Consider the following 57,372-nt stretch of genomic DNA (forward strand, 5'->3'; position numbering starts at 1 on the left):
AAACCGTTTTCAAAGTGTACGCTAAAGATGGCAACCAACATGGCGAATGCCAGTGCCGCCGCAGCAGGCCGGGTTAAGAATCCGAGGATCAACGCCAGACCGCCAAAGAACTCTGCCGCGCCCGCCAAAAAGGCCATTACCACACCAGGTGTTAAGCCAATACTGTCCATCCAGGCGCCTGTGCCCGCTAAACCGTAACCGCCAAACCAGCCGAACAGTTTTTGTGCGCCGTGAGCCGCAAAAATAATCCCAACCGGAACCCGCAGCGCTAAGGCACCCCAGCCAGCTTGGGTAGTCGTAATTTGTTGAATTAACGCTGTCGCTTTGTTCATATCGGTAACCTCAAGTTAAGTGAATTTTTTACTGTTGTCGAACTAACTGCTGTCGATGAGGTAACTATAGTGCAGATTGTTGATTGTTAAAATTGGATATAATTTATCATTTTGTTCTTATTTTTAGAATTAATGGCTAAGCCAAAGTCTTATAGGTAGTATCCGCAACTTTTGTTAGACTCAATTAATGGTCTTTCGGGATGTCAGGCTGATAGATGAAAATAGAAAGCAAAGGTTCGGTAACGCTGGCAGAGTTGGAGCCAGACTCGGCATTTTGGCAGGCGTTTAATCTCGGGCTTCGGCTAGAAGTCCAGTTATTGGTTAACTCGGCGTTTCGGATCCGGGCTGAGTTAGTCGGTTTCGAAAAGAAGCAATATCTGCTTGTCAGAATCGCTGCGACTGAACCGGCACTGCCAAAAAATATACTGTCACAGAAAACAGGTTTAATTTGCCGTTTTGTAGCAGAGGCCGAGCAGGGAAGGGTTTATGCCTTTAAATCTGAAATTTTAAATGTCATAAGCCACCCATACCGGTTGTTGGTTATTCGCTATCCGGAAGTGGTACAGTACTTATCACTGCGCTCTGATAAGCGCAACCCGGTGCGCATCCCGGTTAAGATCCAGCTGGCAGCCGGCGAGCAAATTGAGGCGGAATTGTTAGATTTGTCGGTAAAAGGCGGCTTATTGGCCTTAAGCCAAGAGGCTCCGTTAATAGGGCGCGGCGAGCAGTTAAGTCTGTTGTTACCTGACACTTTGCCGCCGGTCGCGGCCATGGTGAAACGCAGTACCCGACCCACAGGTACGGTGCGGCTTGGCTTAGAGTTTGCTCAGGCGCTGCCGTTAGCCAGCTTTGAACGTTTGATGCAGCTTAGTCACGACAAGTAGCGTTATGGTTACAGGCGCGCTCTCAGTGTCTGCAGCTCTGTGTTAGCCCGCTAAGGTCGGGCTAACAGGCAATCTCGTGTTACAGCGGTAAATCAAACCATAGCGCTCGCAGCGGCCCCTGCGTTACCACGCCCTGCAGCTTGTCGACAGCTGCGATCTTTAAACCATCGCCTGCTGCCAATGTTACATTCGCCAAGGCCAGCTCACCCTCTATCAGATGCAGATAGTAAGCGCGACCGGCTTGTACCGGAAAATCTAATACTTGCTCTTTGGTTAACAGCAGCTGTGCCAAAGCGGCATCCTGCTTGATGCGCAAGGTACCATCACGACCATCTGGGGTGATCACCCAGGTTAAGCCAGCCTGGTTACCAAAGTCCTTTTGCTGATATCCTGGCTCACCATCGCGCAGATTTGGTTCGATCCAGATTTGCAAAAACTTTAGGATCTCTGTCTGGCTGGCATTATATTCGCTGTGATAAATGCCTTTGCCGGCACTCATTAACTGGAATTCACCGGCCGGCAAAATTTCTTCATTACCGGCAGAATCTTTATGTGCAATTTTCCCGCGCAGCACATAGCTGATAATTTCCATATTGCGGTGACCATGGGTACTAAAACCGGCGCCGGGTGCTACCTCATCATCGTTGATTACCCTTAATGCTGAGAACCCCATTTGCTGTGGGTTGTAGTAATCGCCAAAGGAAAAGGTATGCTGGCTTTTCAGCCAGCCAAAGTGGGCACGGCCACGTTGATTAGCGCGAATAATCTCTAACATCGGTACCTCCGGATGTGATAATACTGCACAACGAGCGGTAAGCTGCATCTACAGCGGTAGTCTACCAGGCTGAATAAAACGAATATATCGAATAAAATTCTATAATAAATTCTTTAAAATAGAACATGGCAGGGGCACACTTTGACATTTTGGCGCATACTGATTCTGACTGCGTTATCCATTCTGGCGTTTGCCGGCAATAGTTTATTAAGCCGGGCCGCCTTTACGCTTACCGAGATCGATGCGAACAGTTTTACCCTGGTGCGTCTGACAGCGGGCGCCCTGACATTACTGTTCCTGGTTTGGTGGGGACAGCGCCAGCTAGGCATCGCCGGGTCCTGGCCCGGTGCCCTCAGTTTGTTTGGTTATGCCATCTTGTTCTCCTATGCGTATCTGCAGTTAGATACGGCAACCGGTGCGTTAATCTTGTTTGCTGCCGTACAACTGACAATGTTGTTATATAGTGTCAGACAGCGTGAGCAGGTTACTCGCTGGCAATGGTTGGGGGCACTAATGGCCCTGTCTGGTATGGTGTATTTACTCTTGCCAGGTGCAGCGGCACCTTCTGCCGGTGCCGGATTACTGATGATTGGTGCCGGGATGGCCTGGGGCCTGTACTCGCTGTTAGGGCGAACCGGCGGGCCGGCATTATTAGTTACTGCGGGTAATTTTGTACGTAGCGTGCCATTAGCTAGCGTTATCACTCTGCTTGGCTGGCAATATTGGCAGTGGGATCTGTCTGGTGTGTTGCTGGCTGTGGCTTCAGGTGCATTAACTTCAGGTATTGGGTATGCGATCTGGTATCGGGTGTTGCCGGCATTATCGGCGATGCAGGCGGCTTCGGTACAATTAGCGGTACCAGTTGTTGCAGCATTACTCGCGGTCATTCTGCTTGCTGAGCCTATGCACAGCAGGTTGCTGGTTGCGGGGGGGCTGGTATTGTCGGGGCTGGGCTTGGTGTTGTTGTGCGCACACCGTAACAGGAGCTAGGATGTGGCAGCGGCAACTGCCACATCCCCGGCGATGTTTAACCGCCCACTGGTGCTGTCATGCTGCTACGCTGCATACGGGCGGCTTCAGCCCGGGCCGCTTCGCGATCACGCTCAATTTGCTCTACGGTACGACAAACCCGTTCACCAATACGCGAACCTGTTGGTTTTTCAGTGTGACAAATGTGAGTGACTTCACCATTCTCATTAACGATGGTCTGGCCGGTTGATTTCCGAGCGGAGCGATTCTCGTCCGTTGAGGCACAACCAGCAACCATCAGCGCCATGATACCGGCTAACGCCAGCGTTGCTAATTTCATGTTGGGTTTCCTTTTTGGGTTAATCCGGGTACAAAGATAGCGGATCTTGCCGCTGGATGCAGCTAAAATAGCCGATTCGTTACATTTTTTTACAAATAAACAGCAAATGCGAGTGGCTGGTTTGCACTGATCTTTTCCAGTATCCTTTTATTTCGGGCGATGCGATGAAAAGCGACGAGCATGGAGTTTTTATGCAATTTTCTGGCTGGCAAGGCTATTGGCGACAAAGTATCGACTTTGGCAAAGCCTATTGGCAGCGTTGTCAACAAGATCAGATCCAGGTAATCGGCGGTTATCTGACCTATATTTCGTTACTATCGCTGGTGCCGCTGGTGACAGTGATGTTTGCGATGCTCAGTGCTTTTCCGATGTTTGCGGAGTTTCGCGCGAATATGGAGCAGTTTATCTATGCCAATGTCATTCCGTCGCGCGGAGATGAAATCCAGGCTTATCTCACGCAGTTTATCGGTAATACCGGTAGCATGACGGCAGTCGGTATTCTGGCGTTGGTGATACTAGCGCTGTTGCTGATCCATAATATTGATAAAACCCTGAATAAAATCTGGCGGGTGACCAGCCGGCCTCGGCTGGTGATTTCGTTTTCAATTTACTGGATGATCCTAACACTAGGGCCGATTTTATTTGGTTTGTCGATTGGCGTAACCTCTTATCTGGTGCGTTTAAGTGCTTTTGCTGACGATTATACGCCCGGCTTTTCGACGCTGGTGCTGGAGCTGGTTCCCTATCTGATGTCGCTGGCAGCGTTTTTTATCCTGTATCTGGTGGTACCAAATCTTAAAGTTCGTGTTAAGCATGCACTATGGGGCGCCTTACTGGCGATGGTATTGTTTGAGTTTTCCAAATACGGTTTTGCGTTGTATGTAACCCATTTCACAGCCTATCAAACCATTTATGGCGCTTTAGCTTTATTACCGATCTTATTTGTCTGGGTACACTTGTCGTGGATGGTGGTATTACTCGGTGCAGAGCTCACAGCCTTATTGCAACAGCGTGAGAGCGGGCAATGTCGGGAAGATGAAGTTTGTCCGGTACCGGAACGTGCGGTCAACGCAGTTGAAACTGAAACAGAGTAGTCAATGAAAGCATTAATTCAGAGAGTCAGTCAGGCCAAAGTTGAGGTCGCCGGCATTAGGGTTGGCGCAATCGAACGGGGTTTATTGGTGTTATTGGCGGTTGAAGCCGGGGATTGCGAAGCCGATCTGCGAAAATTGGCAGAGAAAGTTTGCCGTTACCGGGTATTTAGTGATGACAACGGTAAAATGAACCTGAATGTACAGCAGGCTGGTGGTGCCTTACTGGTGGTGTCACAATTTACCCTGGCAGCGGATACCCAATCCGGGCTGCGTCCCAGCTTTACACCCGCAGCAGCACCGGCATTGGCGCAGCAGTATTATCAGGCATTTTGCACTTACTGCCGTGAGCTGGGGCTTCAAGTTGCAACTGGCCAGTTTGCTGCCGATATGCAGGTTAGTCTGACCAACGACGGCCCCGTTACTTTTATGCTGGAGAGCCGCTCATGGCAAAAACCTTAACCCTGGCTAGTCCGCAAACTCCGGCACAGTGGCAGGCCTATTATCAGCTGCGTTGGCAGGTGCTGCGCGCACCCTGGCAGCAACCACCGGGTTCAGAGCAGGATGAGTTGGAGCAAAGCAGCTTTCATCAGATGCTACTTGATGCGCAGGGGCAGGTCGCAGCTGTCGGGCGTTTACATCAAGTTGATAATGAGACTGCTCAGGTCCGCTATATGGCGGTGGCTGAGTCATGGCAGGGCAAAGGCGCCGGTAGCCGTATTTTACAGGCACTAGAGCAGCAGGCTGTGCAGCTGGGGATGAAATATATCGTACTAAACGCCCGCGACAGCGCGCTGGCATTTTATCAGCGTCAGGGGTATCGGGTCGTCGCAACAGCGCCGACCCAGTTTGGTATTACGCATCAGCGGATGCAAAAGCAGCTCTGTTTGGCCGGTAGTCCTGCAGACTGGCAACACTGGTGCCAAAGCCTGCAACAAACCTGGCACAGCACTATTCCGCTCAGTGCCTATATGCAACTGCAGATTGAACAATGTGATGGTTATCAGCTGCAATGTACGGCGCCGCTGCCACCCAATATTAATCTGCATCAAACCATGTTTGCCGGCAGTATCTACACGCTGGCGACGTTAACCGGCTGGGGTATGCTGTATTTACAGTTACAGAGTCTGGGCCTGCATGGCGCACAGGTGCTGGCCGATGCCAATATCCGCTACCTGAAACCCATTCGCAGCCAACCCAACGCAGTGTGTAAAGTTGCGGCAGTATCTGGTGATCTAACGCCATTGGCTGCAGGCAAGCGGGTAAAGCAGCAAATTAATGTCCAGCTGTTTGCTGAGGGTGAGCTTTGCGCGGAATTTAGCGGCCTGTATGCGGTGTTGCCGGAGTAACGGAATGGCAGAAAAAGTACTGATTATTGGCTGTGGCTGGCTGGGGCAACAACTTGCGCCGGTGCTGGCAGCAGCAGGTTACCAGGTTTTTGGCAGCCGCCGCACCCAAGCGGCAGCAGAGGCGTTGCCGGCGCCGCTCCAAGGTATCGCCCTGGATTTTCAGTCGCCCTGGTCTGCTGCACAGTTGGCGCTTTTTCAGGATGCCTGGCTAATTTGCACTATTCCGCCCGGTGCTCGGCAAGGAGGAGTGTCGGACTATCCGCAGGTATTACAACAACTGGCGCAGTTAGCCCAGGCTGCAGGGATAAAGGGCGGGATCCATATTAGCTCAACCGGTATTTATCAGGGGCTCAGTGGCGTCGTTAACGAGCGGAGCGAGCTGCAACTGACTCAGCCACGGGTAGCCCTGTTGGCAGCCGGTGAGCAGGCGCTGCAACAGCAGGATAACTGGCTAACGTTGCGCTTATCCGGTTTAATGGGGCCGGGCCGGCATCCTGGTCGCTTTGTCCAAGGTCGTGTACTGAGCGGGGCGATGCAGCCGGTCAATATGGTGCATAGTGCCGATGTGGCGGCTGCCGTGTTACAAATTCTCAGCCGCTGGCCCTTGCCCCACGCCTGCTATAACCTGAGTTCACCACAGCGGGTAACTAAAACAGAATTCTATCAGGCGGCAGCTAAAAGTTTAGGCCAGGTCGCAGACAGTATCGACCTGAGCGGGCCCGCAACCGAGCCGGCGCGGCAGGTGAGTAGTAGCGCTTTTTGTCAGGATAGTGGTTTTGCGTTTCGCTTTGCCGATGCCAGAGCCGCGTTAGCCTATTGCCCGGATTAAATTTTAAAACGGGCAGCTGCACTCTGAAGTTGCGTCGCCAGGGTCGCGACTTCAGCACTATTGCTCAGCGTTTGTTCAGCCTGATTGGCGCTTTGCTGCGCCAGGCCAACCATCTGGTGCATACTGTCGTTGATCGCCTGGCCAAGCTGGCGCTGACTGCTGCTGGCCTGATTGACGGCACTACTGATTTCCAGCGTCGCGCTCATTGCTTCAGTAACCTGACCTAAGGCCTCGACTAACGCTGTCATCGTTTGTACACAGTCTTCGGCATCTTTATTACCGCTAAGTACGGCGCTAACTGCTTGGCTACTTTGTTGTTGCAAATGCTCAATCATTTGCCGGATCTCGCGGGTTGCTTGCTGAGTACGGCCTGCCAGCGATCTGACCTCATCGGCTACCACCGCAAAACCACGTCCTTGCTCACCGGCGCGTGCCGCTTCAATAGCCGCATTCAAGGCCAGTAAATTGGTTTGTTCGGCAATGGCGCTAATGGTGGTCAGGATGCCGCCAATATTGGTCGACTCGTCATTGACCTTGTGCATAATGGCGCTGGTACTAACCAGCTGTTGTGCGAGTTTATTGATGCGCTGATTATTATCGGCCGCCAAGCGACTAATTTGCTGGCTTTGTTGCAAGGCTTGCTGCATCGCCTCGCCGGCGTCAGCAGCATGGTTGGCGACTGCTGCAGTACTGGTAGCAAGTTGTTCGGTAATTTGATTAACACTACTGATTTGCTGTTGTTGTAAATGCAGTGACTGATTGATCTCACTGACCGCCTGAGTGGAACGATGAGATGTAGTATTCAGTGCGGCCGCATTTTGCTGGATATTGGTTAGCAGACTGCTTAGTGCTGTGATCAGACTATTGACCTTTTCTGACAGAGCGCCAAATTCATCTTGTTGCTGAATTTTTAGGGTGCGGGTCAGATCGCCTTCAGCAGCATAGCCCAACACATGGTTGATACCAGCCAGTGGTTTGAGCATGGCACTGATCGTAAAGTAAGCGGTGGTTGCAGCCAGAATAATCAGTATCAGCATAATTAACCAGGTACGCTGGCTACCTGAGCTTAGGGCGCCGGTAAGCTGCTGTTGTAAGCTATTAAATTGCTGGTCTGCTGCCGCTACCACTTTACCTAATAGCACCAGTGCCTGCTCGGCTTGTTGTTCGGCGTTTTGTAACTCTGCTCTGGCGCGTTGTTGCTCCGCCATTTGTAGCTGTTTCAGCTTTACCAGATTAGTGTCTTTTGCCAGCTGTGTTGTTAATTGCTGCCATTGTTCAGCGAATTGCTGCCACAAACCATCGGTGTTAATACCATCGGCTAATTGAGCCAGATAGTCGACGTTAACCTGCATATCGCTGAGGGCAAAGCTGATGTTATCTTTGTTGCGCTCAAACTGCGCATATTCACTATAACCCGCGGTTTCCCTAAGTGTGTTAACCAGCCCGACGAGTTGGCCATCGAGGCGGGCTGCGGTACCGGCGATAATCTCGGCAGTTTGGCGGTTACGCGGTAACTCTAGTTCGCTCAGTTCAATCAAGGCTGCACCGGCCTCGTCCAGCAAAACTTCCAACTGAGCGAGCTCCTCGGTTAGCTCGGACTGATGATTGAGGCTTTGCAAGCGGGCATTAAACATCTGTGTGGTGGCGGCTATAGATTGATTCGCATGTTGCGTGGCACTATCCAGACTTTGTTGTAACTCGCCACCTGCGCTCAATTGCGGAAAGTTTGCTACCAGTTGACCAAATTGTGCTTGTTCTTGTAAAAAGTTCTGCTGGTAGCGTTGGATCTCGGACAGCTGTTCGGCAGTAAAGCCTGAGGCTGTTAGTCTGGCAAGGCGTAGTAACTGAATTTGTGCCAGATTGCTTTGTTGTTGTGCGGGTACCGCCAGTTCGTTTACTTGGGTATTAGCGTTGGTAATGCTGCGGAAGCTACTTAGGGCAGAAAGGCTGGCAATTAGCAATAACAGCGTAATAAAACCAAAGCCAATAATAACTTTATGCGCAACTTTTAACTTCATAGCGTAAGCCCCTGTCTGGCCAGATTTCAGTATAGTTATAGTTTGATAATTGCTCTCTGGCTGCTGGATTAACGTTAACAGGTTTTTAGCTACTGGTCTAGCCAGCAATGAGATAGAAAATGCCCGGCAAAGCCGGGCAAAGGTAGGTCTGACTGTTAGAAGCTGCAGAGCAGTTGCGGCGGTATAAACTGGTTCAGTTTTCCGTCGCGTAGTAAGTTGGCGCTTTGTTCGATATCCGGGCCGAAATAGCGGTCCTGATCATAAAACGCTACCTGCTCGCGTAGGATGGCTTTTGCCTGTTCCAACAGCGGCGTGGTTTTTAGCGGCGCACGGAATTCCAGCCCTTGCGCTGCCGCCAGATACTCTACTGCCAGCACACCGGTGGTATTCTCGGCCATATCGGCTAGCCGGCGCGCGGCAAAGGTGGCCATCGACACATGGTCTTCCTGGTTAGCTGATGTCGGCAGGCTATCCACTGAGGCCGGATGCGCCAGCGATTTATTTTCCGATGCCAACGCCGCTGCCGTGACCTGCGCAATCATAAAGCCGCTGTTGACGCCGCCATTCGGCACTAAAAATGCCGGTAGCTTACTTAAGCTGGCATCGATGAGCAGCGCCATCCGCCGCTCTGACAGGGCACCAATTTCGGCAATCGCCAGTGCCAGATTATCGGCTGCCATCGCCACCGGCTCGGCATGGAAGTTACCGCCGGATAAGATATCGCCATCGTCAGCAAACACCAGCGGGTTGTCGGTAACACCATTGGCTTCTACCGCTAACACTGCGGCTGCCTGACGGATCTGTGTTAAGCAGGCGCCCATTACCTGTGGCTGGCAGCGCAGCGAGTAGGGGTCTTGCACCTTTTCGCAATCTTTGTGTGATTGACCGACCTCTGAGCTATCGCCCAGTAAATGCCGATAAATGGCAGCGGCGTCAATTTGCCCTTGCTGGCCGCGAGCCAGATGAATACGCGGGTCAAAGGGCGCGCGGCTACCCAAGGCCGCTTCCACGCTCAGTGCGCCCACTACACTACCGGCGGCAAACAGATCTTCGGCTCGGAATAAACCTTCCAATGCCAAAGCCGTAGAGGCCTGGGTGCCATTTAATAGCGCCAGACCTTCTTTGGCGGCCAGTGTCAGTGGCTGTAAGCCGACCAGGGCTAAGGCTTCTTTTGCATCATAGATTTGACCTTGATAACAGATTTCACCTTCGCCAATCAGCGGCAGCACCATATGCGCCAGCGGCGCCAAATCACCGGACGCGCCGACTGAGCCTTTTTCCGGAATGCACGGATAAAGCCCGGCGTTGACCATGTCAATTAACAGCTGGATCACGCTTAAGCGGATGCCAGAGAAGCCACGGGCCAGGGAGTTAATTTTCAGTACCATCATTAGCCGTACCGTGCTGTCGGCCATAAACTGACCAAAACCGGCGGCGTGTGATAACACGATGGAGCGCTGTAACAGTTCCAGCTCTTCATGCTTGATGCGGGTATTGGCCAGCAGCCCAAAGCCGGTATTAATACCGTACACAACTTTGTTTTGCTTAATAATATCGGCGACACAAGCAGCCGATTTTTCGATAGCCGGGATCGCAGCCGGATCCAGTGTCACCGTGACCGGGCCTTGCTGCACGGCACGCAGCTGCGCCAGTGTCAGTTGGCCGGGAGTAAGTTGTAGGGCGTAGTGCATAAATTAGTCTCTGTTTAACATAGGGAGGTCAAGACCCTGCTCGTGAGCACAGTCCACCGCAATCTGATAGCCGGCATCGGCATGGCGCATTACACCGGTGCCCGGATCATTCCACAGCACCCGGCTTAAGCGGGCGGCAGCCTGCTCGGTACCATCAGCCAGGATCACCACACCACTGTGTTGGCTGTAACCCATACCCACACCACCCCCATGATGCAGCGATACCCAGGTGGCGCCACCGGCGGTATTAAGCAGGGCGTTCAGTAATGGCCAATCCGATACTGCATCTGAGCCATCCAGCATGGCTTCGGTTTCGCGGTTCGGGCTGGCAACGGAGCCGGAGTCCAGATGATCGCGGCCAATAATAATGGGGGCGGAGAGTTCGCCGTTTTTCACCATCTCATTAAAGGCCAGCGCAATGCGGGCGCGATCTTTTAAGCCGATCCAGCAAATCCGTGCTGGCAAGCCCTGAAACTGAATGCGTTCACGCGCCATATCCAGCCAGTTATGCAGGTGCGGATCGTCCGGGATCAGCTCTTTTACCTTGGCGTCAGTTTTATAGATATCTTGCGGATCGCCAGACAGTGCTACCCAGCGGAAAGGGCCAATGCCCTGACAAAACAGTGGCCGGATATAGGCGGGTACAAAGCCAGGGAAATCAAAGGCATTGGCTACACCGACATCCTTTGCCATCTGGCGGATATTATTACCATAGTCCGTTGCTACTGCACCGCGCTGCTGCATGGCCAAAATGGCTTTTACCTGTACGGCCATTGAGGCTTTAGCGGCCGCGACCACGGTATCTTCATCCTCCGTACGTTTGGCTTTCGCCTGCTCCAGCGTCCAGCCCTGTGGCAGATAGCCATTCAGTGGATCGTGCGCCGAGGTTTGATCGGTGACCACATCCGGCGTGATACCGCGGGCCACCAGCTCGCTAAACACATCGGCCGCATTGGCCAGCAAGCCGATTGAGGTCGGTTTACCGCTGGCTTTGGCTTGTTCTAACATAGCCAAAGCTTCATCCAGCGAGTAGGCTTTTTGATCCAGATAGCGGGTCTTGAGCCGGAAATCGATGCGGCTTTCATCCACTTCACAGGCCAGCATATGAAAGCCCGCCATCGTCGCGGCCAGTGGCTGGGCGCCGCCCATGCCACCGAGGCCGCCGGTCAGGATCCACTTGCCTGCTGCCTTGCCGGCAAAGTGTTGCTTGGCAATAGCGACAAAGGTCTCATAAGTACCCTGCACAATGCCCTGAGTACCGATATAGATCCAGGAGCCGGCCGTCATCTGGCCGTACATCATCAGGCCTTTGCGGTCCAGCTCGTTAAAGTGCTGCCAGTTGGCCCAGGCCGGTACCAGATTCGAGTTGGCGATCAGTACCCGTGGCGCATCCGGATGCGTCGGAAACACGCCAACCGGTTTCCCGCTTTGTACCAGCAGGGTTTGGTTATCTTCCAGCCGGTCCAGGACTTCGACGATTTTATCAAAGCAGGCCCAGTTACGGGCGGCACGGCCAATACCGCCGTACACCACCAGCGCCTGGGGATGTTCGGCCACTTCCGGATCCAGATTATTCATCAGCATGCGTTTGGCGGCTTCGGTTTGCCAGCTCTTAGCGGTGATTTGGCTGCCACGGGGGGCGCGGATCACCCGGCTTTTATCAATGCGGTTATCGTTCATAGCAACCTCGGTTAGCGGGGTAGTGCAAAGTTAAGGTGGCCTCCCAGCCGGTAACGACTGCCGGGAGAGGTTAAATAGGCCAGGCTGACCGCGCCGTCACGGCTAAAGGTGCGGCGGGTCAGACGCAGGCAGGGTTCGGGTTTTTTCAGCAGCAACTGCTGACAGGTAAAATCATCCGGCCAGATAGCTTCAACAATATGCTCGGCTTCGGTCAGCGGTGCGATCTGGCTTAAATACAGATGCGGGGTGATTTCCTGAAAGTCCTGTTGGGTATACAGCGGCACCTGTTTCGGGTTGACATAACGCGCTTCCAGTTGCAGTGGCAGAGCATCGGAGTAATGCACGATCAGCGAGAAGAATACCGGCTCATTGCGTTTTAACCCCAAAGCCGTCGCCACGATAGTCGGGCAAGGCAGCTCGGTGAGTTGTAACAACTTAGCGCGGTAGGCATGGCCACTGCTTTGCACCTCATCGGCAATATTGCGGATTTCCAGCAACGAGGATTGCGATTTTAACGCGGCGACAAAGCTACCGACGCCCTGGGTGCGGTACAGGATACCCTGTTCGGTCAGTTCCTGTAACGCGCGCCGGGCCGTCATCCGGCTGACGGAGAACTGCTCTGCCAACTCATTTTCGGACGGCACCCGGCTGTGCTCCGGCCAGGCGCCGCTTTCGATCTGGCGCAGCATAAATTCTTTAATTTCGGCAAATTTTGCCATAGCGAGGCTGACCTGTTAGCAAGGGTTACACAGTGATGTGCTAAAAATAGCGGATCTTAGTTGTATATACAAGTTTTTCAGTTAGACTATTTGCAAAGTGGTTAAACAGCATAACACCCCGGCTATGGAACACAGCCGCGGTAAACAGGAGCACAGAATGGCAGACTTTGATGCGGTATGGCTAAATGCGAAGCTGGCGACGATGACAGATAACGGCAGCCCCTATGGTGCTATTGAGCAGGGGGCATTGGCGGTTAAGGATGGGCTGATTGCCTATGCCGGGCCTCAGGCCGAGCTGCCGCCTTTTGATAGCCTGACGACGCCACTTTATGATGCGCAGGGGCAGTGGCTGCTGCCTGGCCTGATCGATTGCCATACCCATTTGCTGTATGCCGGTAACCGTGCCAATGAGTTTGAACTACGTCTGCAAGGTGCCAGTTATCAGCAAATTGCCGCGGCCGGCGGCGGCATTGCCAGTACCGTTCGAGCAACCCGCGACGCCAGTGAAGAAGAATTGTTTAAGCTGGGTAAAGATCGTTTAAATGCGCTGCTGCGTGAAGGGGTGACTACGGTTGAAATCAAATCCGGCTATGGTCTGGATTTAGCCAGTGAACAAAAGCTGTTAGAAGTGGCGGCTTTGCTAGAGCAGCATCATCCGGCCAGTATTATCAAAACCTTTTTGGGCGCGCATGCCTTACCGCCGGAATTTAAAGATAATGCCGATGGCTATATCGAGGCGGTGTGTCAGATGTTGCCGACGTTGCAGCAGCTCGGCTTAGTAGATGCCGTAGATATCTTCTGTGAGGGCATTGGTTTTAGTGTCGCGCAAAGCCGTAAGGTGTTCGCGGCGGCAACGGCGTTAGGTCTGCCGGTAAAAGCCCATGCCGAGCAGTTATCGAATTTGGGTGGCAGTGCGCTGGTGGCTGAGTTTGGCGGTTTATCGGCCGATCATGTTGAATATCTGGATGAAGCCGGTGTGGCGGCGATGGCGAAAGCCGGTACTGTCGCGGTATTGTTGCCGGGGGCCTATTATTTTCTGCGTGAAACCCAGCTGCCGCCGCTGGCGCTGCTGCGGCAATATCAGGTACCGATGGCGGTTGCCAGCGATCTGAATCCCGGCACCTCACCGTTTTGTTCTTTGCAGTTGATGCTGAATATGGCCTGCACGCTGTTTCGTTTAACCCCGGAAGAAGCCCTGCTCGGCGTCACCCGTCATGCTGCAACTGCGCTGGGGCTGAAAGATCGGGGGCAACTGCAAGCGGGTATGCGGGCAGACTTTGGCTGTTATGCGATAACTCAGCCGGCTGAGCTGTGCTATCAGTTTGGGGTATCGCCGTTAAAACAACTGGTTATAGGTGGGACGATCCAGCGCTTTTAGCTTAGTATTAACTCAACGCCCGCATTACAGCCTGTGGCTCTTTAGCTACCACATTAAGTAGTGCTAATGCGGGGCCTTGTGGTTTGCGATCACCTCTTTCCCAGTGTCTCAGTGTTGAAACGCTGATACAAAACTTCGCCGCAAACTCCATTTGGGTTAACCCGAGATCACGTCTGATTTGTGCAACATCGACTTGAGCGGCTTGATGTGTTCTGGCTGCAATTTTTTTTCCACTGCTAAGATCGATAGCCTCTTGCAACCCTCTCGCAATACTTTCAAAGGCTGTTGTCATCACTCACGCTCCAAAGCTTGTTTCACTAATATTTCTACCAATTTAGCCAACACATTTCTTTCTGCTTTCGATATATTGGCTTTTTCATTTTTACCAAACACAGTAAGTAAATAGAGCGGGATACGTTGATCATGAAAATAGTAGATTATTCTTACACCACCACTTTTTCCCTTATTACCGCGGCTCCAACGCAGCTTGCGCAGACCACCTGTGCCTTCGATGAGATCCCCAGCCTTTGGATGCTCAGCAAGATAATCGATAACTGCTTTGCGTTCAGCTTCCTTAAGTAGTATCTCTGCGCGGCGAATAAATTCCGGTAATTCGGTTATGGTCGTTAACATAACACCAAGTGTAATCCAATGGATTAGTTAAGGCAAATTGCTACTGGCTTTATTCCACCACAGCAGCCTGACGTTGTTTACCGAGAATAAAGGCCTGCACCAGTTGGCTTAGTACCTGACCACAATGGTTAAGTCCGGCGCTAACACCTGAGGGATGCTGCGCCGGCGCGGCTTCGGCCAGGTGCAGGTAGGCGGTCGCAGGGAAGCGGGCAAGCTGATACACCGCCTGCTCTGCCTGCGCCACGCTGATACCACTGTAATTGAGCGCACTGGCCGGCATCGCAGTAATCGCATCGGTATCCAGCTCCAGTGCCAGTGGTGTATGGGCACTAAGTACCTTATCGCAGGCCAGATCCAGCGCTTGCTGCCAGCTTAGCTGTTGGCGCACAAAAATCTGCTGGTAGCTGATAAACTCGGCACCGGCGGCCGACAATGCTGCCAGGCTGGCGGCATTATTTTTTTGCTGGTGCAGGCCCAGTACCAGATAATGCTGCAGTAGCTGCTTCTCCATCGCATAGCTAAAACCATTACCGCTATGGCGACCTTCCAGCGCACGAAAATCGGCATGGGGATCAATATTGATACAGTTGACAGCCTGACCGGTATGGCGGTGTAGCGCCTGTAACAGCGGCAGTGCATTATTATGACCGCCACCGATCACTATGGGGGTAAGACCGGCAGCAAAAATGGGCGCGACCGCCGCATCAACCCGCTCATCCAGCTCAGCACAGAGTTGCCGGAGCTGCATCAGCTCCGCGGCATGAGCGGCGTTCAGGTTGCTGCTCTGCTGCTGTAAATCGGCACAGTTGACTTCACCCAGCACTAACAGCTGCTGCGCATCCAGTAAGCTGTTTGCCTGCAGATTGAGAAATTTGCTTAAAAATGCCTGCCAGCCCAAGGTGGCACCGGGCAAGCCACAGTTGGCCCGCGGGCCGATATCCTCAGGAATCCCCAGCAACACAAACTGGCCGCCCGTTGCGGCATGGCGGGCTAAATTCGCACCTAAGTCCAATGCCGGATCCGGCAGTTGGCATTGTTCGGCCAGACGGCTTTCACCCGGACGGGGTTGAAAAAAGGCGCTTAACTGCGCCTTTGTAAGATACTGAATCGCAGGCATCACTTACTCAATATCCAGCGCTTCCGGCGATAAAATAATGCCGGTACTGTCGGCATACAGATGATCGCCAGGTAAAAACGTCACGCCGGCAAAATTGACAGGCACCTCAGTTTCACCAAAGCCATTATCGTCAGCGCCAATTGGAATGGCGTTCACTGCCTGAATACCGATATCAAAGTCTTCCAGGGCATCCAGATCGCGTACACTGCCGTAGCACACAATACCTTCCCAACCGTTGGTGGCCGCCAGCGAGGCCAGTTCGGCATCAATCAGTGCCCGGCGTGAGGAGCCACCGCCATCAATCAGCAATACTTTGCCAATGCCACTGTCTGCCAGTACCTGACGCACCAAACCATTGTCTTCAAAACACTTTACGGTATGGATTTGTCCACCAAAAGAACGCCGGCCGCCGTAATTGGCAAAAATCGGTTCCACGACATCAACCTGATCGGCATACAGATCGCAAAGCTCAGAAGTATTATATTCCACGGTTAACTCCATACCATGTTAAGGGTTGCCATCAGTATAACCCGCTGTCATTTAACCTCAAGCTTAAGTTCGGTCTGTAAGCTGAGATTACAGCGATTTAATGTTAATCAAAGGCTCTCGGCTGGCATTAGCCGCTTTAAGCTTTGCCAGATAAGCTTGCCATAACGGTTCTTGCTGACTGGCGAGTTGTTGCAGATAGGCAAAACTATACAAACCGGTATAGTGGCCGTCATCAAAGCTGAGTTTGACCGCATAGTGACCTACCGGGGTAATGGCGGTAATGGCAACATCCCGTTTATTGGCAACTAATTTGGGGTTACCATGGCCACGCACTTCGGCGGATGGTGAATGCACCCGCAGAAATTCTGCGCTGAGGCTGCGACAGTCACCATTGGCAGCCACCAGATCCAGGATCCGGCGCTGCCGGTGGTAGTGCAATTTTACCAAAGCTGTGGTCATTACAGGATAAACCGGCTCAGATCTTCATCCTGCACCAAGCTGCCCAGATGCTGCTCAACATAGGCGGCATCAATCGCAATCTGTTGTCCGGCATGATCGGCGGCATCATAGGAAATCTCTTCCAGTAAGCGTTCCATCACCGTATACAGCCGCCGGGCACCGATATTTTCGGTGGTTTCATTAACCTGAAACGCCGCGGCAGCGATACGTTTAATGCCATCTTCGGTAAACTGAATTTGCACACCTTCAGTCGCCAGCATGGCACGCGCCTGCTCGGTTAATGACGCCTTAGGCTCCGTCAGAATTCGCTCAAAATCGGCGGCGGTTAGGGCTTCCAGCTCAACGCGGATCGGTAACCGACCTTGCAGTTCAGGCACCAGATCCGACGGCTTGCTCATCTGGAAGGCACCTGAGGCAATAAACAGGATATGGTCGGTTTTAACCATACCATGCTTGGTATTTACTGTGCAGCCTTCGATTAATGGCAGCAGGTCACGCTGTACACCTTCGCGCGATACGTCAGGGCCGCTGGTTTCGCCGCGCTTACAGATTTTGTCTATTTCATCCAGGAACACGATGCCGTTCTGTTCTACGGCTTCCAGCGCTTCGGCTTTCAGCTCTTCCGGATTGACCAGTTTGGCGGCTTCTTCTTCAATCAGCTGCTTGAAAGCATCTTTAATTTTCAGCTTACGTTTTTTCTTTTTCTCACTGCCCAGACTCTGGAACATGCTCTGCAATTGCGAGGTCATCTCTTCCATCCCCGGCGGCGCCATAATTTCTACGCCAATGGGCCCTTGCGACAGTTCCAGTTCGATTTCTTTGTCATCTAACTGGCCTTCACGCAGTTTTTTACGGAAGATCTGCCGGGTATTGGAGTCGGTGCTGGCTTTTTCCGGCTCGCCCCAGGCGTCTTTGGGTTTGGGTAACAGCGCATCGAGGATCCGCTCTTCCGCGGCTTCTTCGGCACGAAAGCGGTTTTTGGCAATAGCTTGTTCGCGAAACATCTTCACCGCGCTGTCTGTCAGATCACGGATAATGCTCTCCACTTCCTTTCCGACATAGCCGACTTCGGTAAACTTGGTGGCTTCAACTTTAATAAAAGGCGCGTTCGCCAGCTTGGCCAGGCGGCGGGCAATTTCGGTTTTACCGACACCGGTTGGGCCTATCATCAGAATATTTTTTGGCGTCACTTCCTGGCGCAGCGCCGGATCTAATTGCATGCGGCGCCAACGATTACGCAGCGCGATGGCGACAGCCCGTTTGGCCTTGTTCTGGCCAATAATATGGCGATCCAGTTCGTGGACTATTTCTCTTGGGGTCATATCAGACATGGGCTACCTGCTTACAATTCTTCAATAGTCTGGTGGTGATTGGTGTAGACACAGATATCACCGGCAATTTTCAGGCTTTTTTCCACGATATCGCGGGCGCTGAGCTCAGTATTTTGTAACAAAGCGGTGGCGGCTGCCTGGGCAAAGGGACCACCACTGCCAATGGCAATTAAATCATGTTCTGGCTGCACCACATCACCATTACCGGTGATAATCAGTGAGGTATTGGCATCGGCCACCGCTAACAGGGCTTCCAGCTTACGCAGCATACGATCGGTACGCCAGTCTTTCGCCAGTTCAACGGCGGCGCGCATTAAGTGGCCCTGATGCATTTCCAGCTTGGCTTCGAAGCGTTCGAACAGCGTAAAGGCATCAGCGGTGCCGCCGGCAAAACCGGCCAGTACCTTATTGTGATAGAGGCGGCGAACCTTGCGGGCATTGCCCTTCATTACGGTATTACCCAGCGAGACCTGGCCATCACCACCGATGGCAACATGGCCATTGCGGCGAACAGAGACGATAGTAGTCATAAAAAAGCCCTATGGCAGAAACATAGGGCTTAAGTAAGGGGGCAACTCACATTTTTCAAGTGACGTTTCGTACCTGACAAGTATTTATCCCCATTTGGCGTAAACGGTTCATATCGGCGGTGGCGGCACGTCGCGACTCATAGGGCCCGGCAACAACTCTAAACCAAACGCCATTGCTGCCCTCGGTGCGGCGCACATCAGTTGCAATGCCAGCAAAGGCGATCTGCGCTTTCATTTGTTCGGCCTGGTTTTGCTGCCGGAACGAGCCACATTGCAATACCGCTGGTACGCTACGTTGCTGCTGCGGTACCTCGACGGTAATCTCTTTATTTTCGAGCTCTTTAATATATTGATAAGGCTCAGCTTGTGGCTTGGGTGGTAATTCGTCCTTTGGGGCAACCTTCACCGGCGTCGCGACCGGCTCAGGTGTGACGACCGGTTGTTGCCGTAAAAACCATAAGCCGTAAATAAAGACGCTCAGCGTCAGTAAAGTCAGGGCAATCAGCAGCCAGGGTTTAGACGCAGCTGCTGGCGCTTTACCACGACCGCCCCTGGCTGCACCGGCTTTTTTGGCTGGCGCTTTCGGACGGCTGGCGCGTACATAATCTCTTTGTGGCATACGACGAATTAATTACCTGTTTTTAGATCAACCCGTATTCTACCCGGATCGACAGAAAAGGAAACCACACAGCGCCGATCTGCCGCGACTTAGCTCAGATCTAGCGCATCGACATCCAGTTGCCACTTTATTTTCCGACTCAGCGGCCATTTCGGGATTTCAATTAATAACGCGCTCAGTAACTGGTGCAGTTGCGGCCGATGTTTAGCGTATAAATGGAGCTGCCAGCGATATTTACCCGCTTTGCGCTCTAACGGTGATAACAAGGGGCCAAGCAATTGTACACTGGGGTATTGCTGACAAAACGTGGCCAGTTGCTGTAATAGTTGCTGACACGGCTCACTCTGATGCGCCTCGGCCCGAAATAACGCCAGATGCTGGCAAGGCGGTAAAAAAGTTTGCTGGCGCTCTAGCAAGGCACTGCGGGCAAAGGCAGCATAACCGTTTAAAATAATATCCTGCAGTAATGCATGTTCTGGGTGCTGGGTTTGCAGGAGCACCTTACCTTTATCATGGCCACGACCAGCACGGCCGGCGACTTGGGTTAGCAGTTGGCCGAGTTGCTCGGGTGCACGAAAATCGGCACTGTACAAAGCGCCGTCTACATCGACGATGACCACTAGCGTAACAAAAGGAAAATGATGGCCTTTTGCCAACATCTGGGTACCCAGAATCAATCTGGGGCCAGCTTGTTCAATTTCGGATAACAAGCTGGCAAAAGCACCTTTGCGGCGGGTGCTGTCGCGATCCAGTCTGGTGACCGGAATATCCGGAAATAGGGTGGTCAGATGTTCTTCCAGTTGTTCGGTTCCCTGACCAACGGGTGCCAGCCGTGGGCTGCCACAGCCGCCACATTGGCGCGGCACGGCACGGGTCGCACCACAGTGGTGACACACCAGCTGTCGGCTATGCTTGTGATACGTAGTAAAGGCACTACAACGCTGACATTCAGTTAACCAGCCACATTCCTGACAGCTAAGAGCGGGCGCAAAACCGCGGCGATTTAAAAACAACATCACCTGTTTGCCGGCCTGCAACTGTTGTTGCATTTGCTGCAGGGTTTGCTGTGCCAGGCCGTACTGTAGTACCTGTTGTTTTAAATCAATCAGTTCTACCTTGGGTAACGCCTGGCCACTGGCACGCGCAGTGAGTTGCAGATGAATAAAACGGCCTTGCTGACAATTGTACAGTGACTCCAGGCTGGGTGTTGCGGAACCAAGCAGGATCGGGCATATCTCTAATGCGGCACGCTTGATGGCCAGATCACGGGCATGGTAACGAAAGCCATCCTGTTGTTTCAGTGACAGATCATGTTCCTCATCGATAATAATCAGCCCCAACTGACGAAACGGCAGAAACAGCGCCGAGCGGGTGCCGATGATCACTGCCGCTGCGCCACTGGCTGCCTGCAGCCAGCATTGTAATCGCTCACCATCACTGAGATTGGAATGCCACACCAGAATCGGCGCCTGAAAACGCTGGGCAAAGCGGGACAGTGTTTGCGGGGTTAAACCAATTTCTGGTAACAACACTAACACTTGTTTGCCGGCTTGCAGTAACGGGGCAATACACTGCAGGTAGACCTCGGTTTTACCCGAGCCGGTTACCCCCTCGAGTAAGAAAGATTTGAAACTGCCCTGTGCCTGATTGAGTGCCGTCACAGCCAGCGCCTGATCTGCGGTCAGTTGCAAAGCGGGTTCTGCCAACCCTTGAAACTGGTAAGGTTCTGGTGTGGTTTGGAAGCGGGTTATCAAGCCCTTATCGATTAATTGCTTTAGCGTGTTACTGCTAAATTGCGTTTTTAGCGTGGTTTCTGACAAGGCTTGCTCAGATAATGCCTGCCACAGTGCTGCTTGTTTTGGAGAGCGACTAAAATCACTGAGTTTAGCCGCAGCGCCTTCGGCCGTTAAGCGATAGCTGGTCGGCTGATAGGCGCTAAGCTCGCGACCTTCACGCAGCAATGCTGGCAAGGCCGCGGTTAAGACTTCGCCCAGCGGATGATGATAATAATCGGCAGCAAAACTGAGTAATTGTCGCAGCAGCTTAGGTAGCACGGCTGTTTGGTCGATGACGGCCAATACCGGTTTTAATTGCTCCGCCGCGACCTCTGGAGTAACGTCCAGTTGCCAGACAATACCTATCAGTTCACGTTTACCAAAAGGCACCCGGACACGACAGCCGATCTGTACCTGCATGTTAGCAGGTAACAGATAATCAAAATGCTGACGTAAAGGGACGGGCAGGGCAACGCGAATTGCGGTCACAACAGCTTCCATAGCAAGAGAAACAAGACTCAAGTTTAAGGAAGCGATAGCGGCTTGCCAAGTAAAACAAAAATGTCGGCTTTTTCAGTTTTACGGTTGCAACTTTAATGGCTATCTATTAAGCTACGCGCCCTTAATTAACTGTAATTACGTATGGTGTCTGGCGATAAAAATGCGACCAGATAGCGATGCGGCCTAACGAGGTAACCCATGAAACCAGGTATCCACCCGGAATACAAAGAAATTACTGCAACCTGTACTTGCGGTAATTCATTCAAAACCAGTTCAGCACTGTGCAAAGACATCCACCTGGACGTGTGCTCAGCTTGCCACCCATTCTACACTGGTAAGCAAAAAGTGTTAGACGTAGGTGGTCGTGTTGACCGCTTCAAGAAGCGTTTCTCGGTACTGGGCAGCCGTTAATCTGCTGTCTGTACTAAAAAAACCGGAGCTTGCTCCGGTTTTTTTATGCGCTTTAGTCTGGGTCTGACATTTGCTGTTGTGTCGGCGACTACTGATTACCGGTAAGCACTTCATTCAATGAGCTGGCACCGCGCTCCGGTCGGGTACTGGAACAGTTACTGCCGGTTTGCTCACAGCTTAGGCCCCGGATTCGGGTGCCCACTGAACGACTATCGTACTGCCCGGATTGTGACAAGCGACGCACCAAGCCCTCCAGCATATTACTCGCTTGCAGCTGCTGACCTGAAACCCGAATCACTTCGATATTGTCGACTTCACGCAGGTCCGCTACCAGCGTTTGATGTTGTTGGTCCCCAGCTAACTGCTCAGTGATCTGTTGTAAATAAGGTCGGGCTGACGTTTGTCCGGATAACACTAGTCTCTTATATAGCTCTGCTGCGCCAGGTAAATCCGGCTCCATACCTACGCCATGTTGTTTCAGTTGCCCCAGTAATAGCATGGCGCTGGCTAAGCGTTGCGCTGAAGCTTGTTCTAACAAATCAATGGCAAGAGACAAACTCTCAGGTTGCTCTTGCTGCAGCAATTGCAGTGCCCGGGCATATTGCGCCGGACCATAGTTTAATTTTACCGCGAGCTGCAGTAAGCGATCTGCTTCAGCGACATCTTGCTCTGCAACAAAGCCATTACGTAACCAGTCAGACATCAGATAAACCGCCATCGCGTTACGTTGACGTACACCCATTCTCAGGTAGCGTAATGCTTGCTGGTGATTTTGTTCCAAACCATCTCCTGTGGCGTAAGCCATCGCGACGAAAGCGGCAGCATCGCCGCTACCGCCTCGGGCGAGCCTGATCAGGCGCCGTAACTCTTTAGTACAATCGTTATCACTACAAATATGTTCAGCAGCCTGTAGCTCACTATTACTATTGGCCTCAGCGGTAACAGGATAGGTCAGCAGACTGCCGATAATAAGTGCTACAGAAATAATTTTCATATCGCCTCTGGTTAAAAAATAGTTAACTGTGCCGATTTTAGCCAATGACTGCTTTTGGTCAAGTGATCAGCTCGTTTATTCTGTAAAAAAAGTGTTTCATTGTTGTAAATGGTTAACTGAGTTATAACTAACTATAACTGGGTGCGATCAATGCGCCGTGCAAAAATTCCACATTTTTAGCCAAAACAGATGTCCAGAACTCTTGGCGTCTGTTTGGAACTTTGTTATAACAGATACGAATCCTACTAAAGTCGTAAAGACGGATTAGCACTGCTCTGGTACGTCCAGCATGATTTCAGTGTTTTTCCAGAACAGAGCTCATTAAAATGAGCCAACACCGGGCCAAACGTATAACTACAAAGCCTAAACCCGAGCCTTACTCTGTACCTACTCAAATTATCAGGAAACTTTATTAATGTCCGATTTCAGAGAACAAGCCCTGCGTTATCACGCAGAACCTCGCCCTGGAAAAATCAGTATCGAAATCAGCAAGCCAGCAGAAACCGTTACCGACCTGGCTCTGGCCTATAGTCCGGGTGTCGCTGAACCCGTGCGTGAAATAGCAGCGGATGCGACAAACATTTACAAATATACCGCTAAGGGCAACTTAGTGGCGGTTATTTCTAATGGCACCGCCATTTTGGGCCTGGGTAATCTCGGTCATTTGGCATCAAAACCGGTAATGGAAGGCAAGGCGTTGTTGTTCAAGCGTTTTGCTAATCTGGACTCGATTGATATCGAAGTCAGCCATCGTACTACCGAAGAGTTCATTAATACCGTTGCCAATATTGCTGATACTTTTGGCGGCATTAATCTGGAGGATATCAAAGCACCTGAGTGTTTTGAGATTGAACAGGAACTGATTAAACGCTGCAATATCCCGGTATTTCATGATGATCAGCATGGCACTGCCATCGTCACAGCGGCTGGTTTGCTGAATGCGTTGGAGATCCAGGGCAAAGATATCAGTAAAGCCATTATTGTCTGTATGGGCGCTGGCGCGGCCGCTATTGCCTGTATGGAATTACTGATTAAATGTGGCGCCATGCGTGAACATATTTATATGTTAGATACCAAAGGCGTTATTCATACCCGGCGTGAAGATTTAAATCAGTATAAGCAACTGTTCGCTAACAATACCGATAAACGCACCTTGGAAGATGCCTTGGCCGGCGCTGATGTGTTTGTTGGTGTTTCCGGCCCAGACGTGCTGCCACCGGAAGCACTAAAACTGATGGCGGATAAGCCGGTAATTTTTGCTTGTTCGAATCCGGATCCAGAAATTAAACCGGAATTAGCACATGCTGAGCGTAGTGATTTAATTATGGCCACCGGCCGTTCCGACTATCCAAATCAAGTGAATAATGTGCTGTGTTTTCCGTTTATTTTCCGCGGTGCTTTAGATGTGCGGGCCAGTGTGATTAATGATGAAATGAAACTGGCGGCGGTACAGGCGATTCGGGCGATTGCAAAAGAGCCAGTTCCCCAGGAAGTGCTGCAAGCCGCAAAGGTTCCGAGCCTGGAGTTTGGTAAAGCCTATATTATTCCAAAACCGATGGATCCCAGATTGTTATCACGGGTTGCCCGCGCGGTTGCGGAAGCAGCCGTGGCATCCGGCGTTGCCCGGATCCCGATGCCAGAGGCTTACTTCCAGCCTTGATCATAAAAAAACCGCCGAAAGGCGGTTTTTTTATTCTTCGTCGCTATCAGCTTCGATAATTACCGGGATTTCTTTACCCATGCTGGTCAGGATTTGTCTGACCTCAGCCGGGATCTGGTGTGGATTGTCTTTGCGTAAGTCTTCATCGGCAGGCAAAGGCTGACCGGTAAAGGCATGCAGGAAAGCTTCACACAGTAATTCACTGTTGGTTGCGTGCCGTAAATTGTTTACCTGGCGGCGGGTACGTTCATCAGTTAAAACTTTTAATACATTCAGCGGTATTGAAACGGTAATTTTTTTTACTTGTTCTGACTTTTTACCGTGTTCTGCGTAGGGGTGAATATATTCACCATTCCACTTAGCCATAAGGGATCCCTTGTCGTTAATTATAATTTTGCTATTTAGCGCAAACCCCGAATTCTACTGCTTTCTGTCGGGCAGTCAAATAGTGTGCAATAAATAAAGATTATAGACGGCTAAATGGTTTGACTTCCAGTTTTTAATGATTATACTTTTAGACGTCTAAACATCTAAAAGAAATTTATTTATGACCAAGCGCCATTCTGCCACCATCGCCGTTCGTGCCGGTATTGCTGAAGATCCTGCCTTTGCGGCTGTCACTCCACCGATTTATCTTAGCTCAACTTACCAGCTGCCGGCCTTTCGTCAAGCCGGCGCTTATGATTATTCGCGCTCGAATAATCCAACCCGGGATATTCTGGGCGAAGCCTTGGCCGAGTTGGAAGGTGGCGCTAAAGCGATCATCACTAATACCGGTATGTCAGCCTGTTTACTGGCGTTGCAGCTGCTGACGCCAGCAGATACGTTGGTTATTCCGCACGATTGTTATGGTGGCAGTTATCGGCTATTTACCAATTTAGCCTATAAAAAGCAGGCGTTTAAGTTGATTATCGTTAACTTTCAGCAAGCAGACTGGGTTAGTCAGTTGCAAGGCGCTACCCCAAGGATGATTTGGCTGGAAACGCCCAGTAATCCGCTACTGCAAATTACTGACATCGCTAGTGTATGCCAGCGGGCACAGCAGTTTGGTGCGCTGGTTGTAGTGGATAACACCTTTCTATCGCCAGTGTTACAGCAGCCGCTGGCGCTTGGCGCGGATATCGTGGTGCACTCCACCACCAAATTTATCAACGGTCATAGTGATATTATTGGTGGCGCGGTGATTGCGAAACAGCAAAGCGTGGCCGATGAGCTGAAATGGTGGGGGAATTGTCTTGGTTTAACCGCCGGTGCCCTGGATTCCTATTTAACGCTGCGCGGGTTAAGAACTTTGCCCTTACGGCTTAAGGCGCAGCAAGCCAATACCGCAGCAGTGGTGGACTTTTTGGTTAAGCATCCGCTTGTGGCCCGGGTCTACTATCCGGGTTTAGCCGATCATCCCGGTCATCAGGTTGCAAAAGCCCAGCAAGCCGGTTTTGGCGCAATGTGTAGTTTTGAATTAAAAGCCCCGGCAGCCTTACTGGCCGATTTTTTTGCCGCGCTACGATACTTTACCTTGGCACAGTCGTTAGGTGGCACCGAAAGCTTGATTTGTCACCCGGCGAGTATGACGCATGCCTCGATGGATGCCGCAGCGCAAAAGACAGCCGGAATTACCGACACCTTGATTCGGTTATCCGTAGGTATCGAAGAGGTTTCTGATCTGCTGGCTGACTTAGCGCAGGCGCTGGCGGTTGTCGCAGCGGCCCTGGCTGCTCAGGGAGATGAATAATGACCGCAAAGGCGTATTCTCTGCTGGCAGAGAGCAAAGCTATACCTGAGCTGCAAGTAATCGTCGCCGGAACTGGCAATGTGGGATCTGAATTTTTAACCCGTTTTAGTAAACAGCAACAACGCTTTAGCGGGAAAATTGCATTACAACTGGCGGGGATTGTTAACTCGCGGCATGCGCTTTTGGCGTCGAATTTAGCGGCGGATAGTTGGCAGCGCGACTTTCAACAGTTTGGCAAAGGTTATGCTGCGGCTGACTTGGTCGCGTATCTGCAAGACCTCGCAGGACCTAAAGTTGTCATCGATATTACGCCCAGTCAGAGTTTTGCCCGGCAGTATCCGGCCTTGATTCAGGCTGGTTGCCATATCATCAGTGCTAATAAGCAAGGGGTAACCTTACCGGACGCAGAATATCAGGCACTACGTCAGCAGTTGCGTCAGCACAAGTTGTGCTGGTTAAGTAATACTACCGTCGGTGCCGGTTTGCCGGTACAACGGATTATCCAGGAATTACTACAAAGTGGTGATCAGATCCAACGGATCAGTGGTGTGTTCTCCGGTACCTTATCCTGGCTACTATGCCAATATGATGGCAGTAAGCCGTTCTCTGAGTTTGTGCTTGAAGCGCAGCAGCTGGGTTACACCGAGCCGGATCCTCGTGATGATTTATCCGGCAAAGACGTACAACGCAAGTTACTAGTGTTGGCACGCGAGCTGGGACTGAAATTGGATTTAGCCGATATCCGTTTAAACCCGTTACTACCCACCGAATTAGCAACTGGAGAATGGCAGGATTTCTGGCAACAGCGTGAGCGGTTAGACAGACAAATGCTGGCGCTCTATCAACAAGCTAAAGCTAACCAGCAAGTACTGCGCTATGCGGCTAGTCTGTCGCTACAAGCAGGGCAAATTAAAGCTGAGGTCAGTTTACAAGCGGTGGCATTGGATGCACCTTTAGCTGCACTGGCGCCGTGCGATAATATCTTTGTGATTGAATCGAACTGGTATCGTGATAACCCGTTGGTGCTAAAAGGTCCGGGAGCCGGCAGCATTGTTACCGCCGGCGGCTTACATGCCGATTTGGCACAGCTGGTAGCACAGCTGGCTGGGTAGGTTGAGCTTTTACTAAGCGGGATATTGGCAAAAGCCGGCTAACTCGGTTAATCTGCATCTAATATGCTGCCTGGTGGCTGCTGAAGTTAACGGATTATCTGAATGTCATTGTTGCCGTGGTTTCGCTTAATACTGTGCTGTTGTTTTTTTAGTCCGCTTGCGCTGTTGGCTCAAGATAGCCACCTGGCAGAGGCCGCTGCGCCGATCCCAGCTTTAGATAACTACTTCAAAGAAAGCCTGAACACCCGTGATGGTCTGCCGCACAACACCATTAATGCCATTGCCCAAACTCCAGACGGCTACCTATGGTTTGGCACCTGGGAAGGCGTTGCCCGTTACAATGGTCGCGAGTTTAAAATTTATGATCGCAGCCCGCTTACTGGTCTGCCAGATGTTGGTGTCAGAACATTTCATCTGGACCGGCACCAGGCGCTATGGGTTGCCGGCTCTCGTGGTGGTTTAGTAAAAATCAAAGACGGTATCTGGCAAGCACAACCCCCGTTAGGGGTGCTGATTAACCGGGTGTTACTCGATAGTCAGGATCGGTTGTGGCTAGCCACCGAAGGTAAGGGGCTGTATCGGCAAAACCCTGATGGCAGCCGCATCGTCCTGCAGCAAACAGATGGCCTGCCCTCAGATCAGGTGCATAGCCTACTTGAAGATCAGGCAGGACGGATTTGGATTGGTACGTCCGATGGCTTGGTATTTCTCGATCAGCAATTACAGCTGCAGCAACCCAGCGCAGTGGAGTTGCACCGAACCCCGGTATTTGCATTAACTGAGCGGGAAAATGAGTTGTTGGTTGGCACAGAGCGCGGTCTGTACAGCATAGCAACGCCGACGAGTGCAGCAGAGACCTTACTTGCTAATGTTCCGGTTTCAGCCTTGCTGCAGGAAAGCCGTGATCTGCTGTGGATTGGTACTGTCGACCGGGGTTTATTGCGTCAGCGTCACGGCATCACAGAGCAATTAGATATCCGGCAAGGGTTGCCGAATAATCGAATTCTGGCATTGTTGCAGGATAACGAAAAAAGCTTATGGGTTGGCACTAATGGCGGGGTTTTTCGGCTGCGAGATGCCCCTTTCACTACCTTTACCACTGAGCAGGGGCTGGCGGGCAATTTTATCCGCACCGTGTTATCGCATTCTGATGGCTGTATGTATATCGGCAGTAGTCGGGGTTTAAACCAATACTGCAAAGGCCAGCTTAAACAATTGGACTTAAGTGCCGTCAGTATTGGGCAATCAATATTAAGCCTGGCCGAGGGGCCAGATGGGAGCCTTTGGGCTGGCACCTATGCAGATGGCTTGATTCAATTGCAGCAGGGGCAGATTGTGCAGCACTACCATGCCGGTAATTTGTTACCGGCAAATGAAGTCCGTGCCATTTTGCCACTGGCTGACGGCAAAATTTGGGTCGGCACCGCCCTTGGCGCAGCTTATATCGACAACGGAACCGCGCAATATTTCAGCCGGGAGCATGGTCTGCCCAGCCCCTTTATTATGGCGTTATACCAAAGCGCCGATCAGCGGATCTTTATTGGCAGTGGCGCCGGTGTGGCAGTGCTGAAGCCTGATGGAAGCTTACAACGTCTGAACTTACAACCATTCGACGATGCAGACTATGCCTTTGGCTTTGCAGAGGATACTCAAGCCGGTATCTTATGGATGACGACTGACCGAGGCTTGTTAGCCTATGATCTGGCGAATGATCAAATCCGGATGATTGGCCGCGCACAGGGTATGCCGTTTGACAAGCTATTTCAGTTGGTACTCGATCAACAAGGTTACTTTTGGATTAGCAGTAACCGAGGCGTGTTACGGCTAGAGCGGCAAGTGGCCTTGGATGTGATTGCTGGCCGTCGTGGTTGGGTAGATATTGAGCTGTATGGCGAAAGCGATGGGATGGCCAGCGCCCAGGCGAATGGCGGATCTATGGGTGCCGCGGCGCTTTATCATGACGGCTCAGTCTGGGTTGCGACATCGATGGGGGTAAGCCGGGTCCAGCCCGAACGGTTGCAACGTTTTGCGCGCATTACGCCACCTGTGGTGATAGAAGAGCTGGCTGCAGATGGTACCGATTATGCCGTAAAAGATGGACATCAGTTGGCCGCAGGCACCAACCGGATAGAAATTCACTATGCCGGGCTCGGTTACGTGATGTCGCAGCGCATCCAATATCGAACCTTGCTGGAGGGTTTCGATTTACAATGGGTAAATCGTGGCTCGTCCATTTTAGCTGAATATACCAACTTACCGCCGGGTGATTATCGCTTCCGGGTCGCCGCTGCCTATCCGGGCGGCGATTGGAGTAAAAATGAAGCTGTGCTGACCTTTACTGTGCTACCGCATTTATGGCAACGCGGCTGGTTTCAGTTACTGTTACTGGCAATATTGGCTGGCTCGTTAATTCTCGGTATTCGTTGGCGGTTAGGCAGTTTACAGCGCAGTGAATTGCGGCTGCGCAAGCTGGTCGCCGAACAAACCGCAGAATTGCAACTGTTAGCCCGGCAAGATGCGTTGACCGGTCTGGCTAACCGGCGGGCATTTGATGAGGCCCTGCAGCATGAATATCAGCGGGCACAGCGCTATCATACGACACTGTGTCTGGCTTTACTTGATGTCGATCATTTTAAACGGGTCAATGATCAGTTATCGCATGCCGTCGGTGATGAGGTATTGAAGCGGGTAGCGGCGGTACTAAAACAACAAAGCCGCAGTATCGATTTGTTAGCCCGCTGGGGTGGAGAGGAGTTTGCAATTCTGTTACCCGATACCTCACTTGAGGATGCTACCGAAGTTTGTGAACGACTAAGACACAAAGTAGAGCGGCTCGATCTGAACGATATTGCTCCGGATCTACATATCACGATCAGTATTGGCCTAACGACTAACTATAAACTCGATTTATCACAATTGCTGTTGCATGCCGACCAGGCGTTGTATCAGGCCAAGCGAGATGGTCGTAACCTGCTGGTCATTGCGGGTCAGCCAAACAAAAATGGATAATAATTCAAAAAAACAGCATAATAATTCTTGATTGTGCATGTCCTTCCCACTACACTAGGCGCCAGTTTGTGCTATAACTGGTAGCTTGTGTTTTTTGTTAGTAAGAGTATTTCATGTCTGATATTTCAAAATCCTCAAAAATTCGTAGCGCGGTATTAGGCGCTGCCGGTTACAGCGGCGCAGAGCTTTGTGCCTTGTTAAGCGCAAACCCTTATTTTGAACTCAGTTATGCTTTTGCCTCTGGCGGCCGTGATCCTGAGCCGCTGGCTAGCTTATATCCGCGTTTTGCCCGGCAAGTCGATATTCTGGTGGAGCCCTGGCAGGACAGCCTGATCCCTGAGCTGGATATCGAGGTGGCATTTCTGGCGCTGCCGCATGAGGCCAGTGAAGAGGTGGCGCCTAAACTGTTGGCCAAAGGGATTAAGGTGTTTGACCTGTCCGGCGCCTTTCGCTTAAAGCAGCCAGAGCTGTATCCGCAGTACTATGGCTATGCCCATCAACATCCGGAATTACTCGAGCAAGCCGTCTATTCGTTAATGGAATGGCAAACTGAGCCGCTGGGCGATCTGGTCTCGGTACCCGGCTGTTATCCTACCGCCTGTTCACTGGCATTATTACCGGTGTTAAAGGCCGGTCTGGTTGCGGCGGATTGTATCCCGGTGATCAGTGCGACCAGCGGTGTATCGGGCGCAGGCCGTAAAGCCAGCCTGACCACCTCTTTCTGCGAAGTGGGTCTGAATGCCTATGGTTTCTTCAAGCATCGGCACCGGCCGGAGATTGAGCAGAACCTTGGCCGTAAAGTGGTATTCACGCCTCACCTGGGTAATTTTAAACGTGGCATTCTGGCCACCTGTGTGGTGAACCTGAAGCCTGGTGTCAGCGCGGAGCAGGTCAAGTCGGCTTTTAGCCAGGCCTATACCGGTAAGCCGCTGATCCGTTTTACTGATAAATCCCCTAATGTCGCTGACGTTGCCGGCACCCCGTTCTGTGACCTTTACTGGCAACAGGATGGCGAGCAATTGGTGATTATGTCGGCGATCGACAACCTGTTAAAAGGCGCGGCAGCGCAGGCTATGCAAGCTGCGAACGTACGTTTTGGCAAACCGGAAACGGCTGGTTTATTTGCAGGAGCCGTCGCATGAAACCAGTGGTATTAAAAATGGGCGGCCGCCTGTTGCAAGACAGAGCGGCGCTGGATGCCTTGTTAGCAGTGTGTGCCAACATTAAACAGCGGCGACCAGTGGTACTGGTGCATGGCGGCGGTGACCAGGTTGACCAGTGGCTGGCAAAATTTGGTTTTAATACCGAAAAAATTGATGGTCAGCGGGTGTCACCGGCTGAGCAAATGCCAGTGATAACCGGTGCGCTGGACGGCGCGGTCAATGCCGAAATGGTCAGCCGGGCGATATTAGCGGGTTTAAACCCCGTTGGTCTGAATCTGTCAGCAGGTAATAGCTGTCAGTTTAGCGTGAACAATAAACTGGGCGCGGTAGGTATCGCAAAGCCGGCTGAGCCGACCTTACTTAACCTGTTATTAGAACAAGGTTTTACCCCGGTATTTAGCTCTATTGGTATAGGTGCAGAGGGGCAGTTGTTAAATGTGAATGCGGATCTGGCTGCAGCGGCGATTTGTCAGCTGGTCAAGGGCCAACTGGTATTACTGACTGATGTGCCGGGCATTTTAGATGCCCAGATGCAACTGATCCCAACCTTAAGCACTGCGCAAGCGGCTGAGCTGGTGACACAGGGGGTGATCAAGGGCGGCATGAAAGTCAAACTGGATGCCGCGCTGGAAACGGCTGCCGCACTGCAAAGTAATATCGTCGTTGCCGGCTGGCAGAATCCGGAAGATTTGCAAAACCTGATGCAGGATAAGCCTGTTGGCACCTGCATTATGTATTAACCTCAGGGCGCAGCTTAGCGCCAAAATATAAGGAAACCGCTTAGCGGATACGTGTGTTTTATGAGTAAATTAACCCAGCTGCTGTGTTTAGCTGAACTGGATCAGACACAACTTAAGGCGCTGCTCGAGTTAGCGCTGAATATCAAACAAAACCCGCAGGATTACCAGCAGGCATTAAAGGGCCGCAGCATTGCGCTGTTGTTTGAAAAGCCCTCGCTGCGCACCCGCGTCAGTTTCGATGTTGGTATTTACAAACTCGGTGGCCACAGTGTCTATCTGGATTTGCAAAACGGCGCTATGGGCGTGCGTGAGTCGGTAGAGGATTTTGGCAGCAATTTGGCGTGCTGGACCGATGCGATAGTGGCACGGGTTTACTCGCAAAAAACGCTGGTACAGCTGGCGCTAAGCAGTAAAAAACCGGTGATTAACGCACTAAGTGACCTTTACCATCCATGCCAGGCACTGGCCGATTTACTGACTTTAAAAGAGCAATATGGTGACCTGAATAAAGTGCATCTGGCCTTTGTTGGCGATGGCAATAATGTCTGTCATTCGTTGATGTTGGGCGCCGCCATTATGGGCATGGATCTGACAGTCGTGACGCCACAGGGCTTTGGTCCTGATGCTCATGTGCTATTAAAAGCACAGGAGTTGGCGCAGCACAGTGGCGCCAAGCTGACACTCAGTCAGCATTTGTCGTCAGCCGCAGGTGCGGATGCGATCTATACCGATACCTGGGTGTCGATGGGGAATAAAGCCGATCCGGCGCAGGTACAACGTATTTTTGCACCTTATCAAATTAATACCGCTGCCATGCAACGGTTGGCAGTAAAACATTTTATGCACTGTTTGCCGGCACATCGTGGTCAGGAAGTGACCAGTGAAGTGCTGGACAGTGAATTTTCTCTGGCATTGCAGCAGGCGGAAAACCGGATGCATGCGCAAAATGCTGTGTTAGTCAGTTTATTTAGTTGAGGTTGGTAATGAGCGTAAAGAACGTAAAAAAAGTGGTACTGGCTTATTCTGGCGGTTTAGATACCTCGGCCATTGTACCTTGGTTAAAAGATAACTATGACTGTGAAGTCATCGCTTTCGTCGCTAATGTTGGCCAAGGCGACGAAGAGCTGGCTGGCGTAGAGCAAAAAGCCATTAACTCTGGCGCTAGCAGCTGCTATGTTGTTGACTTGCGTGAAGAGCTGGTAAACGAAGTGATTTTCCCGACCTTAAAAACCGGCGCTGTCTATGAAGGCCAGTATTTGCTTGGCACCTCAATGGCGCGGCCAGTGATTGCCCGCGCTCAGGTCAAACTGGCACTGGAGCTGGGCGCTGATGCGCTCTGTCATGGCTGTACCGGTAAAGGTAATGATCAGGTGCGGTTTGAAGGCGCTTTTGCTGCCCTGGCACCGCAGTTAAAAGTTATCGCGCCCTGGCGGGAATGGGAGTTTAACTCCCGGCAATCGCTGTTAAATTATCTGGCCGAGAAGAAGATCCCAACCACGGCTTCTGCCACCAAAATCTACAGCCGCGATGCTAACCTGTGGCATATTTCGCATGAAGGCGGCGAAATTGAAAATCCATGGAATGAACCATCTGACCAGATCTGGATGTGGACCAAATCTCCGGAGCAAGCGCCGGACAAAGCCGAATATGTTGAGCTGAGCTTCGAAGCCGGTGAGCTGAAAAAGGTCAATGGTCAGGCCATGAATGGTGTGGCAGCCATTGAACTGCTAAATGCCGTTGGCTCTGAGCATGGTGTTGGCCGGATTGATATCGTCGAAAACCGGTTAGTTGGCATGAAGTCCCGTGGCTGTTATGAAACGCCGGGCGGTACCATTATTCTGGCGGCACTAAAAGGCCTGGAAGCGCTGGTTTATGACCGCACCTCACTGAAATATCGGGAAGAAGTAGGTTTAGAGTTTGCCCAGCTGGTCTATGATGGCCGTTGGTTTACACCGTTGAAAGACGCCTTGCTGGCAGCCGCCACCTCATTAGCCGCGCAGCTGACCGGTGATGTAGTGGTCAAGCTGTATAAAGGTAATGTCACTGTGGCCAAGCGTCGCTCGCCGAATAGTTTGTACTCTGAAGCCTTTGCCACCTTTGAAGGTGATGAAGTCTATAACCAGAAAGACGCTGAAGGCTTTATCCGGTTGTACAGTCTGGCCAGCCGGATCCGGGCGCTGCACGCGAAGAAGGATTAAGTTATGGCGATGTGGGGTGGTCGCTTTACCGAAGCGACACTGGCTGAGTTCCGCGATTTTAACGATTCGCTGAGTTTTGATTATCAACTGGCGCTGCAGGATATCGCAGCGTCGCGCGCCTGGGCCGCCGGTTTGTTGCAAGCCGGTATTATCAATCAGCAGGAAGCACAGCAGCTGGATGCCGGTTTGGCTGACTTAGCGGTGGCGATTGAGGCGGATCCGACATTACCGTTGCAAACCCAGGAAGAGGATATTCACAGCTGGGTGGAAGCCCAGCTTACCGCTAAACTGGGCGCGGTGGCGAAGAAGTTACATACCGGACGCAGCCGTAATGATTTGGTCGCCACCGATCTACGGTTATGGACCCGGCTAAATGCTGGCTATGTGCGACAGGCGCTACTATCGGTACTAAGAGCCTTGCTGGTATTTGCCGAGCGAGCCGGTACTGACGTGATGCCGGGTTTTACCCATCTACAGCGCGCCCAGCCGGTTTTAGTCGCGCATTGGGCACTGGCTTATGTCGAGATGTTTAAACGTGACCTGAGTCGCTTAGATGACGCTGTTGCACGCTTAGATGTGTGTCCGCTGGGCTGTGGTGCACTGGCCGGTACTGGTGTGGCGATGGATCGGCATACACTGGCACAGCGTCTGGGATTTGCCCAGGCAGCAGCCAATAGTCTGGATGCGGTATCAGATCGTGACTATGTGGTGGAGCTTTCTGCTGCCGCCAGCTTGTGTATGACGCACTTATCACGGTTGTCGGAAGATGTGATCTTCTTCTGTTCGGGTGAGGCGGCGTTCTTTAAATTGGGTGACGCCATCAGTAGCGGTTCTTCGCTGATGCCGCAAAAGAAAAACCCGGATGTGTTTGAGCTACTGCGCGGTAAAACCGGCCGTGTACTCGGACATTTGGTCGCCATTTTGCATGTGTTGAAAGGCTTACCTTTGGCCTATAACAAAGATATGCAGGAAGATAAACAGGGCTTTTTTGACCTGATGGCAACCTGGCAGCAATCTCTGCTGGTGTTAGCAACGGTATTACCCCATTTAGCGGTGAATACAGAGCAATGCCGGCGGGCCGCCGAGCTGGGTTATAGCAACGCGACGGATCTGGCTGATTATCTGGTAGCCAAGGGCGTGCCGTTCCGTGACGCGCATGAGCTGTCGGGAGCGCTGGTGTTAAAAGCTTCAGCGGCCAAGGTCGCGCTCGAAGCATTACCACTGACTGAGATGCAGCAGGTCAGCCCGCTGATTACCGATGATGTCTACGCTGCGCTGACCATTGAAGCCGGTTTGGCCAAACGTGCCGCTCTGGGGGGCACGGCACCACAGCAGGTGCTCTGGCAGTTAAAGCAGGCACAACAATGGTTTGATGCGCTGAGCGACTAAATAAAGCGCAACTAAATAAAAAAACCGGCAAAGCCGGTTTTTTTATTGGATGTGCTATTGGGCTGATAAGGAGCAACAGCAGTTAGAATAACTCCTCCAGCTCGTCTTTCTTGTCGGTGGTTTCCCCAAACTGAATTTGTGGCACACTGCCTGACACATATTGTGTTGGCTCGGTACCCAACTTAAAGAATTCAAAGGTACTGGTATGATCAGTGCTACGGCTCAATAAACCCGTTGTTGTATCAATTCGGACCGAGGAAATACCCACCGGCGGCGTCACACTTTGCTCAGGATAGGCTGGTAAAACATCGCGGGCAAAATTTTGCCAGGCAGGCAAGGCGGTGCGGGCACCCGCTTCAACACCAGCGCTTTGTTCGCGGCCTAAATTGGCGTTCCAAAGTGCCCGGCCCAGACTGCGATTAGCATCGTCAAAACCGACCCAGGTTGTTATGGCCAATTGCGGTGTAAAGCCGGAAAACCAGGTATCTTTCGAGTCGTTGGTGGTACCGGTTTTGCCCGAGATATCGCGACGTTTCAAGTTTTGTAACTGCCAGGCGGTACCATTCCAACCTGTGCCCTGACGCCAGTCACCGCCACCCCAAACACTACTTTTTAATGCATCAGCAATCAAAAACGCATTTTGTGCTGAAATCACTCTGGGCGCTGTGGTAACAGTTGGTTCGCTGGCAGATGTCGGCTCGCTGGTATCAGTATGCTGGCTTGATTCGACACAATCATCACAAGCCAGCAGGGGTTGATGTTTAAACACCAATTGATCCTGGGCGTCTAAGACTTTGTCTACGACGTAAGGTTGCACCAAAAAGCCACCGTTGGCGAAGACCGCAAAACCAGTTGCAACTTCTAATGGCGTTAATGATGCAGAACCTAATGCCAAGGTCTCGTTGCGGGGTAAATCAGCCGGGTTAAAGCCGAATTTTTGTAACTGCGCGATGGATGCATCGATACCAATGCCTCTCAGTAAGCGAATGGATACCACGTTTTTCGACTTTGCCAGAGCTTCACGGATCCGGATCGGACCATCATAAACTGCCGGCGAGTTGCGTGGTCGCCAGGCGATACCCGCGCCGCTGTCCCAGTGATGGATGGGGGCGTCATTCATAATGCTGGCCAGCGTATAGTTATGCTCCAGTGCAGCCGAATATATAAAAGGCTTAATATTGGAACCAACCTGACGTTTAGCCTGGATCGCACGGTTAAACTGGCTTTGTGAAAAACTGTAGCCACCAACCAGAGCTTTAATGGCACCGTCCTGTGGATTTAATGCCACTAGCGCACTGCTTGCTTGAGGGATCTGACTTAGTTGCCACTGTTCATTTTGCTGCCGAACCAAAATATGCATCCCCGGCTGCAGTATGGCCGCTGCGCTTTTGGGGGCAACGCCCTGACGCTCATCGCTGATATAGCTGCGCGCCCACTTCAGGCCATCCCAGTTCAGCGTTTGTTGCTGGCCGCCTTTTAGCATTACCAGCGCACTTTGCTGGTTGACCTGCAGCACGACTGCAGGCACCAAATCTTCAATGCCCTGTTGTCGGTCCAAATAATTAATAATTTCCGCTTCATCGGGCCGTTCGGTTTCAATAAATACCGGTTCTTCCGTCTGCTGTTCCGCTAATTTAGCTTGCCAAACATTCGCCACCGGACCACGATAGCCATGACGTTCATCATAATCGTATAGATTTTGCTGCAAGGCGCGGCGGGCAAGCGCCTGTTCCTTACTATTAATGGTGGTGTAGACCTTAAAGCCTTCGGTATAAGCAACTTCTTCCCCGAAGCGCTCTACCATTTGCTGACGTACCATCTCGGCGATATAAGGTGCCGATGCTGTAATCTGTGCGCCATGCAAGCGGCTGGTTACTGGCGCAGCGATAGCCGCCTCATAAGTGGCCCGGTCGATCGCCTGCGTCTCTAGCATTCGACCCAATACCACATTGCGTCTGGCCCTGGCATTACTGGCGGATCGCACGGGATTTAAAATCGAAGGCGCTTTCGGCAGGCCGGCGATAATCGCCATCTCATCAACGGTTAGTTCGTGGACTGTTTTACCGAAATACACCTGCGCTGCGGCTCCAACACCAAAGGAGCGATGCCCAAGCTCAATTTTGTTCAGATACAACTCGAGAATTTCGTCTTTGGTCAGTAACTGCTCAATATGAATCGCCAGAAAAATTTCTTTTACTTTGCGAATCAGTTTTTTCTCGCGACTGAGAAAAAAGTTTCGGGCTAATTGTTGAGTGATGGTACTGGCGCCCTGACTGAGCTCACCGGAAGTTGCCACCACAGTGGCTGCACGGATAATGCCGATAATATCAATGCCGGGATGTTCATAGAAACGGGTGTCTTCGATCGCAAGAAATGCCTGAACCAACAGTGGCGGCATCTCGTCGAGTCTTAGTGGGATACGTCTTTGCTCACCGAACTGCGAAATCAGTTCGCCATCTGCAGTAAAAACTTGCATTGGCGTTTGCAGGCGCACATCTTTTAATGTAGCGACATCGGGCAACTCGTCTTTCAGCAGTAAATAGGTGACCAGGATGGTCGTTATACCGGCAAAAAACGCCACCACAACAAAAATTAAAAGTTTTTTAAACCAAGACACCGTGTGACCCCAATTTTAACTCCCAATTTCGTAATATCGCTGCTAGTATATATTTATTAGACTGAGATTAAACGCTTTTTCTTGCCAAAAATTCGTGTCTGGGCTAAGAATACCTAAATACAAATCGGCTAACAAAAACAACGGCTGCAGGACGCTATGATAAAAAGCCTGTTTAGTAAACAACCCCCCGTGATGGTGGGTATTGATATCGGCTCTCACTCGGTGAAGGCGGTATTGCTCAGCCAACACAATGGTCTCTTCAAAGTAGAAGCCTTTGCGATAGAGGCTATGCAGAAAGGCGCGATGTCTGACCGCGAGGTTCAGGATATCGAGGCTGTCGGTAACGTACTGGCGAAGATCCGGAAGAAAATTCCGCGCTCTGTCAAATACGCCGCCATTGCTATTTCTGGTTCTACAGTAATCAGTAAAGTGATTTTCATGGATGTGTCCTTAACGGATGCTGAACTGGAGAGCCAGATTGAGGTGGAAGCCGACACCCTGATTCCCTATCCGTTGAATGAGGTGAGTCTCGATTTTGAAAAGTTGGATGTCAATGAGGCTGACCCGTCAAAAGTTAACGTCCTGCTAAGCGCGGCACGAACCGAAAGTGTCGAAGCCCGCGTCGCTGCCTTGGCACACGGTGGTTTTACGGCAAAAGTCGTTGATGTGGAGAGCTACGCCTTAAGTCGGGCTACTGAGCTTTGTCTGGCGCAGTTACCGGCTGATGCAGGCAGTAAAGTGGTTGCAATGGTAGATATCGGCGCCACTATGACGTTGCTGAGTATCGTAGAGGATGGCAAAACGCTTTACACCCGCGATCAGGTATTCGGGGGTGAACAGTATACCCGTAGTATTTTGTCGTATTATAACAAGAGTTATGATGAGGCCGAACACGCCAAAGTAAATGGCGAATTACCACCCAATTACACCTTTGAAGTGCTGGCTCCCTTCCAAACCATGCTGTTGCAACAAATTCGTCGCGGCATTCAGATGTACCTGACCAGTAGCGGCAGAGAAGCCGTCGATTATCTGGTGGTATCAGGCGGTTCAGCGCTGATTGAAGGCATTGATAAACTGCTGATCGACGAACTGGGTATCCACACCGTGATTGCTGATCCTTTTGCTAGCATGGAAATCGCTACAGCCGTCGACCGTGAAACGCTAGACCGATATGCACCGCAGCTGATGGTAGCCAGTGGTTTGGCGTTAAGGAGTTTTTCACCATGGCATATATAAACCTGCTGCCCTGGCGTGAAGCCGCCAGAAAAGAGCGTCAGAAAAACTATGTCATGGTGCTGGCATTGACCGCCCTGGTGAGTTTCCTGGTGTGTTTTCTGATTAATATGATCTACAACGCCAGGCTGGATGGTCAAGCGAAACGCAATCAGTATCTGGAGAGTGAAATCCGAATTCTGGACCAACGTATTGCGGAAATCCGCGCCTTGAATGAGACAAAACGCAGTTTGCAGCAGCGTATGACGTTGATTGAACAGTTACAAGGCAGCCGAAATCTTGGCACAGAAGTGATGTTGGAGATCACGCGCATTGTACCTACCGGCGTTTACTTGACGCAGCTTGAGAAAAAAGGCTCAGCGCTGCTGTTGTTAGGCAAAAGCGAATCAAATAATCGTTTATCCAATATGCTGCGTGAGGCAGAGCAGTCTGAGCTGTTGACCACACCTTATCTGGAATTTATTGAAGCGGCTAAAGAACGTTCCTCTTTGCTGAGTGATTTCAGAATGCACGTGAAAATTGCCGGTTATGAAGCATTGGAACAACAAAACGTTCCTGCCGATAATCCGCAGGGGGGCAGATAATCATGGCGTTGAATATGAAGTTATCTGAGATTGATGTAAGTGATCTAGACCTGGAAAATATGGGGGCATGGCCGTTAGCGGTGAAATTTATCTTCGCGCTGATTGTTGCTGCTCTGGTTTCGGTTCTTAGTTACTACCTGCTAATTGACGCTAAAATTGATGAGCTGAGCGCCGCCAAACAAAAAGAAACTGAACTGAAGCAAACTTATCAAACCCGTTATGCGTCAGCAGTTAATCTGGAAGCTTACCGCGAGCAGATGAAAGAGATGGAAGAGACCTTTGCGGTCTTGCTAAAGCAGTTGCCAACAACGCATGAAACGCCTGGTTTACTGGATGATATTACTTATGTTGGCACGACCAGTGGCCTGACCTTTTTGCGGATTAATTGGGAACCCGAGGTTGAAAAAGAGTTTTACACTGAGTTGCCGATTAAAATTGATGTCGTAGGCGATTACCATCAATTTGGTAATTTTGTCAGCGAAGTGGCTAAGTTGCCACGGATTGTTAGCTTGCATGATTTTACGATCCAAGCCGATAAGGACGATAAGCTAAAGTTCAACGTAGTAGCTAAGACCTATCGGTACAAGGAGAGTAAACAATGAGAGCACTGCTGACAGTGGTTGTTTCTGCATTATTTCTTACCGGTTGCTTTGACGACCTCAGTGATATTCAAGCCGAGTTAGAGACAGTAAAAGCGAATACGCGGCCCAGGGTAGAGCCTTTACCACAGGCAAAGGAATTTATTCATATCCCTTATACCATGGCTAATGTGCGTAGTCCCTTCGCTGAACCAACACCGGAGGCGATCCAGGATCGTATTTCGCAGCAGCAAGACTGTATGCACCCGGATCCAGAGCGTCGGAAAGAACCTTTGGAACGTTTTGCACTGGACAATTTAAAAATGCGCGGGACTTTGGGCGACCAGGGACAAATCTGGGCACTGGTCGAATCGGCGGATAAAGCCTTACATCGTATTACCGTAAACAACTACATGGGGTTGTTCCACGGTAAGGTAACGAGGGTGGAGCCGACTCATATTGATCTGTTAGAGCTGATTCCGGATGGTTCTGGTTGCTGGGTAGAGCGAACCACGAGAGTTCAGATGTTCGATGCAACTGCAGGTAACTAAGTGTGCGAGTAAATCATGGATAAATTAAATAAAACGAAATACGCAGGATTTAAAGGCAGCAGACTTGGTTTGTTAGTGCTTCTATGCAGTACCTTGCCTGCGTGGGCCGCACCTTTGCTCTACGAGGTTCGCTATAACCCGTTGTTGAATGGCGAAACAGAAATTGAATTTGTGTTTGATGAAGCCTTGCAGCAGGAACCAAGGGTTGAGCTGTTACAGCAACCGGCCAGACTCAGTGTCACTTTCCCGACAGCTGAACTGGAGCAGCGCGTTGCTGATATCAAGGTTGAGCAGGCTGGGGTGTCAACAATTCGTTCGACGTTAAATGATGGTGGCGTAAATGCCGTTATCAACATGGATACCCTAAAAGTCTATCGCACCCGGTTGAATGATAATGTGTTCGCAGTGCACCTTGCCGATACACCGCAGGTGGTCCGCCCTGGCAGCGCGTCTGAAATTAATCCAAGTTTTATTAATCAGTTGCAAGCAATAGATTTTCGCCGCGGTGATCGTGGCGAAGGTCGGGTTCTGGTGTTTCTGAAAGAAAACGCCGCCGCAGTTGATGTACAGGAGCGATTGGGTAAGCTGGAAATTGAGTTCCACAACACGGCTATTCCAGATGAATTACTGTATCAGCTGGATGTGGTAGATTTTGCCACTGTGGTAAAAGGAGTTGAAACTTTCCGTGAAGGAAGCTCAACCAAACTGGTGATCGATGCGACTGAGCAATTTACCTTTAACTACCAGCAAGTTGACAACATCTTTTCTGTAAGCCTACAACGTGATGCTACCAATCGCAGTATTCTGGGCGGTGGGCGTGAGTACAAAGGCCGTCCGATCTCATTAAACTTCCAGGATATCCCCATTCGTACCGTGTTACAGATTATTGCCGACTATAACGGCTTTAACCTGGTTACCAGCGATACTGTGACGGGTAATATTACGTTGCGCTTAGACGGTACGCCCTGGGATCAGGCGCTGGATATTGTATTACGGGTTAAAGGTTTGGATAAGCGGATGGAAGGCAATATCCTGATGGTTGCGCCAACCGAAGAACTGGCTTCCCGTGAAGCGAGGGAATTAGAGGCGAAACAGCAGGTTGAACAATTAGAACCTTTGTACTCTGATCTGCTACAAATTAATTATGCCAAGGCTGCAGATTTAGCAGGTTTACTGTCAAACCGCGAAGCAACACTGTTGTCTGAGCGGGGTAGTGTGGTCGTTGACGAACGTACTAATACCATTTTGTTAAAGGATACGGCGCGCAATATTGAGAGTGTGCGGCGTTTGATTGAACGGCTGGATATTCCGGTACGGCAAGTGCTGATTGAATCCCGAATCGTTACGGTAAATGACAATGTCACAGACGAGCTAGGGATCCGCTGGGGTTTTAGTGATCAGCAAAGCACCAGTGGCGGTAACCGTGGTGTATCGGGCAATGCAGACGGTGCTAACGGTATTTCAAACGGTAATTTTCCAGCACTGGACGATCGCTGGAATGTGAATTTACCTGTGGCTAACCCGGCAGGCAGTATTGCTTTCCACGTGGCTCGTTTGGCCGATGGTACCTTACTGGATCTGGAGCTGTCAGCACTGGAACAGGAGAACAAGGGTGAAGTCATTGCCAGCCCGCGTATAACCACCTCAAACCAAAAAGAAGCAAGAATAGAGCAAGGTGTCGAGATTCCTTATGTGCAGGCTGCTTCCAGTGGTGCAACGACAGTGGAATTTAAGAAAGCGGTTTTAAGTTTAACGGTTACACCACAAATTACCCCGGACAATAAAATTATTCTGGATTTAGTGATTACTCAGAATACCCGGGGTGAGACGGTACAGACCCCAACCGGTCCGGCAACAGCGATCGATACCCAGCAAATTATGACTCAGGTGCTTGCTGATAACGGTGAAACTATCGTCCTGGGTGGCATTTATCAGCAACAAATTGTTTCAAACGTCAACAAGGTGCCTTTACTTGGTGATATCCCTTACATGGGGGTATTATTCCGGAACAAACGTGAACTCAACGAAAAGAGCGAATTGCTGATTTTTGTGACACCACGGATCCTAACTGAAGGTCAATAAAAGCCAAAGCTGGCGGTCAGCGATCGCTGCCGCCAGCTGGCCGAGAATTAACTTGCCAATCAAAGCCCATTCCTGACATAATTCAGCGCTTCAATTTTTCGTGGGAGCCTAACGGTCCTTAACTTAACATTCCTTTGAATTAGCTGATTTAGCAATACGACATATGGCAGAAAAACGTAATATCTTCCTCGTAGGCCCTATGGGTGCTGGTAAAAGCACTATAGGTCGTCATCTGGCAGAGATGCTTCACCTAGAGTTTTATGATTCCGACCAGGAAATCGAACGCCGCACTGGTGCCGATATCGCCTGGGTATTTGATTTGGAAGGGGAAGCCGGTTTTCGGGTGCGTGAAGAAAATGTCATTCAGGATCTGACTGAACTGCAAGGGATAGTACTGGCGACCGGTGGTGGCTCAGTACTGAGTAAAGAGACCCGGAATCGTTTGTCTGCTCGTGGCATAGTAGTTTATCTGGAAACGCCTATTGAAAAGCAGGTTGCCAGAACGCAGCGTGATAAAAAACGGCCGCTCTTGCAAACAAAAGAGGAACCGAAAGAGGTCCTGGAGCGCCTGGCGGCAGAACGTAATCCACTCTATGCAGAGATCGCAGACTTCACGGTTCGCACTGATGAGCAAAGTGCGCGTTCTGTTGCAAATCAGATTATCGAGCAATTAGGTTTTTAACTTATTAGTAACGGGGGCTGCAGATGCATAAAGTTGAGGTACAACTTGGCGAGCGCAGCTACCCGATACAGATCGCCGCCAGTTTTACGGGATTATTGCCAGAGCTAGCGGCGGCGTCGCAGGTTGTTATTATTTCTAACCCGACAGTTGCTGAGCTGTATCTACCCGCCGTGGCAGCACTATTCCAGCATCCTCCAAAACACTTTCTGATCCCGGACGGCGAAGCTTATAAAACGCTGGCCTCCTTTGAACAAGCCTTATCGTTTTTACTGGAACAAAAGCTCTCGCGTCAGGTGCTGTTAGTGGCATTGGGCGGTGGCGTTATCGGTGATGTAACCGGTTTTGTTGCCGCCTGTTATCAGCGCGGCGTACGTTTTGTGCAAATTCCGACCACGCTGTTATCCCAGGTTGATTCTTCTGTTGGCGGTAAAACAGCAGTTAATCATCCGCTTGGTAAAAATATGATCGGTGCTTTTAAGCAACCGGAACAGGTTTTAATTAATACCGCAGTTTTACAGTCTTTACCACCGCGTGAGTTCGCTGCCGGTATGGCCGAAGTCATCAAGTACGCCATTTTGGGTGATCTAGAGTTTTTGGCCTGGCTGGAGCAACATACCAAGGACATCGCTGCCAAAGATTCCGCCATCTTGTCAGAGATGATTCGACGTTGTTGTCAGATGAAAGCTGATATCGTCAGTCGTGATGAGACAGAGCAGGGTGAACGGGCATTATTAAACCTCGGCCATACCTTTGGCCATGCGATCGAAGCTTTTCTGGGATACGGTGAGTGGCTGCACGGTGAAGCGGTTGCGGTTGGGATGGTGATGGCGACGAAATTGGCGCTAAGCCGTAGCTGGTTGACGCCGTCGGATGTTGAGCGGGTAGAGAAGTTGCTGAATGACTTCCAGCTCCCGGTGCAGCCACCTGAGCGTATGCAAATCAATGATTTCCTGCCATTTATGAAAACGGATAAAAAGGTGCAGCATGGGCAGATGCGCTTTATCCTGCCACGCCGGCTCGGACATTGTGTGCTAGCAGACGATGTCAGTGAGACTGAGCTTTACCAAGTTTTTAGCTGATGAAAATCAGAGGGCTACAGCAGCAACTTGCCGCCAATACCTATCTGCTGCCGTCGCAGCGAGAGGTGTTAACCCGCTTGCTATTTCAACTGGCATTCAACGATTTTTCGCATTTGGCATTAATTGGCGCAGCGGGCAGCGGTAAATCAACCATAGCGTTAGTTCTGGCTGAATTATTGTCTGATTGTCAGGAAATGCCGGTGAATGTCGCTTTGGTAAGCTTGCCGGCAGTCGGGGCTGAGTTAAGGCAACAACTCGCCCAGCATTGGTTTGCTACGTCATCACTGAATGCCGCCGATTTATTATCCCGAATCAAAGCGCAGCCCGACGCCGAATTTGTTTTGCTGTTAGATAATGCTGACTTCTTGCAGGCCGAGGATTGGCAATGGTTGCAGCAGTTACCCGTCCGGATCTTCAGTTTCCGCCAACAGCCAGATGAGCGGATGCAGCTGAATCTAAGTATACCCGCGCTGACTCTGGCAGATAGTCAGCAGTTGCTGCAGGACGAACGACTTGACGCCATTAGCTTAGCTGAACGTTTTGCTCATAGTCAGGGTAATTTATACCAGTTATTGCAACCTAAAAGCCGCCGCAGGGCCCAACTGCCAGCAAACGATAAGGCAAAGCGCGGCTTTCCTTGGCCGCTGGCGCTGCTAACTGCGGTGCTTGCGTTAGTAGCGGCCTTTATCTGGATGCTGCCGACGGCGACAGAGCCTCCTGTGGGTACTTTGCCAACAAAGCTCGTTGAACAACAACCAACTTCGCAGGCGACGCCATCTATAGTGACCTCCGGTTCTGAACAGATTAACTCTGAAACCGATACTGATCAGAGGGCACTACCTGCAGTAGAGCTGGCAGATGTCACAAACCCGGATGCGACAGTGCCGGATATAGCCGAGATTACGCAGGATACGGAACCAGGCAGCGAGGAGCAGGTTGAGGCAACAGATATATTAGTTGCGGCAGACCAATTGTTGGTAACACCAAGCGACACTGCAGTGGTCTCCCCGTCAACGAATCTCGAGAGTGCAGCAAACGCCACACTGGCGACGGTAACGCCCGCTGACTCTGCAGAGTCAGATGTTGCCAATACTAAACACGCCATTTTAAATTGGGCTGCCAACCAACGTTTGGTACAGTTGGCCGTTCTATCAGAGCAGGCGGCAGTGTTAAGGTTTGCAAGCGACTTCCCAACAGTCGAGCACCTGGTCTATCAACGGCGCTGGCAAGGACGGGAGCAATGGGTAATCGTTGCAGGGCCTTTTGACAACAATGGTTCAGCACAAGGTTTTATTGAGCAGCTACCAGCCCGGTTACAGGCCAGCGGGCCCTTTCCGAAAATGGTGCGCTCAGTACAACAGGAAATATTAGCCTGGCAACGGTCGGCGCCGGCAGTGACAGAGCAGGGAAATTAATTGGTGCAGCAAAGAAGTCGTGCTTTTCTAAAATGGGCGGGTGGTAAGTATAATCTGGTTTCTCAGATCCAACAGCACTTGCCGCAAGCCGATTGTCTGGTTGAACCTTTCGTTGGTGCCGGCTCGGTTTTTCTGAATACCCAATTTTCTGCTTATCGTTTAAACGATATTAATGCCGATCTGATTGAGCTGTATAAAATCATTCAGCAGCAAGCGGAACGCTATATCGCGGATGCCCGAATGCTCTTTGTCGACAGCGCTAATACTAAAAGCAGCTATCTGAACTTACGACAACAATTTAACGATCAGCAGGATAAGTACCAGCGTGCACTGTTGTTCTTGTATCTGAACCGGCATGGCTATAACGGCTTATGCCGTTACAATATGTCCGGTAAATTCAATGTACCCTTTGGCAGTTATAAAAAGCCGTATTTTCCGGAAGCAGAATTATATTTTTTTGCAGAAAAAGCCCAGCGTGCGGAATTTAGCTGCTTAAGTTATCAGCAGGTGTTCGGCCAGCTGACAGCCGGTGATGTCGTGTATTGTGACCCGCCTTATGTGCCGCTGAGTAAAACGGCGAGCTTTACCAGTTATGCCAGCCAGGGGTTTACCCTTGATGATCAAGCGCAGCTGGCGATCTTAGCAGAGCAAGCTCAGCAAAACGGCTGCAGTGTATTAATTAGTAACCACGATACGACCTGGACACGGAAGATTTACCATCAGGCTCAGTTACAGAGTATCGCTGTTGGACGTTCAATTAGTCAGAAAGGCCATAGCAGGGGCAAGGTACAAGAATTATTCGCGTTGTATCAGGCAGGCTCTACGAGTCGCTAGTTCAGCACCAGAAAAACGATAAGTAGCAGTATTGCGACAAAAAACGCGGCAAGCACTATGCCGGTAACAATGTATGGTATTGCGCTTTGACTTTGAAAATCCTGCAGACGCTGCTGTTCTGACTGCACACCGATAAAAGCACCTAATACCGCTTTTACCACTTGCCGCAATCCGGGCTTAGCGGGACTCATCTCAGTTCTTTGGCGATTTTGCCGGCAGTAGCTGACTGACTAGTTCCAGAAAGTCGACGAAGTGAAATTGTGCCGAGCGACTGTTACCGGATAACCAGTTTAGCCAGTTATGTTGTGAGTCTTTGCAAGCAGAAGTAGTGCCTGTACAGTTGTCTGAGGCTGCATTGTTCTGCCAAACAGCAAAAGCAAGCAACAGGCTACTGGCTAACAGCAGTGATTTGCTCGTTTTGGTTAGTTTCATGTTAATTCCTGTTAACGTGATGCAGAGGCGCTAATCATAGTTGATTCTATCGCCAGACACAAGCTGATTAATTATTATACGCTGTGGTCTGGCGATGAAAAGCGCGCTGCAACCGTTAAAACGCTTTCGAAACGCCGAAAATTACCCGGCTGTCACACAGGTTACAGTCTTTAATATCGGTATCAACATAGGCCAGCGACAGCCCCAGGCCTAACACTTCGGTACTGAGGGTGACACCGTAATCCAAATAACTGGCGCTGCTGTCATCGGCATACTCGTTATGGCCCAAATGAAAATCCAGTGCCAGATTATCGGTCAAGGCCAGGCTGTAGCCAGCATAGACATAGTAGTAATTACCGCTGTTGGCATAATAGTCATCACTATAAGCCAGTCCGAAGGTAAGATCTTTGTAGGAGACCGAGCCATACAGTTCCCAGAAATTCGAGCCTTCGAATTCGGTATTCGGATAACCATAGCGCATAATACCGACATCAGCGGTCCAATCTTCCGCAATATCACCACTCCAGCCGAACAAAACATCCAGCTCTAAGGTGCCCTGGCCACCGAAATCGACACTGGAACCCCAGACTGAAACATACCAGCCTGATTCCGTCGCCAGCGTCAAGCCACCCTGTAAGGCGGGCGCTTCGTCGGTTTGTGAAATCCCCCGAAATGCATAATCAGATACAATCGTAATATCGCCACTAACTTCGACTGCTTGCGCAGTTTGGCTGCTCAACCCGGCCGCCAATAACAGGCCGCTTAACCCTAATGTCATTACACTTTTGCTTGCTGTCATTGTTAGATCCCCTCAGATTAGATTCATCCAGACAATTCCAAGATATATGCCATTTTATAAAAGTGTTTAATAACAGTAATTTAGGGTTGCTCGGTTGATGCCTGAACCGCAGGCTTGCCGTCTGCTGGTGCAGCCTTGCCTGATTTTTGTGCAATCACCCGCTAACCATGCTGCTTTCTGCGGTAGAATTCAGTAAAGTCTGCGTTTTGTGCCGGGGAACACCGCTATGCAACCTTATTTAATTGCGCCTTCTATTTTATCCGCCGATTTTGCCCGTTTGGGCGAGGATGTCAGCAAGGTGCTGGCGGCAGGCGCCGATGTCGTGCATTTTGATGTGATGGATAACCATTATGTGCCTAATCTGACGATAGGTCCGATGGTGTGTCAGGCTTTGCGTAACTACGGTATTACCGCACCGATTGATGTGCATCTGATGGTCGAACCGGTGGACAGCTTGGTGCCGCAATTTGCCAAAGCCGGGGCCAGCATTATTACTTTCCATCCTGAGGCGTCGCGCCATGTCGACCGTACCTTGCAGCTGATTAAAGATCAGGGTTGTCAGGCTGGCCTGGTATTTAACCCGGCGACACCGCTAAGTTATCTTGACTATGTGCTGGATAAGGTCGATGTGATTTTGCTGATGTCAGTGAACCCTGGTTTTGGTGGCCAAAAGTTTATTCCGGCAACTTTAGACAAACTGCAGGCGGCGCGGCATTTAATTGATAGCAGTGGTTTGCCGATCCGTTTAGAGATTGATGGCGGTGTCACGGTAGCCAATATTGCCGAAATTGCTGCCGCCGGGGCGGATATGTTTGTTGCCGGTTCTGCAATTTTTAACAGTCCGGATTATGCAGCAACGATCGCCCAGATGCGCCAGCAACTGGCAGCGGTAACGGGTTAATGTATAATAGCGGTCTTTTTTTTGAACTTAACACAGGACTTTGCACAGCATGAGCCGTAAACCCATAGTACTCAGTGGCGCCCAGCCGTCCGGACAATTGACCATCGGTAACTATCTGGGCGCGCTGCGGCAGTGGGATCAGATGCAGGACGACTACAACTGTTTATACTGCATTGTTGATTTACATGCGATTACCGTACGTCAAGATCCTGCTGCCCTGCACAGTGCTTCACTGGACAGCCTGGCGTTGTATTTGGCTTGTGGCATTGATCCCAAGCGCTCGGCGGTGTTTATGCAATCGCACGTGCCGGAGCATAGTCAACTGGCTTGGGTATTGAATTGCTATACTCAGTTCGGTGAGCTAAGTCGGATGACGCAATTTAAAGACAAGTCAGAGCGACACAATAACAATGTCAACGCCGGCCTCTTTACCTACCCGGTGCTGATGGCTGCCGATATTCTGCTGTATCAGGCAAATCAGGTACCGGTAGGTCATGATCAGAAGCAGCACCTGGAATTGGCGCGTGATGTGGCCTTGCGCTTTAATGCGCTGCATGGCGAGGTATTCACTGTACCAGAGCCCTTTATTCCCCAGGTGGCAGCCCGGGTAATGAGCCTGCAGGAACCCACCAAGAAGATGTCGAAATCGGATGAGAACCCGTGGAATTTCGTTGGCTTGCTGGAAGATCCGAAGATGATCAGCAAAAAGTTCAAAAAAGCCATTACCGACTCCGAAGATCCACCGCGGGTGTATTTTGATTTGGACAACAAACCCGGTGTTGCCAATTTGCTGAATATCTTAAGTGGTGTGACGGGCAAAACGGTGGCCGCGCTGGAGGCGGAATACGAGGGTAAGATGTATGGCCATTTAAAAGGCGACGTTGCGGATGCCGTCATCAGCTTGCTGGAGCCGGTGCAACAAAGCTTCCGTGAAATCCGTGCTGACCAGACACTGATGCAGCAAGTGATGCGGGAAGGTGCCGCCAAAGCACGTGAACATGCCAGCCGTACCCTGGCCGCAGTGAATACTGCGGTGGGTTTTGTTGCACCTTAAGCAGCCCGGTTAGCTTGGAGCCGCGCCAGATGCAGCCGGTCGCTTTTTTAACCCAACATGGCAAGGTACCGCTACTGGTTGACGCTTTAGCTCCGCTGGGTTGGCAGGTTTTTGGCGTAACGGGTTTTGATACTGATTTATTGGGCAGTTTTGCCGGCGAGCAGCCACGTTTTATGACTGCCGCTGAGTGCGCGTTACGCAAAGCGGCCATTGCCGCCGAGCTGGCAGGGACTGCCATCGGTATCGGCAGTGAGGGTAGCTTTACGGCCGGTCCTTACGGTTTGGGTACCTTAAATCAGGAATTGTTGTGCTGTGTCCATCTTGATGAGGGCTGGGCGGTTACGGCGCGAGCGCAGCAACTTTGCACTGCCCGCAGCTGGCAAGTAACGGCAGCTACCGAACTGGAAACGATATTGCCTACGCTGCCTAATCAGCAGTTATTGTTGGTCAAACAGGGCCCGCGACTGGCCAAAGCATTGAGCGTTGCGCAAGCCCGGCGGCACTGCGTTGACTGGCTGGATGCCGGCCCGGTGCAATTGGAATATGATCTGCGGGCGCATTGTAGCCCAGAGCGGCAACAGGTGATCCGGTTAGCGGCAGAAAATTTGTACCAACGGTTACAGCGACGCTGTCCGCATTGCCAGACCCCGGGGTTTTGGCCAGAGCAAGCGTTAAGCGGATTGCCTTGTGCTGATTGTGGTCAACCTACGCAACAGGCGAGAGGCCATCGCGCCAGCTGTCAACGCTGTGATTACCAGCAAGACCAGTTACACAGCGGCGGCTATGCCGATCCTGCCTATTGCCAGTACTGTAATCCATAGACGGTGCAACCGATAACAGGCTGACCCATAAGCAGGGTTGGCCATAAACAGAGTACCAGATGAACACAGAGTTATTAGCTGCCGATAAGCCAGCGGATCTGAACCGGGCTGCAGCCTTATTACAGCAGGGCGCTTTGGTGGCTGTGCCCACTGAAACGGTATATGGTTTAGCGGCCAATGCGGCAGATCCGACTGCCGTGGCAAAAATTTTTCAGGCCAAGGGGCGGCCCGCGGATCATCCGTTGATTGTCCACATCCCGGATCTGGCGATGCTGGAGCAGTTCGCTATTAAGATCCCGGCCACAGCATATCAATTGGCAGCCGCGTTCTGGCCGGGGCCACTTACCCTGTTGTTACATAAGGCACCTGATGTGAGTCCGGTCGTCACTGGCGGCTTAGAGACCATTGGTATTCGTATGCCGGCCCATCCCGCCCTGCTGGCCTTACTGCAACAAGCCAGGCTTGCGGTAGCGGCACCTTCCGCCAACCCTTATAAAAAGCTCAGCCCAACCCGTGCCAGCCAGGTGCTGCATGGCATGGCCGGGAAAGTTGCTGCGGTGTTAGATGGTGGTCCTTGCCAACATGGTCTGGAGTCGACCATTGTCGATCTGACGGGTGAGCAAATCCAAATCCTCCGCAGTGGGCCGATTAGCGCGACACAACTGGAACAGGTGTTAGGATGCCGTGTCACGACGCCGCTACAACATCAGGTAAAGGTTTCAGGGAATGTCGGTGCCCATTATCAGCCCAATACTCCCGTTTATCTGTTAGCGCCGGAGGCATTGTTGGCGCGCCTCGCCAGCAGTAATGCACGTCGAGCGGTGCTTTATTATTCGGCCTTGCCAGTGACCAACGCGGCCTATCAACAACAATTGCCGGCGACAGCAGCCGGCTATGCGCAGCAGCTTTATCATCAGCTGTTTTTAGCCGATCAACAGGGCGTTGCTGAAATTCTGGTTGAGCAACCGCCACACAGTCCTGGCTGGGAAGCGGTACAGGATCGTCTGCGCCGGGCCGCCCACCATGAGTAGCCGCTACAGGTCCGCGCTATGTTATTGATGATTGATAACTATGACTCCTTTACCTGGAATCTGGTGCAGTATTTTCAGGCGTTGGGGCAGCAGGTATTGGTAAAGCGTAATGATGAGCTGAGCTTAACGCAAATCCGGCAATTAGCACCTGACTATCTGGTGATTTCACCGGGCCCGGGTACCCCGGATCAGGCGGGGATCAGTTTGGCGGCGATTGAACACTTTGCCGGCAAAATGCCAATTCTCGGTGTTTGCCTTGGGCATCAGGCGATAGCACAAGTACTGGGCGCTAAGGTCATTCGGGCGCGCCAGGTGATGCATGGTAAAAACTCAATGCTTGAGCATCAACAGCAATCGGTTTTTGCCAGCTTGCCCAGTCCGTTGAGCGTTACCCGCTATCATTCCCTGGTGGTGGCGGCGGATACCTTACCCTCACAGGTTGTCCGAACCGCTTACACCGCGCCGGAAGCAGATGGCTGGCGCGACCTGATGGGGTTGTGGCTGCCAGAGTTACAGCTACATGGCGTGCAATTTCACCCGGAAGCCATCCTTACTGAGCATGGTCGGACCATGTTGGCGAATTTTTTAGCAGTGACTGCTTAAGCTGAACGTGAAAAGTGGACCAGTGGGCTGCATGGCTGATGCCGCTTGCGTTAAGCCAGCATTAGGTTGTCCAAGCTAGCATCAGGCTGCCGCTTAGTTATTCAAATCCTATGCAAATCTATCTGCAGCCCTTGTTTTTTCAGGGCTGCGCCGCTTTTTCCGGGCAAGACAACACTATTTAAATCTGTAATAATGCAGTTAAGGCCATCCGAAATGGCTCACTAATGCATTTGTACCCGCCAGTAAAATAAGAGGACAACACAACATGACTGCTGATATTCAGGTAACCAGAGCGCTGTTTGATGAAGTAATGGTACCCAACTACGCTCCGGCAAAATTGATCCCGGTAAAGGGCCAGGGTGCCCGCGTCTGGGATCAGGAAGGTCGTGAATATATCGACTTTGCTGGTGGTATCGCAGTTAGCAGTTTGGGGCATTGTCATCCGGCACTGGTCAATGCGCTGAAAACCCAGGCCGACAAGTTATGGCACCTGAGCAACGTGTTAACCAATGAGCCGGCACTGCGTTTAGCGAAAAAGCTGGTTGACCAAACCTTTGCTGAGAAAGTTTATTTCTGTAACTCAGGCGCCGAAGCCAACGAAGCCGCGTTTAAACTGGCTCGGCGCTGGGCGCTGGATACCCATGGCGAGCATAAAAACGAGATTATCTCTTTTGCTAAGAGTTTCCATGGCCGGACTTTCTTTACGGTCACCGTTGGTGGTCAGGCGTCGTATTCTGATGGTTTTGGTCCTAAGCCAGGCGCGGTGCTACATGCCGAATTTAATAATCTGGACAGTGTAAAAGCGCTGATCTCTGATAAAACCTGCGCCATAGTGGTAGAGCCGATCCAGGGTGAGGGCGGCATTATTCCGGGCGATGCCGAATTCTTAACAGGCTTACGCCAGTTATGTGACCAGTACAAGGCGTTACTGGTGATGGATGAAGTACAAACGGGTGTCGGCCGTACCGGTAAACTGTATGCCTATATGAACTATGGTGTGACGCCGGATATTCTGACCAGTGCCAAGTCGTTAGGCGGCGGTTTCCCGGTTGGCGCTATGTTAACCACGACAGCGATTGCTGCGCATCTGAAAGTCGGTACCCATGGCAGCACCTACGGCGGGAACCCGCTGGCCTGCGCGGTTGCTGAAGCTGCTATTGATACCATCAATACGCCGGAAGTATTAAACGGTGTGCTGAAAAACGAACAGATTTTCCGCGAATGCCTGCAAGCGATTAACGCTAAATATCAGGTGTTTAGTGAAGTTCGTGGTAAAGGTATGCTGCTGGGTGCAGTGTTAAATGAAAAATATAAAGGCCGCTCGCGCGACTTCTTCCTGGCAGCAGCAGAACAAGGCTTATTTGCCCTGGTTGCCGGTACTGACGTAGTGCGGTTTGCGCCGTCGCTGGTGATTACCGAAGAAGAAATCCGCGAGGGGATGCGCCGCTTTGAAGCCGCGGTGCAGCAGGTTACCAGCGCTTAATATCAAAGGCTCCTAAGGTGTCAACAAGAACACCGGAGCCGGCAGAGTTCAGACTCTGCCATGAGCCGATTCTTTTTAAAGCAAGCAAATTGGTATCCAACAGTGGGCACGCAGCGAGGTCACTTGCTGCAGCGCAACTGGATATAAAGCAATAATGGAGTAAGCGACAATGATGTTAATTCGCCCGATCCGAGCGAATGATTACCCGGCGCTGTATCAGATGGCAGTGGAATCCGGGCACGGCTTTACCTCGCTGCCGGTAAATGAAGAGCTGCTAATGCGTAAGATTAGCCGCTCTGAAGCGTCCTTTGCCAAAGCGGTAACCAGTCCCGGCGATGAAGGCTATCTGTTTGTACTGGAAGACAGTGTCACCGGACAGATCTGCGGTACCAGCGCACTGGAGGCAGCAGTCGGTTTGGATGATGCCTTCTACCATTATCATCTTGGCAAGGTGGTTCACAGCTCGCGCTCGCTGGGTGTTTACAAGACAGTAGATATCCTGACGTTATGCAATGATTACACTGGCGTCAGTGAGCTCTGCACACTGTTTTTACGCACGCCATACCGACAAAAGCACAATGGTCGTTTGTTATCGAAGATGCGCTTTTTATTTCTGGCTGAGTTCCAGCAGCGCTTCGCCGATAAGGTGATTGCCGAGCTACGCGGCGTGTCCGATAGCCAGGGTAATTCACCGTTCTGGCAATGGCTACAGGAAAACTTCTTTGCGCTGGATTTTCCAACCGCTGACTATCTGACCGGTATCGGTCAGAAAGAGTTTATCGCAGAGCTGATGCCAAAATATCCAATCTATGTCAGTTTACTGAGTAAAGCTGCGCAGCAAGTGATTGGCAAAGTCCATGAGCAAACTCGCCCCGCTCTGGCGTTACTGGAGTCTGAGGGTTTCGCCTGTCGCGGCTATGTGGATATTTTTGACGCTGGCCCGACGGTCGAGGCCCGGGTAGAGCAAGTGCGCACGGTTCGGGACAGCAAACGTTTTCAGGTGCGCATCGGCGAGGTAAGCGGTGGTGAGCCGTGTTTAATTAGTAATACTTCGCTCGCTGGTTTCAGAGCCTGCTGGGCCGAACTGAATCTGATGGCAGAGCAAGACTATATTATCATCCCGCCTGCGTTGGCAACGGCACTGAATGTCAGTGCTGACGACTGGGTGCGGGTGAGCAAAATCTAACACAGGAGTAGCAGATGAATCAGGCAGTGCAGTTTATTAATGGCCAGTGGCTGGCCGGTACTGGCAAGCCAATGCAGTCGGTTGATCCGGCAAAAAATCAGCTGATCTGGCAAGGGCAGGCAGCGGGTAGTGAGCAAGTTGCGGCGGCGGTTGCTGCCGCGCGTAACGCACAGTACGCTTGGGCTGATATGAGTTTCGAACAGCGGGTAAGTATCGTAAAACGCTTTGCCGAATTATTAAACCAGCATAAAGAAGCGCTGGCTGCCTGCATTGCCGAAGATACCGGTAAAGCCCTGTGGGAAAGCCGTACTGAAGTCACCGCTATGATCGGCAAAATTGATATCTCGGTGCGCGCCTATGAGGAGCGTACCGGCACTAAAGAGAATCCGATGCCGCAGGGCCGAGCTTTTGTTCGCCACAAACCGCATGGCGTGGTGGCGGTATTTGGCCCTTATAATTTCCCTGGCCACTTACCGAACGGCCATATAGTGCCGGCACTGCTGGCTGGTAATACCGTAGTATTTAAACCCTCAGAGCTGACACCAAAGGTGGCGGAGCTGACGGTGAAAATTTGGCAGGAAGCGGGTATCCCGGCCGGGGTGATTAACCTGGTACAGGGAGAGGTTGAAACCGGTAAAGCCCTGGCCAGTGATGACGGAATTGATGGTTTATTCTTTACCGGTAGCTCGCGCACCGGTCATTATCTGCATCAACAATTTGCTGGCCGGCCAGAGAAAATTCTGGCGCTGGAAATGGGCGGGAATAACCCGTTATTGGTCAAGGACGTGGCCAATATTGATGCTGCAGTACATGACATTATTCAGTCGGCCTTTATTACCTCTGGTCAGCGTTGTACCTGTGCCCGTAAGCTTTATCTGCCGGCCAATGCGGAAGGGGATGCGATTTTGGCGCGGTTACTGGACGTCAGTAGCAAGATCCTGGTGGGTGAATACGATGCACAGCCCCAGCCATTTATGGGCGCGATGATTTCCGTCGCCGCGGCGCAAAGTATGCTCAAGGCCCAGCAGCAGCTGGTGGCATTGGGTGGTAAAGTATTACTGGAGCTGCGGCAGCTGGACCCGGCAAAAGCCCTGGTGACGCCAGGTATTATCGAATGCTCTGCCATTAGCGAATTCCCGGATGAAGAGCATTTTGGCCCGCTGTTAAAAGTGTTCCGCTTCAGCGACTTTGATCAGGCCATAGCCGCAGCCAATAACACCAGCTTTGGTTTATCCGCCGGCTTACTGAGCGACAGCTATGAGCTATACCAGCATTTTTATAAGCGGATCCGCGCTGGTATCGTAAACTGGAACCGGCCTATTACCGGCGCCAGCTCAGCGGCACCCTTTGGAGGGATCGGTAAGAGCGGTAACCACCGCGCCAGTGCCTACTATGCTGCCGATTACTGTGCGTACCCGGTGGCGTCCGTCGAGCTGGAGCAAGTGGTGCTGCCGGAACAATTGTCACCCGGCTTACAGTTTTAACCACGG

The 57,372-nt window shown here is 51.3% G+C and carries 56 protein-coding genes (1 of these 56 cut by a window edge); 34 read left to right on the plus strand and 22 right to left on the minus strand.

Annotated features, from left to right (window positions below; translation table 11 throughout):
* Positions 1–332, minus strand: the 5' portion of a protein-coding gene (locus AGRI_RS14120) for a DoxX family protein (RefSeq protein WP_008985565.1). 118 nt of this gene lie to the left of the window's left edge; 332 of the gene's 450 nt are visible here — the first part of the coding sequence; the start codon lies at positions 330–332; its stop codon lies beyond the left edge, outside the window.
* Positions 333–547: 215 nt separating this feature from the next.
* On the opposite strand from AGRI_RS14120, the gene AGRI_RS14125 reads away from it, so the two are divergent.
* Entirely contained in the window at positions 548–1,216 is a 669-nt protein-coding gene (locus AGRI_RS14125) for a PilZ domain-containing protein (RefSeq protein WP_008985566.1), read from the plus strand.
* 79 nt (positions 1,217–1,295) lie between these two features.
* On the opposite strand, the gene AGRI_RS14130 is transcribed toward AGRI_RS14125, so the two are convergent.
* Positions 1,296–1,991 carry a pirin family protein gene (locus AGRI_RS14130; RefSeq protein WP_008985567.1) on the minus strand — a complete coding sequence of 232 codons (696 nt, stop codon included), beginning with the start codon at positions 1,989–1,991 and terminating at the stop codon, positions 1,296–1,298.
* A gap of 141 nt (positions 1,992–2,132) precedes the next feature.
* Between AGRI_RS14130 and AGRI_RS14135 the strand changes: the two genes are divergently transcribed.
* Positions 2,133–2,981 (plus strand): DMT family transporter, encoded by an 849-nt coding sequence (locus AGRI_RS14135; protein WP_008985568.1) that lies wholly within the window; start codon positions 2,133–2,135, stop codon positions 2,979–2,981.
* A 37-nt stretch (positions 2,982–3,018) separates the two neighbouring features.
* Here the strand turns inward: AGRI_RS14135 and AGRI_RS14140 are convergent, their stop codons facing one another.
* Positions 3,019–3,300: a hypothetical protein gene (locus tag AGRI_RS14140; RefSeq protein WP_008985569.1), complete on the minus strand. Its 282-nt coding sequence runs from the start codon at positions 3,298–3,300 to the stop codon at positions 3,019–3,021.
* Between the two features lie 191 nt (positions 3,301–3,491).
* On the opposite strand from AGRI_RS14140, the gene AGRI_RS14145 reads away from it, so the two are divergent.
* Genes AGRI_RS14145 through AGRI_RS14160 form a run of 4 tightly spaced genes read left to right on the plus strand, consistent with a single transcriptional unit; the run spans position 3,492 to position 6,569 of the window.
* Positions 3,492–4,394 carry a virulence factor BrkB family protein gene (locus tag AGRI_RS14145; RefSeq protein WP_008985570.1) on the plus strand — a complete coding sequence of 301 codons (903 nt, stop codon included), beginning with the start codon at positions 3,492–3,494 and terminating at the stop codon, positions 4,392–4,394.
* A gap of 3 nt (positions 4,395–4,397) precedes the next feature.
* Positions 4,398–4,853 carry a D-aminoacyl-tRNA deacylase gene (gene dtd / locus AGRI_RS14150; RefSeq protein WP_008985571.1) on the plus strand — a complete coding sequence of 152 codons (456 nt, stop codon included), beginning with the start codon at positions 4,398–4,400 and terminating at the stop codon, positions 4,851–4,853.
* Positions 4,838–5,740, plus strand: coding sequence for a bifunctional GNAT family N-acetyltransferase/hotdog fold thioesterase (locus AGRI_RS14155; protein ID WP_008985572.1), 903 nt, complete (start codon positions 4,838–4,840; stop codon positions 5,738–5,740). Before dtd ends, AGRI_RS14155 begins: the two co-directional genes overlap by 16 nt.
* Positions 5,741–5,744: 4 nt before the next feature.
* Positions 5,745–6,569 carry an NAD(P)H-binding protein gene (locus AGRI_RS14160; protein WP_008985573.1) on the plus strand — a complete coding sequence of 275 codons (825 nt, stop codon included), beginning with the start codon at positions 5,745–5,747 and terminating at the stop codon, positions 6,567–6,569.
* On the opposite strand, the gene AGRI_RS14165 is transcribed toward AGRI_RS14160, so the two are convergent.
* The 4 genes from AGRI_RS14165 to hutC form a co-directional block, all read right to left on the minus strand.
* Positions 6,566–8,587: a methyl-accepting chemotaxis protein gene (locus tag AGRI_RS14165; RefSeq protein WP_008985574.1), complete on the minus strand. Its 2,022-nt coding sequence runs from the start codon at positions 8,585–8,587 to the stop codon at positions 6,566–6,568. The two genes, AGRI_RS14160 and AGRI_RS14165, sit on opposite strands and share 4 nt — an antisense overlap.
* Positions 8,588–8,742: 155 nt before the next feature.
* Complete coding sequence (gene hutH / locus AGRI_RS14170; protein WP_008985575.1) at positions 8,743–10,278, minus strand: histidine ammonia-lyase; 1,536 nt, start codon at positions 10,276–10,278, stop codon at positions 8,743–8,745.
* Positions 10,279–10,281: 3 nt separating this feature from the next.
* A complete protein-coding gene (hutU, locus tag AGRI_RS14175; RefSeq protein ID WP_008985576.1) occupies positions 10,282–11,958 on the minus strand; it encodes a urocanate hydratase in 1,677 nt (558 codons plus the stop codon).
* 11 nt (positions 11,959–11,969) lie between these two features.
* Entirely contained in the window at positions 11,970–12,677 is a 708-nt protein-coding gene (gene hutC, locus AGRI_RS14180) for a histidine utilization repressor (RefSeq protein WP_008951163.1), read from the minus strand.
* A gap of 157 nt (positions 12,678–12,834) precedes the next feature.
* On the opposite strand from hutC, the gene hutI reads away from it, so the two are divergent.
* The gene (gene hutI, locus AGRI_RS14185; RefSeq protein WP_008985577.1) at positions 12,835–14,055 is read left to right on the plus strand and encodes an imidazolonepropionase; all 1,221 of its coding nucleotides are present in this window, start codon (positions 12,835–12,837) and stop codon (positions 14,053–14,055) included.
* A gap of 7 nt (positions 14,056–14,062) precedes the next feature.
* Here hutI and AGRI_RS14190 read toward each other — a convergent pair whose 3' ends face one another.
* The 9 genes from AGRI_RS14190 to priA all read right to left on the minus strand — a co-directional run bounded on the left by AGRI_RS14190 (position 14,063) and on the right by priA (position 21,509).
* Positions 14,063–14,347: a helix-turn-helix domain-containing protein gene (locus tag AGRI_RS14190; protein WP_008985578.1), complete on the minus strand. Its 285-nt coding sequence runs from the start codon at positions 14,345–14,347 to the stop codon at positions 14,063–14,065.
* Positions 14,347–14,688 carry a type II toxin-antitoxin system RelE/ParE family toxin gene (locus AGRI_RS14195; RefSeq protein WP_008985579.1) on the minus strand — a complete coding sequence of 114 codons (342 nt, stop codon included), beginning with the start codon at positions 14,686–14,688 and terminating at the stop codon, positions 14,347–14,349. The genes AGRI_RS14190 and AGRI_RS14195 overlap by 1 nt, the downstream gene beginning before the upstream one ends.
* A gap of 49 nt (positions 14,689–14,737) precedes the next feature.
* Positions 14,738–15,805: a formimidoylglutamase gene (locus AGRI_RS14200; protein ID WP_008985580.1), complete on the minus strand. Its 1,068-nt coding sequence runs from the start codon at positions 15,803–15,805 to the stop codon at positions 14,738–14,740.
* A gap of 3 nt (positions 15,806–15,808) precedes the next feature.
* Positions 15,809–16,294: a ribonuclease E activity regulator RraA gene (gene rraA, locus AGRI_RS14205; RefSeq protein ID WP_008985581.1), complete on the minus strand. Its 486-nt coding sequence runs from the start codon at positions 16,292–16,294 to the stop codon at positions 15,809–15,811.
* Between the two features lie 87 nt (positions 16,295–16,381).
* Positions 16,382–16,753: a gamma-butyrobetaine hydroxylase family protein gene (locus AGRI_RS14210; protein ID WP_008985582.1), complete on the minus strand. Its 372-nt coding sequence runs from the start codon at positions 16,751–16,753 to the stop codon at positions 16,382–16,384.
* Positions 16,753–18,084, minus strand: a complete 1,332-nt coding sequence (gene hslU / locus AGRI_RS14215; RefSeq protein ID WP_008985583.1) for an HslU--HslV peptidase ATPase subunit — start codon at positions 18,082–18,084, stop codon at positions 16,753–16,755. The genes AGRI_RS14210 and hslU overlap by 1 nt, the downstream gene beginning before the upstream one ends.
* 11 nt (positions 18,085–18,095) lie before the next feature.
* Positions 18,096–18,614: an ATP-dependent protease subunit HslV gene (gene hslV, locus AGRI_RS14220; protein WP_008609034.1), complete on the minus strand. Its 519-nt coding sequence runs from the start codon at positions 18,612–18,614 to the stop codon at positions 18,096–18,098.
* Positions 18,615–18,669: 55 nt separating this feature from the next.
* Positions 18,670–19,233, minus strand: a complete 564-nt coding sequence (locus tag AGRI_RS14225) for an SPOR domain-containing protein (protein WP_008985584.1) — start codon at positions 19,231–19,233, stop codon at positions 18,670–18,672.
* 89 nt (positions 19,234–19,322) lie between these two features.
* Positions 19,323–21,509: a primosomal protein N' gene (gene priA, locus AGRI_RS14230; protein ID WP_008985585.1), complete on the minus strand. Its 2,187-nt coding sequence runs from the start codon at positions 21,507–21,509 to the stop codon at positions 19,323–19,325.
* Between the two features lie 198 nt (positions 21,510–21,707).
* On the opposite strand from priA, the gene rpmE reads away from it, so the two are divergent.
* Complete coding sequence (gene rpmE, locus AGRI_RS16445; RefSeq protein ID WP_008985586.1) at positions 21,708–21,920, plus strand: 50S ribosomal protein L31; 213 nt, start codon at positions 21,708–21,710, stop codon at positions 21,918–21,920.
* 88 nt (positions 21,921–22,008) lie between these two features.
* Here the strand turns inward: rpmE and AGRI_RS14235 are convergent, their stop codons facing one another.
* Positions 22,009–22,914, minus strand: coding sequence for a tetratricopeptide repeat protein (locus AGRI_RS14235; protein ID WP_040292131.1), 906 nt, complete (start codon positions 22,912–22,914; stop codon positions 22,009–22,011).
* Positions 22,915–23,329: 415 nt separating this feature from the next.
* Between AGRI_RS14235 and AGRI_RS14240 the strand changes: the two genes are divergently transcribed.
* Positions 23,330–24,574, plus strand: a complete 1,245-nt coding sequence (locus AGRI_RS14240) for a malic enzyme-like NAD(P)-binding protein (RefSeq protein ID WP_008985588.1) — start codon at positions 23,330–23,332, stop codon at positions 24,572–24,574.
* Between the two features lie 30 nt (positions 24,575–24,604).
* Here the strand turns inward: AGRI_RS14240 and metJ are convergent, their stop codons facing one another.
* Positions 24,605–24,940, minus strand: coding sequence for a met regulon transcriptional regulator MetJ (gene metJ, locus AGRI_RS14245; RefSeq protein ID WP_008985589.1), 336 nt, complete (start codon positions 24,938–24,940; stop codon positions 24,605–24,607).
* Positions 24,941–25,121: 181 nt separating this feature from the next.
* Here metJ and metB point away from each other — a divergent pair, with 181 nt between their 5' ends.
* The 8 genes from metB to argH all read left to right on the plus strand — a co-directional run bounded on the left by metB (position 25,122) and on the right by argH (position 35,917).
* Positions 25,122–26,306 (plus strand): cystathionine gamma-synthase, encoded by a 1,185-nt coding sequence (metB, locus tag AGRI_RS14250; protein ID WP_008985590.1) that lies wholly within the window; start codon positions 25,122–25,124, stop codon positions 26,304–26,306.
* Positions 26,306–27,418 carry an aspartate kinase gene (locus AGRI_RS14255; protein WP_008985591.1) on the plus strand — a complete coding sequence of 371 codons (1,113 nt, stop codon included), beginning with the start codon at positions 26,306–26,308 and terminating at the stop codon, positions 27,416–27,418. Before metB ends, AGRI_RS14255 begins: the two co-directional genes overlap by 1 nt.
* 102 nt (positions 27,419–27,520) lie before the next feature.
* A complete protein-coding gene (locus AGRI_RS14260) occupies positions 27,521–30,427 on the plus strand; it encodes a ligand-binding sensor domain-containing protein (RefSeq protein WP_008985592.1) in 2,907 nt (968 codons plus the stop codon).
* 113 nt (positions 30,428–30,540) lie between these two features.
* On the plus strand, positions 30,541–31,569 hold the full coding sequence (gene argC, locus AGRI_RS14265) for an N-acetyl-gamma-glutamyl-phosphate reductase (RefSeq protein ID WP_008985593.1): 1,029 nt from the start codon (positions 30,541–30,543) through the stop codon (positions 31,567–31,569).
* Positions 31,566–32,330, plus strand: a complete 765-nt coding sequence (gene argB, locus AGRI_RS14270; RefSeq protein WP_008985594.1) for an acetylglutamate kinase — start codon at positions 31,566–31,568, stop codon at positions 32,328–32,330. Before argC ends, argB begins: the two co-directional genes overlap by 4 nt.
* A gap of 60 nt (positions 32,331–32,390) precedes the next feature.
* Positions 32,391–33,305: an ornithine carbamoyltransferase gene (locus AGRI_RS14275; protein ID WP_008985595.1), complete on the plus strand. Its 915-nt coding sequence runs from the start codon at positions 32,391–32,393 to the stop codon at positions 33,303–33,305.
* A gap of 8 nt (positions 33,306–33,313) precedes the next feature.
* A complete protein-coding gene (locus tag AGRI_RS14280; RefSeq protein WP_008609020.1) occupies positions 33,314–34,528 on the plus strand; it encodes an argininosuccinate synthase in 1,215 nt (404 codons plus the stop codon).
* Positions 34,529–34,531: 3 nt separating this feature from the next.
* The gene (gene argH / locus AGRI_RS14285) at positions 34,532–35,917 is read left to right on the plus strand and encodes an argininosuccinate lyase (RefSeq protein ID WP_008985596.1); all 1,386 of its coding nucleotides are present in this window, start codon (positions 34,532–34,534) and stop codon (positions 35,915–35,917) included.
* Positions 35,918–35,999: 82 nt separating this feature from the next.
* Here the strand turns inward: argH and AGRI_RS14290 are convergent, their stop codons facing one another.
* On the minus strand, positions 36,000–38,534 hold the full coding sequence (locus AGRI_RS14290; protein WP_008985597.1) for a penicillin-binding protein 1A: 2,535 nt from the start codon (positions 38,532–38,534) through the stop codon (positions 36,000–36,002).
* Between the two features lie 156 nt (positions 38,535–38,690).
* Between AGRI_RS14290 and AGRI_RS14295 the strand changes: the two genes are divergently transcribed.
* The 9 genes from AGRI_RS14295 to AGRI_RS14335 all read left to right on the plus strand — a co-directional run bounded on the left by AGRI_RS14295 (position 38,691) and on the right by AGRI_RS14335 (position 47,572).
* On the plus strand, positions 38,691–39,770 hold the full coding sequence (locus AGRI_RS14295; protein ID WP_008985598.1) for a pilus assembly protein PilM: 1,080 nt from the start codon (positions 38,691–38,693) through the stop codon (positions 39,768–39,770).
* On the plus strand, positions 39,758–40,351 hold the full coding sequence (locus AGRI_RS14300; protein ID WP_008985599.1) for a PilN domain-containing protein: 594 nt from the start codon (positions 39,758–39,760) through the stop codon (positions 40,349–40,351). The genes AGRI_RS14295 and AGRI_RS14300 overlap by 13 nt, the downstream gene beginning before the upstream one ends.
* Before the next feature lie 2 nt (positions 40,352–40,353).
* A complete protein-coding gene (locus tag AGRI_RS14305; RefSeq protein WP_008985600.1) occupies positions 40,354–40,953 on the plus strand; it encodes a type IV pilus inner membrane component PilO in 600 nt (199 codons plus the stop codon).
* Positions 40,950–41,480, plus strand: a complete 531-nt coding sequence (locus AGRI_RS14310) for a pilus assembly protein PilP (protein WP_008985601.1) — start codon at positions 40,950–40,952, stop codon at positions 41,478–41,480. Before AGRI_RS14305 ends, AGRI_RS14310 begins: the two co-directional genes overlap by 4 nt.
* Positions 41,481–41,495: 15 nt before the next feature.
* Positions 41,496–43,562, plus strand: coding sequence for a type IV pilus secretin PilQ (locus AGRI_RS14315; RefSeq protein ID WP_008985602.1), 2,067 nt, complete (start codon positions 41,496–41,498; stop codon positions 43,560–43,562).
* 163 nt (positions 43,563–43,725) lie between these two features.
* On the plus strand, positions 43,726–44,244 hold the full coding sequence (gene aroK / locus AGRI_RS14320; protein ID WP_008985603.1) for a shikimate kinase AroK: 519 nt from the start codon (positions 43,726–43,728) through the stop codon (positions 44,242–44,244).
* A 23-nt stretch (positions 44,245–44,267) separates the two neighbouring features.
* Positions 44,268–45,323 carry a 3-dehydroquinate synthase gene (gene aroB / locus AGRI_RS14325; protein WP_008985604.1) on the plus strand — a complete coding sequence of 352 codons (1,056 nt, stop codon included), beginning with the start codon at positions 44,268–44,270 and terminating at the stop codon, positions 45,321–45,323.
* The gene (locus AGRI_RS14330; RefSeq protein WP_008985605.1) at positions 45,323–46,738 is read left to right on the plus strand and encodes an SPOR domain-containing protein; all 1,416 of its coding nucleotides are present in this window, start codon (positions 45,323–45,325) and stop codon (positions 46,736–46,738) included. Before aroB ends, AGRI_RS14330 begins: the two co-directional genes overlap by 1 nt.
* Before the next feature lie 3 nt (positions 46,739–46,741).
* Positions 46,742–47,572: a Dam family site-specific DNA-(adenine-N6)-methyltransferase gene (locus AGRI_RS14335; RefSeq protein ID WP_040292135.1), complete on the plus strand. Its 831-nt coding sequence runs from the start codon at positions 46,742–46,744 to the stop codon at positions 47,570–47,572.
* On the opposite strand, the gene AGRI_RS14340 is transcribed toward AGRI_RS14335, so the two are convergent.
* The 3 genes from AGRI_RS14340 to AGRI_RS14350 all read right to left on the minus strand — a co-directional run bounded on the left by AGRI_RS14340 (position 47,569) and on the right by AGRI_RS14350 (position 48,803).
* Complete coding sequence (locus AGRI_RS14340) at positions 47,569–47,763, minus strand: DUF2970 domain-containing protein (RefSeq protein ID WP_008985607.1); 195 nt, start codon at positions 47,761–47,763, stop codon at positions 47,569–47,571. The genes AGRI_RS14335 and AGRI_RS14340 overlap by 4 nt on opposite strands.
* A 1-nt stretch (position 47,764) precedes the next feature.
* Positions 47,765–48,004, minus strand: a complete 240-nt coding sequence (locus AGRI_RS14345) for a hypothetical protein (RefSeq protein ID WP_008985608.1) — start codon at positions 48,002–48,004, stop codon at positions 47,765–47,767.
* 115 nt (positions 48,005–48,119) lie between these two features.
* Entirely contained in the window at positions 48,120–48,803 is a 684-nt protein-coding gene (locus AGRI_RS14350; protein ID WP_040292065.1) for a TorF family putative porin, read from the minus strand.
* Between the two features lie 226 nt (positions 48,804–49,029).
* Here AGRI_RS14350 and rpe point away from each other — a divergent pair, with 226 nt between their 5' ends.
* The 8 genes from rpe (at position 49,030) to astD (ending at position 57,366) form a co-directional block, all read left to right on the plus strand.
* Entirely contained in the window at positions 49,030–49,704 is a 675-nt protein-coding gene (gene rpe / locus AGRI_RS14355; protein ID WP_008985610.1) for a ribulose-phosphate 3-epimerase, read from the plus strand.
* 49 nt (positions 49,705–49,753) lie between these two features.
* A complete protein-coding gene (gene trpS / locus AGRI_RS14360; RefSeq protein ID WP_008985611.1) occupies positions 49,754–50,758 on the plus strand; it encodes a tryptophan--tRNA ligase in 1,005 nt (334 codons plus the stop codon).
* A gap of 29 nt (positions 50,759–50,787) precedes the next feature.
* A complete protein-coding gene (locus tag AGRI_RS14365) occupies positions 50,788–51,579 on the plus strand; it encodes a DUF6671 family protein (RefSeq protein ID WP_008985612.1) in 792 nt (263 codons plus the stop codon).
* Positions 51,580–51,638: 59 nt separating this feature from the next.
* Positions 51,639–52,610 (plus strand): L-threonylcarbamoyladenylate synthase, encoded by a 972-nt coding sequence (locus AGRI_RS14370; RefSeq protein WP_008985613.1) that lies wholly within the window; start codon positions 51,639–51,641, stop codon positions 52,608–52,610.
* Positions 52,611–52,628: 18 nt separating this feature from the next.
* Complete coding sequence (locus AGRI_RS14375; protein ID WP_008985614.1) at positions 52,629–53,213, plus strand: anthranilate synthase component II; 585 nt, start codon at positions 52,629–52,631, stop codon at positions 53,211–53,213.
* Between the two features lie 265 nt (positions 53,214–53,478).
* Positions 53,479–54,696 (plus strand): aspartate aminotransferase family protein, encoded by a 1,218-nt coding sequence (locus AGRI_RS14380; RefSeq protein WP_008985615.1) that lies wholly within the window; start codon positions 53,479–53,481, stop codon positions 54,694–54,696.
* A 169-nt stretch (positions 54,697–54,865) separates the two neighbouring features.
* Positions 54,866–55,882, plus strand: a complete 1,017-nt coding sequence (gene astA / locus AGRI_RS14385; protein ID WP_008985616.1) for an arginine N-succinyltransferase — start codon at positions 54,866–54,868, stop codon at positions 55,880–55,882.
* A gap of 14 nt (positions 55,883–55,896) precedes the next feature.
* Positions 55,897–57,366, plus strand: coding sequence for a succinylglutamate-semialdehyde dehydrogenase (astD, locus tag AGRI_RS14390; protein WP_008985617.1), 1,470 nt, complete (start codon positions 55,897–55,899; stop codon positions 57,364–57,366).
* Positions 57,367–57,372 lie beyond the last annotated feature (6 nt).

This window comes from Alishewanella agri BL06, from assembly GCF_000272005.1.
Classification (GTDB): Bacteria; Pseudomonadota; Gammaproteobacteria; order Enterobacterales; family Alteromonadaceae; genus Alishewanella; species Alishewanella agri.

Coding starts and splice junctions, on each gene's coding strand:
- trpS (WP_008985611.1), top strand. CDS start 49,754: ATGAGCCGTAAACCCATAGTACTCAGTGGCGCCCAGCCGTCCGGACAA.
- metJ (WP_008985589.1), bottom strand. CDS start 24,940: ATGGCTAAGTGGAATGGTGAATATATTCACCCCTACGCAGAACACGGT.
- AGRI_RS14160 (WP_008985573.1), top strand. CDS start 5,745: ATGGCAGAAAAAGTACTGATTATTGGCTGTGGCTGGCTGGGGCAACAA.
- hutU (WP_008985576.1), bottom strand. CDS start 11,958: ATGAACGATAACCGCATTGATAAAAGCCGGGTGATCCGCGCCCCCCGT.
- AGRI_RS14145 (WP_008985570.1), top strand. CDS start 3,492: ATGCAATTTTCTGGCTGGCAAGGCTATTGGCGACAAAGTATCGACTTT.
- hutH (WP_008985575.1), bottom strand. CDS start 10,278: ATGCACTACGCCCTACAACTTACTCCCGGCCAACTGACACTGGCGCAG.
- hutI (WP_008985577.1), top strand. CDS start 12,835: ATGGCAGACTTTGATGCGGTATGGCTAAATGCGAAGCTGGCGACGATG.
- dtd (WP_008985571.1), top strand. CDS start 4,398: ATGAAAGCATTAATTCAGAGAGTCAGTCAGGCCAAAGTTGAGGTCGCC.
- AGRI_RS14300 (WP_008985599.1), top strand. CDS start 39,758: ATGGCATATATAAACCTGCTGCCCTGGCGTGAAGCCGCCAGAAAAGAG.
- AGRI_RS14330 (WP_008985605.1), top strand. CDS start 45,323: ATGAAAATCAGAGGGCTACAGCAGCAACTTGCCGCCAATACCTATCTG.
- AGRI_RS14275 (WP_008985595.1), top strand. CDS start 32,391: ATGAGTAAATTAACCCAGCTGCTGTGTTTAGCTGAACTGGATCAGACA.
- AGRI_RS14210 (WP_008985582.1), bottom strand. CDS start 16,753: ATGACCACAGCTTTGGTAAAATTGCACTACCACCGGCAGCGCCGGATC.
- argC (WP_008985593.1), top strand. CDS start 30,541: ATGTCTGATATTTCAAAATCCTCAAAAATTCGTAGCGCGGTATTAGGC.
- aroB (WP_008985604.1), top strand. CDS start 44,268: ATGCATAAAGTTGAGGTACAACTTGGCGAGCGCAGCTACCCGATACAG.
- argB (WP_008985594.1), top strand. CDS start 31,566: ATGAAACCAGTGGTATTAAAAATGGGCGGCCGCCTGTTGCAAGACAGA.
- priA (WP_008985585.1), bottom strand. CDS start 21,509: ATGGAAGCTGTTGTGACCGCAATTCGCGTTGCCCTGCCCGTCCCTTTA.
- AGRI_RS14140 (WP_008985569.1), bottom strand. CDS start 3,300: ATGAAATTAGCAACGCTGGCGTTAGCCGGTATCATGGCGCTGATGGTT.
- argH (WP_008985596.1), top strand. CDS start 34,532: ATGGCGATGTGGGGTGGTCGCTTTACCGAAGCGACACTGGCTGAGTTC.
- AGRI_RS14375 (WP_008985614.1), top strand. CDS start 52,629: ATGTTATTGATGATTGATAACTATGACTCCTTTACCTGGAATCTGGTG.
- AGRI_RS14130 (WP_008985567.1), bottom strand. CDS start 1,991: ATGTTAGAGATTATTCGCGCTAATCAACGTGGCCGTGCCCACTTTGGC.
- astD (WP_008985617.1), top strand. CDS start 55,897: ATGAATCAGGCAGTGCAGTTTATTAATGGCCAGTGGCTGGCCGGTACT.
- AGRI_RS14280 (WP_008609020.1), top strand. CDS start 33,314: ATGAGCGTAAAGAACGTAAAAAAAGTGGTACTGGCTTATTCTGGCGGT.
- AGRI_RS14200 (WP_008985580.1), bottom strand. CDS start 15,805: ATGCCTGCGATTCAGTATCTTACAAAGGCGCAGTTAAGCGCCTTTTTT.
- AGRI_RS14195 (WP_008985579.1), bottom strand. CDS start 14,688: ATGTTAACGACCATAACCGAATTACCGGAATTTATTCGCCGCGCAGAG.
- AGRI_RS14295 (WP_008985598.1), top strand. CDS start 38,691: ATGATAAAAAGCCTGTTTAGTAAACAACCCCCCGTGATGGTGGGTATT.
- AGRI_RS14225 (WP_008985584.1), bottom strand. CDS start 19,233: ATGCCACAAAGAGATTATGTACGCGCCAGCCGTCCGAAAGCGCCAGCC.
- hutC (WP_008951163.1), bottom strand. CDS start 12,677: ATGGCAAAATTTGCCGAAATTAAAGAATTTATGCTGCGCCAGATCGAA.
- AGRI_RS14310 (WP_008985601.1), top strand. CDS start 40,950: ATGAGAGCACTGCTGACAGTGGTTGTTTCTGCATTATTTCTTACCGGT.
- AGRI_RS14260 (WP_008985592.1), top strand. CDS start 27,521: ATGTCATTGTTGCCGTGGTTTCGCTTAATACTGTGCTGTTGTTTTTTT.
- AGRI_RS14340 (WP_008985607.1), bottom strand. CDS start 47,763: ATGAGTCCCGCTAAGCCCGGATTGCGGCAAGTGGTAAAAGCGGTATTA.
- AGRI_RS14370 (WP_008985613.1), top strand. CDS start 51,639: ATGAACACAGAGTTATTAGCTGCCGATAAGCCAGCGGATCTGAACCGG.
- AGRI_RS14190 (WP_008985578.1), bottom strand. CDS start 14,347: ATGACAACAGCCTTTGAAAGTATTGCGAGAGGGTTGCAAGAGGCTATC.
- AGRI_RS14365 (WP_008985612.1), top strand. CDS start 50,788: ATGCAGCCGGTCGCTTTTTTAACCCAACATGGCAAGGTACCGCTACTG.
- AGRI_RS14235 (WP_040292131.1), bottom strand. CDS start 22,914: ATGAAAATTATTTCTGTAGCACTTATTATCGGCAGTCTGCTGACCTAT.
- AGRI_RS14165 (WP_008985574.1), bottom strand. CDS start 8,587: ATGAAGTTAAAAGTTGCGCATAAAGTTATTATTGGCTTTGGTTTTATT.
- AGRI_RS14125 (WP_008985566.1), top strand. CDS start 548: ATGAAAATAGAAAGCAAAGGTTCGGTAACGCTGGCAGAGTTGGAGCCA.
- AGRI_RS14155 (WP_008985572.1), top strand. CDS start 4,838: ATGGCAAAAACCTTAACCCTGGCTAGTCCGCAAACTCCGGCACAGTGG.
- AGRI_RS14350 (WP_040292065.1), bottom strand. CDS start 48,803: ATGACAGCAAGCAAAAGTGTAATGACATTAGGGTTAAGCGGCCTGTTA.
- AGRI_RS14380 (WP_008985615.1), top strand. CDS start 53,479: ATGACTGCTGATATTCAGGTAACCAGAGCGCTGTTTGATGAAGTAATG.
- rpmE (WP_008985586.1), top strand. CDS start 21,708: ATGAAACCAGGTATCCACCCGGAATACAAAGAAATTACTGCAACCTGT.
- hslV (WP_008609034.1), bottom strand. CDS start 18,614: ATGACTACTATCGTCTCTGTTCGCCGCAATGGCCATGTTGCCATCGGT.
- AGRI_RS14255 (WP_008985591.1), top strand. CDS start 26,306: ATGACCGCAAAGGCGTATTCTCTGCTGGCAGAGAGCAAAGCTATACCT.
- AGRI_RS14345 (WP_008985608.1), bottom strand. CDS start 48,004: ATGAAACTAACCAAAACGAGCAAATCACTGCTGTTAGCCAGTAGCCTG.
- aroK (WP_008985603.1), top strand. CDS start 43,726: ATGGCAGAAAAACGTAATATCTTCCTCGTAGGCCCTATGGGTGCTGGT.
- metB (WP_008985590.1), top strand. CDS start 25,122: ATGACCAAGCGCCATTCTGCCACCATCGCCGTTCGTGCCGGTATTGCT.
- AGRI_RS14315 (WP_008985602.1), top strand. CDS start 41,496: ATGGATAAATTAAATAAAACGAAATACGCAGGATTTAAAGGCAGCAGA.
- hslU (WP_008985583.1), bottom strand. CDS start 18,084: ATGTCTGATATGACCCCAAGAGAAATAGTCCACGAACTGGATCGCCAT.
- AGRI_RS14305 (WP_008985600.1), top strand. CDS start 40,354: ATGGCGTTGAATATGAAGTTATCTGAGATTGATGTAAGTGATCTAGAC.
- rpe (WP_008985610.1), top strand. CDS start 49,030: ATGCAACCTTATTTAATTGCGCCTTCTATTTTATCCGCCGATTTTGCC.
- astA (WP_008985616.1), top strand. CDS start 54,866: ATGATGTTAATTCGCCCGATCCGAGCGAATGATTACCCGGCGCTGTAT.
- AGRI_RS14240 (WP_008985588.1), top strand. CDS start 23,330: ATGTCCGATTTCAGAGAACAAGCCCTGCGTTATCACGCAGAACCTCGC.